The sequence below is a fragment of the Amycolatopsis acidicola genome (assembly GCF_007713735.2).
Lineage (GTDB): Bacteria > Actinomycetota > Actinomycetes > Mycobacteriales > Pseudonocardiaceae > Amycolatopsis_E > Amycolatopsis_E acidicola.
This window is the reverse complement of sequence record NZ_VMNW02000072.1, coordinates 1-48,356: the sequence shown is the minus strand read 5'-3', so window position 1 is coordinate 48,356 and position 48,356 is coordinate 1. Positions and strand designations below refer to the sequence as shown.

Below are 48,356 nucleotides of genomic sequence, written 5' to 3'. Positions count from 1 at the left end.
CGCCCGGGCGTGTTTGCCGCCCCCGCGGGCGTGTTTGCCGTTCCCGCCCGGGAGTTTGCCGTTCCGGTCGAAGTGGTGGGCCGCCATGCCGAGGCGGGTGGCCAACTCGTGGGCGTGGGCGGCCAATACACGTGCGTGGGTGGCCAAGTCGCGCGCGGGAGGGGCCAACACGTGGGGTGGGGGTCCGGTCAGGACGGTCCGGGCAGTTCCACGGTGATCCGCAGGCCGCCGTGCGCGCCGGCTTCGGCGCGGACGGAGCCGTGGTGCGCGGTGGCGATGGAGCGCACGATGGACAGGCCGAGCCCGGCGCCGTTCGTGTGGGAGGTGCGGTCGCCGGCCAGCCTGCGGAAGGGCTCGAACAGCCCGGGCAGCGACTCCGCCGGCACCGCCGGCCCCGTGTTCTCGACGACGAGCGCGCCGTCGACCCCGGCGTGCACCCAGCCGCCCGGCTCGTTGTAGATGATCGCGTTGTGCACGAGGTTGGTCACCAGCCGTTCGAGCAGGATCTCTTCCCCCGCAACGGTTTTCGCGGTGATCGACCGGCGCAGGGTGACCTCGTGCCGCGCCGCGAGTCCGCTCATCGAGTCCAGGACGTGCTCGGTCACCTCGTCCAGGCGCACGGGCCCGCTGCTGGCCAGGCCCTGGTCGCTGCGGGCCAGCACGAGCAGGCCCTCGATGATGCGCTCGCTGCGTTCGTTGGTCACCAGCAGCTGCCGGCCGAGCCGCTGCAGGTCCGGGCTCGCCTCCTCGTCCGCCATCGCGACATCGACGAGCGTGCGCTGTACGGCCAGCGGTGTACGCAGCTCGTGGGAGGCGTTGGCGACGAAGCGGCGCTGGCTGTCGAACGACGCCGCGAGCCTGTCGAGCATGCTGTCGAAGGTGTCGGCCATTTCCTTCAGCTCGCCCGGCGGCCCGTCGAGGTTGATCCGGCTCTCCAGGTTGCCCGCTTCGAGCCTGCGCGCGGTCGCGGTGATCGCGTGCACCGGCTGCAGCACGCGGCCCGCCATCAGCCAGCCGAGGAACATCGCGAGCGCGCCGGTCAGCAGCAGGCCGAACCCGGACACGATGATCAGCGTGCGCACCGCGGACTGGCGGTAGTCGTCGATCGACGTGATGACCTCGGGATTGCCCACCGCGGGCGCGCCCTCGCTCACCGTCGTCTGCCCGGCGACGGTGGGCGCGGCCTGTGAACCGCTGAACGTGGTCCCGTCCGGCAGGTACCGGGCCGCCAGCACGTAGTTGACCAGCAGCAGGATCGCCCCGGCGAGCAGGAACAGCGCGCCGAACATCAGCGAAAACCGGGCGCGCAGCGAAAGCCGGGTCATGACCCGAGCCGGTATCCGGCGCCGGGCACGGTTTCGATCACCGGCGGTTCGCCGAGCTTGCGCCGCAGCGTGCCGACCGCGACGCGGACGGCGTTGGTGAACGGATCGGCGTGCTCGTCCCACGCCTTCTCCAGCAGCTCCTCGACCGCGACCACCGTGCCCTCAGCTCGCATCAGCACCTCCAGGACCGCGAACTCCTTGGGGGACAAGGGAAGGTGCCGTCCGTCGCGGGAGGCCTGGTGCCGGGGCAGGTCCAGCACGATCCCGCCGCGGGAAAGCACCGGCGGCAGCGCGGGGCGGGCGCGGCGCGCCAGCGCGCGCAGCCGGGCCACCAGTTCCCCGAACGCGAACGGCTTCGTCAGGTAGTCGTCGGCGCCGGTGTCGAGCCCGGAGATCCGGTCGTCGATGCCCGCGGCGGCGGTCAGCATCAGCACCCGCGCCTCGCCGCCGGCCGCGACGAGCCCCCGGCAGATCGTGTCGCCGGGCGTGCCTGGGAGGTCCCTGTCCAGCACCACCACGTCGTATCCGTGCACGCCCACGTGTTCCATGGCCGTGTCTCCGTCATAACAGACATCCACCGCCATGGCCAGGCGCCGCAGCCCTTCGGCGATCGTGTCCGCCAGGAGCCGTTCGTCCTCGACGACGAGTACGCGCATCCCCACCGCCCTCCGTCGGATCCAGTCTGCGCCGCCCGGGGTAAGCGCTGGATAAACGTTTTCGCTTAACGCCGCCAGCGGTCGCGCCCGCTAGACCTGGCTCCCGAGCGAAGGGAGCAGACGATGCGGATACGAATGCTCGTGCCGGCCGCGGTCGCGCTCGCGGTACTGACCGCGTGCGGGAGCAAGGACGGGGGCGACAAGGTCGCGTCGCTGTCGTCACCGGCCACGACGACGAGCGCGCAGCAAGGCGGGACGGACGAGGACAAGGCGCTGGCGTACGCGAAATGCATGCGCGAGCACGGGGTGAACATGCCCGATCCGGAGACCGGGGGCGGCGGGATCGGGATCACCATCCCGGACGGCACGGACAAGTCGACGGCCGATGCCGCGGACGCGGCGTGCAAATCCCTGCTGCCCAACGGCGGCACGGCGGCGCCGGTCAGCGCGGAGGACCTGGACAAGCAGCGGAAGGTCGCGCAATGCCTGCGGGAGCACGGGGTCGACGTGCCGGACCCGACCGCGGAGGACCCCGGCATCAAGATCCAGAACAACAGCGCCACCGACCAGGACAAGGTGCGGGCGGCGATGGAGGCCTGCCAGCCGGCCGGCGGTGTCGGCGGCGAGACGCACAGCAACGGAGCCGGGAAATGAGCGCCGGGCCGGAACGGCGGCGCCGTCTGCGCCGCATTCGCTGGGTCGGCGCGGCGGCATTGGCGCTCGTGCTGTTCGGCACCGGCACGGCCGTCGTCCTCGCCAGGGTGAGCGCGGAACCGGCGGCGGCCGCGCCGGCCGGGCCCGCGGCTCCCGCGACGGCGGAGGTCGTGCGCACGGACCTCGCGGAGCAGGACACCGAGGACGGCACCCTGGGCTACGGCACCGAGCGGGCCCTGAACGGGCAGCGCGGGGGCACCATCACCGGCCTGCCCGCCGCGGGCGCCGTGCTCCAGCGCGGCCAGGAACTGTACACAGTGGACGCCAAGCCGGTGCAACTCTGGTACGGCACAATGCCTTTGTACCGGCAGCTCGCGCTCGGCATGACCGATGGCGAGGACGTGCGGGTGCTGGAGGACAACCTGCGCGCGCTGGGGTACACCGGGTTCGGCACGCCCGACACGAAGTTCACCCAAGCCACCGCGAACGCGCTGAAGCGCTGGCAACGCGCGGCGGGCCTGGACCAGACCGGCTCGCTGGCGCCGGACGCGGTCGTGGTGCGGACCGGCGCGGTCCGGGTCGCTTCGGTCACGGCCCAGGTCGGTGACCAGGCCGGCGGCGAGCTGCTGAAGCTGACCGGCACCGACCGCGTGGTGACGGTGAAACTCGGGGTGAGCAAACAGAACCTCGCCCGGCAGGGGGACCGGGTCGAGCTCGCCGTCACCGGGGGCGGACGCACCCGCGGGGTGGTCGCGTCGGCGGGAACCACGGCGACGCCGGGGGAGCAGGGCGAGGAGGCGACCGTCGACGTGCTCGTCACCCTCGACGACCAGAGCGTCGCCGGGCGGCTCACGTCGGCGCCGGTCGACGTCACCTTCACCACCGGCACGCGAACGGGCGTGCTGGCGGTGCCCGTCGGCGCTTTGCTCGCGCTGGCCGAAGGCGGGATGGCGGTGGAAGTGGTGACCGGTAACGGATCCCAGCTCGTCGGTGTCCGAACAGGACTGTTCTCCGGCGGTTTGGTCGAGGTGACCGGGAACCTGCGGCCGGGCCAGCGGGTGGTGACGACGTCATGACGGCCGCGCTGGAACTGACGGACGTGAGCAAGACCTATCCCGGCGAGGTGCACGCGCTGCGCGGGGTTTCGCTGCGGATCGGGGACCGCGAAATGGTCGCGATCGTCGGGCCTTCAGGCTCGGGGAAATCGACGCTCCTGCACCTGATGGGGACACTCGACCGGCCGAGCGCCGGGAACGTGGCCGTGCGCGGGCACGATGTCGCGAGGTTGCCGGACAGGCGGCTGTCCGCGCTGCGGGCGGCCTGGATCGGCTTCGTCTTCCAGCAGTTCTTCCTGACGGAGGGGATGACGGCGAGGGAGAACGTCACCACCGGGCTCGCCTACGCCGGGGTGCCCCGGCGCCGCCGCGCGCAGCTGGCACGCGACGCGCTGGCGCGGGTCGGCCTCGGACACCGGGCCGGACACCTGCCCGGCGAGCTGTCCGGCGGCGAACGGCAGCGGGTCGCCATCGCGCGCGCGGTGGTCACCCGCCCGCCGATCGTGCTCGCCGACGAACCCACCGGGAACCTGGACACCGCCACCGGCGCCGGGATCCTGGACCTGCTGGCGGAACTGAACGAGGACGGCACGACGGTCGTCGTCATCACGCACTCGCGGGAGATCGCCGAGCGGATCCCGCGCCGGCTCGAAGTGCTCGACGGGGAGCTGCGCGCCGACAACGGGAGGCCGGCGTGAAAGCGCTTACCGCGGTGCCCGTGGCGGAACCGCTGCCGAGGCCGGTCCGGCTGGGGCCGGGTGACCTGCTGGCGCACGGCGCGCACGGGCTGCGCACGCGGCCGTTGCGCGCGGTGTTGTCGGCGCTGGGGATCGCGATCGGCATCGCGGCGATCGTCGCCGTGGTCAGCATCCCGGCGTCCAGCGGGCGGGCGCTGCAGAACCGGCTCGCGGCGCTGGGCACGAACCTGCTGCACGCCGAGCCGGGGCAGCGGATGCTCGGCGGCGGGCAGGCGGAGTTGCCCGTCGAAGCCGTGGCGATGGCCGCGCGGATCGGCCCGGTCACCGCGACCGGCGCGACCGGGCACACGTCCGCGACGGTGCGGCGGACCGACCGCATCGACGCCGCGGACACGTCCGGGCTGAGCGTGCTCGCGGCGGGGCCGGAGCTCCTGGGTGTCCTCAATGGACATGTGCACGCGGGAAGCTTCCTGGACACGGCGAATTCCCGGTTCCCGGTGGTCGTCCTGGGCTCGGTCGCCGCCGCCAGGCTCGGCATCGTCGTGCCGGGGCGGCAGGTGTACCTCGACGGCCAGTGGTTCACGGTCGTGGGGATCCTGGACGCGATGCCGCTCGCGCCGGAGATCGAGCGCTCGGCGCTCGTCGGCTGGCAGGCGGCCGCGGACCGGCTGGGGTTCAACGGGCATCCGACGACGGTGTACGTGCGCGCGGAGGAGTCCCAGGTGGAATCCGTGCGCTCGGTGCTGGGCGCGACGCTGAGCCCGCAGGCGCCGAGCGAGGTCAAGGTGACCCGGCCGTCCGAGGCGCTCGCGGCGAAACGCCTTTCGGACTCCTCGTACAGCGCGCTGTTCCTGGCGCTGGGCGGGGTGGCGCTGCTCGTCGGCGGGGTCGGGGTGGCGAACACGATGGTGATTTCCGTACTGGAGCGGCGCCGCGAGATCGGGTTGCGCCGCGCGCTCGGGTCGACGAGACGTCAGGTACGCGGGCAGTTCCTGGCGGAGTCGGTGCTGTTGTCCTTGCTGGGCGGACTGGCCGGGGTGCTGGCAGGCGTCGCGGTGACGGCGGGGTACGCGCTGACCCAGCACTGGCCGGTGGTGCTGCCGCCGTTCGCGCTGTTCGGCGGCGCCGGAGTCGCGGCGGTGGTCGGCGCGCTCGCGGGCGCGTACCCGGCGGCGCGGGCCGCGCGGCTCGCCCCTGCCGAGGCGCTCGCGTGATACTCCTGATGGAGCAAGGGAAACTGCTGCCACCGGCGCATCCGCGCGCCCGTTTTCGCTCTAATCTTTACGAGGTCATGGCGACGGCTCGCGCGATCCGCAGGAGGCGGTGCCGGTGGGACAGCACGGGTCCGCCACCGGGTCCAGGCGGCGGAAGGTGGTTCTCGGGATCGCGCTGGTGCTCGTCCTCGGCGCCGCGAGCTGGGTGACGGTCGCCCTCACCACGCGTGACGACGGCTGCCCGGTCACCGATGTCGTGCACATCGCGGCCACGCCCGAGGTGGCCGGGGTGGTGGCCGAGACGGGGGAACAGGTCGCCGCGGGGCAGTGCTTCCGGTTCGAGGTGGACCGGCGGGACTCGGCCGCGGTGGCGCAGTCGCTGTCCACTTCGGACGGTACGCGCAGGCCCGACGTGTGGATTCCGGACTCGACGGTGCGGCTGCGGGAGACGAACACCGCGGGCGCGGCCGACGTGCCGGAGTCGGGGTCCTCGGTGGCGTCCTCGCCGGTGGTGTTCGCGCTGACCGAGCAGGCGGCGAAATCGCTGGGGTGGCCCGGAAAACAGCCGTCATGGCCGGCGCTGCTCGCCTCGTCGATCACGATGGGCATGGTGGACCCCAGCCAGGATCCGGTCGGGATCTCGGCGTTGCTGGGCGCGCAGAAAGCGCTTCCCCCTGGCGCCGACCCGGTGGCCGGTTCCGCCGCCGCGCTGCGCCGCCTGTCGCCGATCACCCTGCCCGGCGTGGACGACCTGTACGCGCGGCTGCCGGGCGCGGGCGGTTCGAAGCAGTCGATCGGCGCGCTCCCGGCGTCGGAGGCGTCGGTGCTGAACTACAACAGCCGGAACTCGATGGTGGCCACCGGCGACCAGCTGGTGGCGGCCTATCCGCCGAAACCGGTGCCCTCATTGGACTTCCCGTTCGCGGTGCTGAACAACGCGGGGGACGCGCAGCGTGTGGCGGCCGCGAAACTGTTGCGTGCCTTGCAGGCCCCGGAGGCGCAACAGGCTTTCGCCGCCGCCGGGCTGCGTACCCCGGACGGCCGCACGCTGATCAGCAGGCCCGGGGACACGCACGTCACCAGCCCGGATCAGCCGCTGGCCGCGATCCCGTCGGACGACGACCTGACGGCGGCGCTGAACCAGTGGGCCAAGGTCAACCTCAGCTCGCGGGCGCGGGTGCTGATCGACGTCTCCGGTTCGATGAACGCGGTGGTGCCCGGATCCGGTGGGAAGACGAGGATGCAGCTGACCGCGGACGCCGCGGCGCGGGCGCTGAACCTGTTCAAGCCCACGTCCGAACTCGGCGCGTGGATCTTCTCGACGAACCTCGACGGGGACAAGGACTACCGGGAGATCCTGCCGATGTCGACGATCAGCGCGCAGCTCGCGGCGGGCGCTCCGGATCGGCTGCGCGCGTTGAAAGCGACGCCGAACGGGCAGACCGGGCTCTACGACTCGGTGCTCGCCGCCTACCGGACAGCGCGGCGGGAATGGCAGGCCGGCAGGCTGAACCTGGTGATCGTGATGACCGACGGCCGCAACGAGGACTCCCACGGGATCACCCGCGAGCAGCTGCTGGCGGAACTGGCGAAACTGCAGGATCCCCGGCGCCCCTTGCCGATCATCGGGATCGGGCTGGGCACCGGCGTCGACCCCGGCGAGCTGCGGGCGATCACCGCCGCCACCGGCGGGCACACGTTCGTCGCCTCGGACCCGGCGAAGATCTCCGACGTGTTCTACGGGGCGCTGGCGGGGCTCGCCTGTGCCACGCCGAGCTGTTCCTGAGCTGACTGTCTACTGTGGACGTTCTGCACGACGGCGGCGCCGCCGAGCAGGATGACGGCGCCCAGCACCTGGAGCCAGCTGAGCGATTCGCCGAGCAGCGCCCACGCGGTGGCCGTGGCGACCAGTGGTTCGAGCAGCCCGACCACGGACGCGACGGACGCGGGCAGGTGCCGCAGCGCGCTGGTGCCCAGCGTGTACGCGAGCACCGTGGAGAACAGGGCGACGGCGATCAGCAGCGCCCACACCGGCGGATGCCACGGGCCCAGCTCGGCCGGCGCGTCCAGCACGGCGGCCGGGAGCGTCCACGGCGGCGCGACGGCGCACACCACGATGGCCCCGACGAGCATGCCCCAGGTGACCAGGCCCAGCGGATCTCCCGTGGTGGCCCCGTGTTCGCCGAGGAGGAAGTAACCGGCGGAGCACACCGCCGAGCCGAGCCCGGCGAGGAGCCCGACCGCGTCGAGGCTCAGCCCGTCCCAGACCCGTGCGACGAGCGCGAGGCCGATCATCGCGAGCGCGATGCCGCCCCACATCAGGCCGGGGAGTTTCGTGCCGCGCAGGCGTGTCCACAGCGCGATCAGGACGGGCGAGGTGAACTCCAGCAGGATCGCCACGCCCACCGGTAACCGCCCGGCAGCGACGAAATAGCACAACTGCACGCCCGCGACCCCGAGCAGGCCGTACCCGATCAGCAACGGCCATTCTCGCCGCCGCACTTTCAGCAGCCGGGGCCGGAACACCGCCGCCGCGGCCACCAGGACCAGCGCCGCGAGACCGATCCGCGCGGCGGCCACCTGCTCCGGCGAAAGGCCCGCCAGCATCGCGGGTTTGGCTATCGTGCCGGAACTGCCGAAACAGACCGACGCGAGCACGATCAGCGCGGTGCCGCGCCCGCGATGCGTGACGCGTTCCGGGGCGAGAGCGGGGAGGTCGGTAGCCATTTGCCTCCAGGCTAAGCGGTCGCCCTCACTCGAGGCTCGCCGATGCGTGGTAGGGCTCGGCCTCCCGGAAGCGTGTCGCCGCCCAGCTGGCGAGGAGCTTGAGCCGGTCTTCGGACTCGGTGCCGGGTTCGGCGGTGTAGGTGACCAGGTTGTGCACGGTCCGGCCGGGCAGGGGCAGGTCGAGGGACTGGAAGGTCAGTTCCAGGTGGCCGGCCTCGGGGTGCTGGAGCCGTTTGATGCCGTCGTGCCGGATCAGCACGTCGTGGGCCGCCCAGCGGGTGCGGAACTCGGGGCTGAGAGTGGACAGCTCGCCGATGAGTTCGCGCAGTGCCCGGTCGCGGGGCTCGCGCCCGGCCTCGGCACGCAGCATGGCGGCGGTCGCGTCGCAGGCGGCGTCCCAGTCGACGAAGAAGTCCTGTGCGCCCTGGTCGAGGAAGATGAAGCGGGCGAGGTTGGGGCGGCCGCGCCGGTCGGCGGTGTCGCTGTCGAACATCGGCGCGTACAGGGCCCGGGCCAGGGGGTTGCCGGCGACGATGTCCGTGCGGCCGTTGCGGACGAACGCCGAGGACATCGTCATGGAGTCCAGCAGCCATTGGACCTGCGGCGGGATCTCGGCCTCCCGGCGACGCGACGGCGTGCGGCTCGTGGATCGCGATGCCCGGGCCAGGTCGAACAGGTAGGTGCGTTCGTCGTCGTCCAGGCGCAGGGCGCGCGCGACCGCGTCGAGGACGTCCTCGGACACGCCGCTGATGTGCCCCTTCTCCAGCCGCGTGTACCACTCCGTGCTCACGCCGGCGAGGACGGCGACCTCCTCGCGCCGCAGCCCGGGGACCCGGCGGCGGGGGCTGGTCGGCAGTCCGGCCTGCGCCGGGGTGATCCTGGCGCGGCGGACGGCCAGGAAGTGCCGGATTTCGTCCCGGTTTCCGGGCTGCTGGTCCATGTCCTCCACGGTAGCCGCCGGTCACCGCGCGAAGGGGGTTGAGCTCATACCCCCGATAAACGCGACCTTCTCCGGCGGCGTCGATCGCGGTTTCCTGGGGACCGGACGAGCGATGGAGGAACGCGACATGACGAGCAAGACGCTGACCGCGCCGCCGGTGGCGCTGGGCACGTGGGCCTGGGGAGACAGCGGCCAGGTGGGCGACGGCTATTTCGGCAGTGAGCTGACCGCGTCCGGTCTGAGAGAGGTGGTCGAGAAGGCGCAAGCGAACGGGTTCACCTTGTGGGACACCGCGGCTGTGTACGGCATGGGCCACTCGGAGACGGTGCTGGCCCAGGCGCTGAAAGGCTTCGCCCGCGGCGAGTACCAGCTGTCGACGAAGTTCACCCCACAGCTCGCGGGCGACGGCGACGATCCGGTCGCGGACATGCTGGAGCGGAGCCTCGACCGCTTGGGCACGGATCATGTGGATCTGTACTGGATCCACAACCCCGCCGACGTGGCCCGGTGGACGCCGCGGCTGATTCCGTTGCTGCGCAGCGGAAGGATCAAGCATGTCGGGGTCTCGAACCACGACCTGAAGGAGATCGCTCTCGCCGATCAGATCCTCGGCGAGGCCGGCTTCCGCGTGGAGGCGGTCCAGAACCACTTCAGCCTGCTCTACCGGAGTTCCGAGCGCGCGGGCATTCTCGATCACTGCCGCGAGCACGATGTGCGGTTCTTTTCTTACATGGTCCTCGAACAAGGAGTGCTGACCGGCAGGTACGGCCCGGACCATCCGTTGCCGGAGGGCAGCAGCCGGGCGGCCGCGTACAACGGCATCTTGCCCCAGCTGCGGACTTTGACGGACAGGATGCGGGCGATCGGCGAGGACCGGGGCGCGTCCGCCGCCGACGTCGCCACCGCCTGGGCCATCGCCAAGGGGACCACCCCGATCATCGGCGTCACGAAAGCCGGTTACGTCGACGGGCTGGTCCGAGCTTGCGGCATCGAGCTTTCCGGCGAGGAGATCGCGGAACTGGAAGCACTGGCGGATGCCGCGGACGTCGACACGCGTGGCAGCTGGGAGCACGCCATGTAGCGGGCCCGCCGCGTCTGACGCCCTAAGCCACCGGATTACTCGCCGCGCAGCCCTTTCGCGATGTGGCCGCTGATAGTGGCCAGCCTGCTGCCCTGGATGCGCAGCGCCTCCAGGGCTTCCTTGTCCGGCTCGGCGGACTTGCGGGAGACGAACGAACCGCCGTACGGGTTGCCGGACTCCATCAGGTGCGGTTCGGCGTAGCCGAGCGGGAGGACGATCGCGCCCCAGTGATAGAAGATGTTGTTGATCGCGAGCAGCGTCGACTCCAGGCCGCCGTGCCTCGTGGACGCCGTGGTGAACGAGGTGGCCACCTTGTCAGCGAGCTTTCCCTGGAACCACAACCCACCCGTGGTGTCCAAAAAGGACTTGAGCTGCGCGGCGGGGCCGCCGAACCGGGTCGGGCTGCCGACCGCGAGGCCGTCGGCCCACTCCAAGTCGTCCAGCGTGGCCAGCTCCGCGTGCGGGCCCGCGTCGACGTACGCCTGCCAGCGCGGGTTGCTCGCGACGGCCTCCGGTGGCGCCGTCTCCGCGACGGTGCGCAGCCGCACCTCCGCGCCCGCTTCGCGCGCGCCGTCCGCGAGGGAGGACGCGAGCTGCGCGGTGTTGCCGGTGGCGCTGTAGTACACGACGAGAATCCGGGTGCTCACGCCCGTCAGCCTAGGCGATCATGGTGGCCCGTCTCAGGATCCGGACGGCAGCCACCGCAGCGCCGCGTCCGCGCAGTTCTCGGGGCTGGTGTTGAAGGCGATGGCCGCGCGGGGCGCGTGCCGCCGCACCAGGTTGATCACGTTCTCGAACAGCTCCAGCAACGGTTCGTACGTGCGGATGCCGCCGCCGATCACCACGCAGGCGTAGTCCCCGCCGCGCAGCGCGTCCTCGATCGCCGCTTCCGGATCGTCGTCCGGTGTCACCAGGCACCAGTCGGCGGTGAGGCCGAGCTCGGTGAAGCGGGCGTGGCCGCGCGCGATCGCGGCCTGGACCGGTGCCGGGTCCCAGCCCTCCAGCTTCGCGGGATCCAGTCCGAGCACGAGCACCTGGGCCATCCGGTGAGTGTCCCAGGATCTGGATGTTGTTGTCCAACAGAATGGAACAGCCGTACCGTCGCCGGGCGTGACGACCACGACCCCGGTTCCCCAGCGCACCGCCCCGCGGACGGCGGCGCTCGGCAGCATGATCGGCACGACCATCGAGTGGTACGACTTCTACCTCTACGCCACCGCCACGGCCCTGATCTTCAAACCGCTGTTCTTCCCGAACATCTCCTCGACGGCGGGCACGCTCGCGACCTTCGCCACCTACGCCGCCGGGTTCGGCGCGCGGCCGGTGGGCGCGGTGATCTCGGGGCACCTCGGCGACCGGATCGGCCGCCGCGCGGTGCTGGTCGGCGCGCTGCTGCTGATGGGCGTGGCCACCACGGCGATCGGGGTGCTGCCGACGTTCGGCCAGGTGGGCATCCTCGCGCCGGCGCTGCTCGTGGTGCTGCGCGTCGTGCAGGGGCTCGCGGTCGGCGCGGAATGGGGTGGCGCCGCGCTGCTGTCGGTCGAGCACGCCCCACCGGGGCGGCGCGGTCTGTTCGGCAGCTTCCCGCAGATCGGTTCGCCCGCCGGGATGCTTTTGGCCACCGGGATCTACGCGGCCGTGCGGGGTTTCGCCGGGGACGACGAGTTCGTGTCCTGGGCGTGGCGGCTGCCGTTCCTGGTCAGCATCGTGCTGGTGGCGATCGGGCTGGTCATCCGGCTGCGCCTGACCGACGCGCCGGAGTTCCAGGAAGTCAAGCAGCGCAACGAAATCGCCCGCCTGCCGGTGCTGGAGGTGCTGCGCACGCAGCCCCGCAACGTGCTGCTCACCACCGGCCTGCGGCTGTCGCAGATCGGCCTGTACGTCCTGCTGACGACGTACTCGCTGACCTACCTGCAGACCGGGTTCGGCAAGCAGAGCCAGGTCGGGCTGGTCGCGGTGATGGTGTGCTCGGCGCTCGGCCTGATCAGCACGCCGCTGTGGGCGCATCTGTCCGACCGCTACGGCAGGCGGCCGTTCTACCTTTTCGGCGCCGTGGCGGGCGTGCTCGCGCTGGTGCTGTTCTTCGTCGCCGCCGACTCCGGTTCGAAACTGGGCGTGGTGCTGGCGATCGTGTTCGGAGTGAACGTCGCGCATGACGCGATGTACGGGCCGCAGGCCGCGTGGTTCGGCGAACTGTTCGAGGCCCGCGTGCGCTACAGCGGGGTTTCGCTGGGCTATCAGGTGGGCGCGGTGCTCTCCGGCGGGTTCGCGCCGCTGATCGCCGCCGCGCTGCTCGTCGCCGGTGGCGGAAGCCCGTGGCTGATCGTGATCTACTTCGCGGTATTGGCCGTGCTGACGTTCGCGTCGGCCCTGTTCGCAAAGGAGACCGCCCGGTGAGCCGCATCTACCTCAACGCCTTCGACATGGCCTGCGTCGGGCACCAGTCGGCGGGGCTGTGGCGGCATCCGGAGGACCAGGGCCACCGCTACACCGACGTCAAACACTGGGTGGAGCTGGCGAAACTGCTGGACGAGAGCGGGTTCGACGCGTTGTTCCTCGCCGATGTGCTCGGTGTATACGACGTGTATAACGGCTCTCGGGACGCCGCGGTGGCCGATGCCGCGCAGGTGCCGGTGAACGACCCGACGCTGGCCGTTTCGGCGATGGCCGCGGCCACCGAACGGCTCGGCTTCGGGCTCACCGTCTCGCTCACCTACGAGCAGCCGTACCTGCTGGCCCGTCGTCTGTCCACTTTGGACCACCTCACCGACGGCAGGGTGGCGTGGAACATCGTCACCTCGTACCTGGAGAGCGCGGCGCGCAACCTCGGCCTCGACGGGCAGATCCCGCACGACGAGCGATACGAGATCGCCGAGGAGTACGTCGACGTCTGCTATAAGCTCTGGGAATCCTCGTGGGAGGACGACGCCGTGGTGCGCGACGCCGAGCGCGGCGTGTTCACGGATCCCGCGAAGGTGCACGACATCGGGCACAAGGGCCGGTACTTCACCGTCCCCGGCCCGCACCTCTGCGAGCCCTCGCCGCAGCGCACTCCCGTGTTGTTCCAGGCCGGTGCTTCGCCGCGCGGCATGAAGTTCGCCGCGTCGCACGCGGAGGCCGTGTTCGTGTCGGGGCCGTCGCCGAAGGTGGTGCGCAAATCGGTGGACCGGCTGCGTGCCGCGGTCGCCGAGCGCGGCCGGGACCCGCGCTCGGTCAAGATCTTCACCATGCTCACGCCCGTCGTGGCGGAGACCGGTGAGCTGGCCCAGGCGAAGCTGCGCGAGTATCAGGAGCTGGTCAGCGTGCCCGGCGCGTTCGCGTTGTTCGGCGGGTGGACCGGGGTGGACCTGGCGGAGCTGGAGGTGGACGAGCCGCTCACCTACGCCGATTCCGACGCCAACCGCTCGGCGCTCGCCTCCTTCACCACGGCCGACCGGGCGTGGACGCCGCGTGAGCTGGCGGGGTTCATCGGCCTGGGCGGGCGCGGGCCCGTCATCGCCGGTTCGCCCACGGAGGTCGCCGACGAGCTCGAGCGCTGGGTGGAGGAGGCCGACGTGGACGGGTTCAACCTCGCCTACGTCACCACGCCGGGCACCTTCGCCGACTTCGCCCGCCTCGTGGTCCCGGAACTGCGCCGTCGCGGGCGCGTGCCGGAGCAGACGGAGCCGTCGACCTTGCGCGAGCGCCTGGGCTTTTCCTCACCGCGCTTGGCCGCGCCGCACCCGGGCGCCGCGTACCGGCGTTAGGCGGCGCGGGACTGGAGGATTCCCTCTATTCCCAAGAGAAACGTCTCGCAGACGGCGGCCGCGTCGGACAGGCAGCCTGCTGCCATCGCACCGTCGCGCAGCATGATGAAATGCCGTCCCGCGGGCCCGGCCGGCTTCTCCCCGGTCTGCGCGAGCAGGTCGGTGACCGTGTGCAGGAACCACTCGCGGTGGGCGAGAACGGCTTGGTGCACGGGATGCGCCGGGTCCGGGAACTCGGCCGCCGCGTTGAGGAACGCGCAGCCGCGGAAGCCGGGGGACTGGATGTCCTCGGCGATGGACTTGGCGATGGCGCGCAGGATGTCGGCCGCGGGCTGCCCGCTGCGCAGCGCCTCGCCGGCCCTGTCGCGCATGGCCTGATCGGCTCCCTGCAGGTACGCGACCACGAGGTCGTCCTTGCCGGGGAAATGCCGGTACAGCGTCGCGCGGGTCACCTTCGCCTCGGTGACGATGCGGTCGACGCCCACGGAGTGGAGGCCCTCCGTGTAGAAGATCCGCGTGGCTGTTTCCAGCAGCCGGGTCCGGGCCTCGGACACCGGGCTTCGAGTGTTCTGCACCATTACCGAAAGCTTAACAGAGAGAACGTTCGGTCTTGCGCGGGTCGATTTCGTGGTATCTCTAGGGAGACCGAACGTTCTATCTTGTCTGCCTCGGAAAGGGCTTCCCGTGACCACAGCCACCACGTCCCCCGTGAGCATCGCCCCCTCCCTGCGACGGCTGTACTTCCTCCGCTTCGGATTCGCGCTCGTCTGGGCGGGCCTGCTGATCGCGACCGGTCCGGGGTTCGGGCCGGTCGGCATGATCCTGCTGGTGCTCTACCCCTTGTTCGACGCGGTCGCCACGGGCATCGACGCCCGCGCGTCGAAGGCGACGACGTCGGCGCTGAGTCTGTACGCGAACATCGCGATCAGCTGGCTCGCCATCATCGGGGTCGCGATCGCGATCCCGGCCGGCATCCCGGCGGTGCTGCGCGTGTGGGGCGCTTGGGCGATCTTGTCCGGCCTCGTCCAGCTGACCGTCGGCGTGCTGCGCCGCCACTTCGCGGGCCACTGGCCGATGATCTTGAGCGGTGGCATCTCCGCGGTCGCCGGGGTCTCGTTCATCGTCCAGGCCGGTCAGGCGGGCGCGGGGCTGACCACCCTCGCCGGTTACGCCGCACTCGGCGGCGTGTTCTTCCTCCTGTCGGCGCTGCGCCTCGGCCGCGACACGCGTTGACCGCGCCCGGGGTTCGACACGCGCCGAGCGCGCTCGACGAAGATCAACAACGGTGGGGGCTCACATCCGCAATATCGTTAGGAGGGCTAAGCTGGCGCCGCAGCTACACGCGATGATCAAGGGGAACCTGCCGTGGTAGACCGTCCGGTTACGCCCTTCGATGTGGCACAGGCCACCGGCCGCACCGACGTCGGGGAAAAAGCCAGCCCCGCTCGCGTCTACGACTACTTTCTCGGCGGCACCAACAACTACGCCGTGGACCGCGTCTGGGCGGACCAGGCCGAGGCGCGCTACCGCGACTCGGGTCAGGACGTCCGCCACATCTACCGGTCCAACCGCGGCGCGGTGCGGCGCGTCGTCGAGTATGCGATCCGCGAGCACGGGATCCGGCAGTTCGTGGACATCGGCTCCGGCCTGCCGACCGTGGGCAACGTGCACGACGTGGCCGAGAAGCTCGCGCCCGGCGAGACGCGGGTGCTCTACGTCGACAACGAGGCCATCGCGCACGCGCACTCCGACATCCTGCTGGCCCGCACGGCGGACCCGGACAGGCACCGCGCGGTGTTCGCCGACCTCCTCGACTTCGACACCTTGTGGGACAAGGTTCTCGCCGAGGAGGTCATCGACCCCGGGCAGCCGATGTTGTTGCTGGTGATGGCCGTCCTGCACTTCGTCGGCGACTCCGAGCGCGCCTCGGCGGCGCTGAGCTACTACCGCGACAGGCTGCCGAAGGGCTCGCTGCTGGCGCTGTCCCACGGCACGTTCGCGGGCGCGAGCCCGGAGTTCCACGAGCTGGTCTCGCAGTACGTGTCGACGACGACCAACGCGTTCATGCGCACGCCCGAGGAGATCACGAGCTTCTTCGGCGACTTCGAGCTCGTCGCCCCGCTCGACTACACCTCGCACTGGCTCAACCCGGACCCGCCGAAGATCGAGCCGTGGCGCTCGCACTGCATGGTCACGGTGGGCCGCAAGGTCTGAGCCGCCGGCCGCCGGCCGGCGGCCGCCGTGGGCATGTTGGCCGTTCCCGCGCGTGTGTTGGCCACCCGCGTCGGTGTGTTGGTCGGCCGCGTCGGTGTGTTGGTCGGCATTGTTGGTGTGTTGGCCGTTCTCGGTCGTGTGTTGGCCCGCGCCGCCCGGCGCGCCTGCCGCCGACGGCCAACACACGGACGCCACCGGCCAACATACGGACGCCACGGGCCAACATGCCCACGGGAGAGACCAACACGCCCACGGGAGCGGCTAACACGCGGACGCTACGGGCCAACGCGCGGACGCCACGGGCCAACGCGCGGACGCCACGGGCCAACGCGCGGACGCCACTGGCCAACATACGGACGCCACGGGCCAACACGCCCGCGGGAGGGGCCAACACGCTCGCGCCGGCGGCGGTGTCCTAGGGCCGCCAGGGGCTCACGGTGTCCGTGGGCCGGGTCGGGTCGTGGAATTTCGGCTTGTCCGGTTCCGCCGCGCGGAGCGGCACCAGGCCGTCGGTGATCGCGCGCATGATCTTGCGGTGCGCGCGCATGCCCGCGCCGGGCCGCTCCGGCTCCACGTCGGAAAGGTCGACGGGGCGCCCGAAATGCACCTGGAACTTCGGCCGCCGCAGGGGAGCGGTGAACCCCGAGCGGGCGAGCGGCAGCAGGTCGGCCGGGCCCGAAACCTTCTCCGTGCCCCAGTAGACGGCTTCGTGCGCGCCCCACTGGCTGATCGGCAGCACCGGCACGCCCGCGGCCAACGCCAGCCGCGCCGCGCCGGTCTTGCCGCGCTCGGGCCACAACCCGGGGTCGTGGCTGATCCGGCCCTCGGGGTAGACGATGATCGGGCTCGTCGCGGTCTTCAGCGCCTCGACGGCGTGGCCGAACTGCTCGACGGCGCCGGCCTTGCCCCGGTCCACCCGCAGATGCCCGCTCGCGCGCAGCGCCGGGCCGAGCACGGGCGCGTCGAGCAGCCCGCCGGCGAGCAGGAACCGGGGGCTCACGCCGATCTGCTGGCAGGCGGCGATCAGCACGAAGGCGTCGAACACGCCGATGTGGTTGGCGGTCATCAGCAGTGGCCTGCCGCGCAGGTGCGCGGGGATCCCGCCGGTCACCCGCAGCCTGCCGACCAGGTGCACGAGCCCGGTGTCCACCGCCGACATGGCCCGCCAGATCGGAGGTGCCCCGGTTCGTCCGCCGTTCAGCCTGAACATGAGCAGAGCATCTCAGACGCCTGATCTTTCACTGGATTGGAGTATCAAGGGGCGCTGCTGTTGCGAAAGTTCGAAGTGCGCCGCGAGTGGCGGGTGGGACTCGTGGGTTCCGCCGGTTACCGTAGATGCATGGCGAGCGGGTCCACGGCGACGAGGAGAAACACCACGAAGCGGAGCGGCAGCAGCAAAAGCCCGGCGCGAAAGTCACGCGGGGCGGCCAAGCCGCGGTCCGGTTCGACTCGTTCCGCTGCCCGGAAACCGGCCGCGCGGAAACGCAGTTCGGGCGGCACGTTCGCCAAGGCTGTCCGCGGCGGCTGGACGCTGCTCGCCCGCGGCACCGGCAGCCTCGCCCGCACACTCGGCCGCAGCCGGGAGCTCGAACCCGAGCACCGCCGCGACGGCGTGGGCCTCGGCCTGATCGCGCTGGCCCTGATCATCGCGGTCGGGGTCTGGTGGCAGGCGGCGGGTCCGATCGGCCAGGCACTCGAAGTCGGCACGCGCACGGTGTTCGGCGCCGGCGCGGTGGCGCTGCCGCTGGCGCTGGTGGTCGCGGCGATAGCGCTGATGCGCTCGGAACCCAAGCCGGAGACCAGGCCCCGCATGGTCATCGGCACCCTGCTGGTGATGTTCGCCCTGCTGGGCCTGCTGCACCTGTTCAACCGCCAGCCCGCGAGCAACGACTACCGGATGTACGCGGGCGGCCAGCTCGGCGCGGTGTCCGGCGGGTTGCTCGCGCGCGGCGTCACCACGTGGGTCGCCGCGCCGCTGCTCATTCTCGCGCTCGGCTACGGCGTGCTGATCTTCACCGGCACCCGGGTCCGCGACATCCCGCAGGCGCTGCGCGAATGGGGTCTCGACCCCGAAGAGCGCGAGCGGATGCACGAGGAGCAGCGCGCCTTCGAGGAGGAGCAGCAGGCTGTCACCGAGGCCGACCCGAAGGCCGTGCGGCTGCGCAAACCCTCGCGCCGCAGGCAGGCCAGCGCGGACAAGGAAGGCGAGCAGCTCGACATCGAGGCCGCGCTCGCCGAACCGCCGACGCCCGCCCGGCCGCCGAAGGCCAAGCCCGTCGAGGTCCCGGAGAAGAAGCCGAAGAAGGAGAAGGCGGAGCCCGCGATCACGGTCGCGCGCACCGTGGAGGGCGACTACCGGCTGCCCTCGCCGGAGCTGCTCACCCTCGGGGACGCGCCGAAGACCCGCAGCAAGGCCAACGACGCCATGATCGAGGCGATCACCGGCGTGCTGGAGCAGTTCAACGTGGACGCCCAGGTCACCGGGTTCACCCGCGGCCCGACGGTCACCCGCTACGAGGTCGAGCTCGGTCCCGGCGTGAAGGTCGAGAAGATCACCGCGCTGACCAAGAACATCGCGTACGCGGTGGCCACCGACAACGTCCGCCTGCTGGCGCCGATCCCCGGCAAGTCCGCGGTCGGCATCGAGGTGCCCAACTCCGACCGCGAGATGGTGCGCCTCGGCGATGTGCTGCGCTCGCCCAAGGCCGCCAAGGACAACCACCCGATGGTCATCGGGCTGGGCAAGGACATCGAGGGCGACTTCGTCACCGCGAACCTGACCAAGATGCCGCACCTGCTGGTGGCGGGCTCCACCGGTTCCGGTAAGTCCAGCTTCGTCAACTCGATGCTGGTTTCGCTGCTGGCCCGCTCGACGCCGGACGAGTGCCGGATGATCCTGATCGACCCGAAGATGGTCGAGCTGACGCCGTACGAGGGCATCCCGCACCTGATCACGCCCATCATCACCCAGCCGAAGAAGGCCGCCGCCGCGCTGGCCTGGCTGGTGGAGGAGATGGAGCAGCGGTACATGGACATGCAGGCCAACCGGGTGCGGCACATCGACGACTTCAACAAGAAGGTGAAGTCGGGGGAGATCACCGCCCCGCCGGGGTCCGAGCGCGAGTACCGGCCGTACCCGTACATCATGGCGATCGTCGACGAGCTGGCCGACCTGATGATGACCGCGCCCCGCGACGTCGAGGACGCGATCGTGCGGATCACGCAGAAGGCGCGCGCGGCGGGCATCCACCTGGTGCTGGCCACGCAGCGCCCGTCGGTGGACGTGGTCACCGGCCTGATCAAGACCAACGTGCCTTCGCGGCTGGCGTTCGCGACTTCCTCGCTGACCGACTCGCGGGTCATCCTCGACCAGCCGGGCGCGGAGAAGCTGATCGGCATGGGCGACGCGCTCTACCTGCCGATGGGCGCCGGGAAGCCGGTCCGCATCCAGGGCGCGTTCGTCGGCGATGACGAGATCGCCGAGATCGTCAACTTCACCAAGGAGCAGGCGCAGCCGGAATACGCGGACGGTGTCACGGCCGCGAAACCGGGCGAGGCCAAGGAAATCGACCCCGAGATCGGGGACGACCTCGACGTGCTGCTGCAGGCGGCGGAGCTGGTGGTCACGTCGCAGTTCGGGTCGACGTCGATGCTGCAGCGCAAGCTGCGGGTCGGGTTCGCGAAGGCCGGGCGCCTGATGGACCTGCTGGAAAGCCGTGGCGTGGTGGGCCCGTCGGAGGGTTCGAAGGCCCGCGACGTGCTCGTCAAACCGGACGAGCTGGAAGGCGTGCTGTTCATGATCCGCGGCGGCGACGCGGGCCCGTCGGACGACGACGAGGACTGACTTCAGACGCCCGGCCAGCCCCGGCGCAGATGCTCGAACGCCAGCTTCAACGCGGCCCGGGGGTCCGGTTGCACGCCGGCGAGGTCCGGGATTTCGAGGACGTAGCGGGCCAGCAGCCGTAGTGAGAGATCGCCCGCGGCGCGGCCGGTCTGCTCGGCGATGACCTCGGTGAGGTCGGTTTCGGCGGCTGTCCACAGTGTCCTGGCGTAGGCGCGCAGAGCCGCGGTCCGCACGACCAGATCCGCCACGCGCTGGGCTTCCGTACTCGCCTTGGCGGCGAACGGGCCCCGGGTGGCAAGGAAATCCTGGAGCGCGTCGAGGATCGAGACGCCGTCCGCGCGGTGCCGCACCGCGTCCGCGAGCGCCTGTGCGCGTTCCTCGCCGTCGCCGAGGATCAGCGCTTCCTTGCCGCCGGGGAAATGCACGAACAGGGTCGACACGGCGGTGTCGGCGGCTTCGGCGATCTCGGCGACGGTGACCCCGTCGAACCCTCGTTCCAGGAACAGCCGCCGCGCCGCCGCGGACAGTGCTTCGCGGGTGGCGGCCTTTTTTCGCTCTCGTCGCCCGGGTGCGGTCATGGGGTACAGTCTAGCTCGAACCCGGAGTCACTCCGACTTCGGAATCATTCCGATGTGAGGGCCGCGATGGGAAAGACCGTGCTGGTCACCGGTGGAAACGCCGGGATCGGCTACTTCGCCGCCGAGCAGCTCGCCGCCGCCGGAGCCACCGTCGTTCTCGGCAGCCGGAGCGACGCCAAGGCTGCGGCCGCGCTGACCTCGATCCGCTCCCGCGTTCCCGGCGCGAGGCTCAGCCATGTCCGATTGGACCTGGCCGACCTCGCTTCGCTGAAAACCTCCGTCGACGCGCTGGGCGTGGACAGCCTCGACGCGGTCTTGTGCAACGCCGGCGTGCTGGTGGACGGCCCCGAGCGCGCGCTGACCCCGGACGGGCACGAGTTGATGTTCGCCACCAACCATCTGGGCCACTTCGTCCTCGTGTGCCTGCTGCTGCCGTTGCTCGACGCTTCGCCCGCGGGCCGCGTGGTGACGACGGGCAGTTTCGTGGCCAGATCGGTGAAACTGGACCCTGCCGATCCGCAGAGCGCGAACGACTATCAGTCCAAACGCGCGTACGCCCGGTCGAAGCTGGCGCAGATGCTGTTCGGCTTCGAGCTCGACCGGCGGTTGCGCGCGGCGGGCAGCACCACGATCAGCGTGGTGAACCATCCCGGCGGCGCGCTGGATTCCCTGACCCCGTCCCGCCCGCCGGTGCACGTCCGCGGCGCGGGGCAGCGGCTACGCGGTCTGCCTGCCGGACTTCTCTTGCACGGCAAGGATTCCGGCGCCCGGCCTGCCGTCCGCGCGGTGCTCGATCCCGCCGTGACGGGTGGGCAGCTGATCGGCCCCCGGGTCTTCGGGCTGCGCGGCAAGCCCCGGGTGGAACCGGTACGCGGCGGCGCCGCCGACCCGGACCTGGCTGCCGAAATCTGGGCGGCCAGCGTCGAACTCACCGGGATGGAGCCGGTCTGACCGGCGCCGGGAGGGCTGGTGCCCGGAAGCCTCAAGCCATGTCGGGGCAGCCGTTGACCGAGGCCTTCGCCGGCTCGTCCGCTCCGGGGGGCGTGCAGCCGGTCAGCACCAGGTGGCCGTCGTGGCCCAGGTACGTCTCCCAGTACTGCGGCCCGGTCGCGAAGTCCGGCTCGTACGTGCTCTGCCGCACCACCGCGTCAGGTTCGTTGTCCCCGTTGAGATCCCGCACATCCGCGGCGACGCCCTCGGCCTTGCCGGTCACCGTGATCTTCGAGCCCAGCCGCACCGCGGCCACCGCCCCGGCGTGCGCGCCGTAGCCGAACGAGACCGTGCAGCGGTCCGCGAGGCACAGCGCGCCCTTCACCTGTGAGTACGGGAATCCGTCCGTGCCCTGGACCTGGGTGCTGTCCCGCAGCGCCGCCCCGTCCCAGTACGCCAGGTACGCCGACGTCCCGGCCTGCAGTCCCTCCAGCCGCGTGCCCCCCGGCAGCGCGACGGAGAAAACGCTTTCACACCCCTGTTCGCAGCCCGGCACGACGGCCGGCTGCTGCTGTGCCGTGGCGGACGGGGAGACGGCCCCCGCCGTCGTCCCCGCCGCCGCGGCGGGCGGCACGGCCAGCAACGCCACCCCCGCGACGCCGGCCAACCACTTGCCATACCCCCGGCCCATGCCGCCCTCTCCCCGTGTCGTTCGATCCTCTCCACCCTGAAGACGCGTGTGCGGGGGAGAGGTTGCCTATGTCCTCAATGGACTTTCAGAGTTCGAGCAGCATACGTGAGTTGCCGAGGGTGTTCGGCTTCGCGTACGGCAGCTCGAGGAACTCGGCGACGCCGGGGTCGATCGAGCGGCGCATCTCGTCGTAGACCGGTTGCGGCACCGGGGTTCCGTCGATCTCGCGGAAACCGTGCCCGGCGAAGAAGTGCGTCTCGAAGGTCAGCACGAACACGCGCCGCAGGCCCAGTTCCCGCGCCAGCTCCACGAGCCGGTCCACGAGCTTGTGCCCGATGCCCTGCCCGCGCGCGGCCTTGTCCACCGCGACCGTGCGGATCTCGGCCAGGTCCTCCCACAGCACGTGCAGCGCGCCGCAGCCGATCACCTCGCCGCGGGCTTCGGCCACCCAGAACTCCTGCATGCTCTCGTAGAGGGTGACGAGCTCCTTCTCCAGCAGCACCCGCCCGGCGTCCGCGTCGACCAGCGCCTTGATCTTGCGCACGTCGGCGATCCTGGCCCGGCGGATCCGGACCTCGCTGACTGGGGCATCCTGCACCGATCGACCGTATCCGGACCGTGCGTGCCGTGTCGCGGTGGGTTCCACCACGTCGGGGCGTGCTCGTATGCTGCGGGACGGGTTGCCGCGACGAACAGGGGGGCGAGTTGACGCGCGCGGGGTTTGATCCGTTCTTCGAGGCCGAGCGGCAGGCGGCGATGGGCCGTACCACGATGCTGGCCACCCCGGACGGGGTCACCTGGCTGCTCGTGCCGGGCAGGCCATGGCAGTGGCGCCGGCAGGGGCCCTGGCAGTACGGCCAGCCGCCGCTGAACGTGCAATGGCGCGCCACCGCACGCTATCTCCCGTTGCCCCCGCAGCAGCAGGCCCCGCCCCAGCAGCCGCCGTCGCAACCCATGCCGCGGCAGCAACCCCCAGCGCAGCCACCGTCGCAGCCGCTCCCGCAGCAACCGCCCCAGCCGCAGCAGGCCCCGTCCCAGCCGCTCCCGCAGCAACCGCCGTCGCAGCCCGTGCAGGAGCGTCCACCCGCGCCGCCGCAGCAGCAACCAGCGCCGCCCCAACGGCAGGCCCCACCACAAACCGCCCCGCGATCGCAGCGGCCCGCGATCGAGAAGCTTCCGAACGGCCCGTCGTTCGTGAACGGGCCGGAGTCCGCGCTGGCCTATTTGGACAAATCGGTCCGGATCGTGCAATGGGCCGACGGCACGCGCCACGCCGACGAGGTGAAGCCGCAGCAGCCAGGGCAGCCCGCCCCCAGCGGCCCCGGCCTGCTCGACGAAGTCGCTTCGGTGATGAACTCCGACGCCCTCCGCTTCATCGCCCGCGCGAACCGCGTCCGCCGTTCGCGTCAGGAGCGCGAAGAGGCCGAAGCGGCGCAGCAGCAGCAACAGGAACAACAGCCGCCCGCCCCGGTCACGGTCGAAGAGCCCAACCCGATCCTGATGTTCACCGGCGCGCCGCACAGCGGGCAGCACAGGCTGTTCCGCGCGCTGCACGACGAGCTGAAGGCCCGCGACGTCTCCTTCGGCGGCAAGCTCACCTGGAACGGCGCGGAACTGCTGCAGATCGCGCGGACCAACGAAAGCGCGATCGACCGCGCCCTCAAGCTCGCGATCACTGACGCCGGCAAGGACCACAACCCGCTGATGCTGCTGATCGAGGACGTCGACGCGCTGCTGGACGCCGACACCCCCGGGGTGACGCGCGTGCTCGACAAGTTCGCGCACGACCAGACCGACTGCCGGCTCATCGTGCTCAGCGGCACCGAGCGCGCGCTCTCCGCGCTGACCACGGAGTCGCCGCGGCTGGCGTCGCGCCTGCTGACCTACCGCCTGCCCGATCTCACCCAGCCCGCCGCCGGCGCGGCGCTCCTCGAAGTCCTGCTGACCGAGCGCAACGCCGTGGTGTCGCCGCCCGCTCGCGACGTGCTCAACCGCGTGGTGCGCCAGGTGCGCAAGCCCGACGCGCGCGAGATCGAAGCGCTCGTCGGCGCCGCGGCGCAGAACGCGATCGGCCGCGGCGCGGTGTTCGGCGACAGCCCGCAGATCGACCTGCCCGACGTCGAGGGGCTCGGCCCGCGCCAGAGCGAAGACGAGCCGGGCGTCGAGGAGCTGCTCGCCGAGCTGGACGCGATGATCGGCCTGGACGCGGTGAAGCAGCGCGTGCGGGCGCTGGTCGCGGAGATGAACGTCGACGCGCAGCGCCGGGCGGCGGGCCTCAACGTCGCCACCCGCAGCCGCCATCTCGTCTTCACCGGCAACCCGGGCACGGCGAAGACCACGGTGGCCCGGCTGGTCGCGAAGATCTACCAGGCCCTCGGCGTGCTGCCGAAGGGGCAGGTGATCGAGGTCGGCCGGTCGGACCTGGTCGGCGAGTTCGTCGGGCACACCGCGCCGAAGACCCGCGAGGTGTGCGAGCGCGCGATGGGCGGCGTGCTGTTCATCGACGAGGCCTACAACCTCGTGCAGGACGCCGAAAACGACTTCGGTGGCGAGGCGGTCGCGGAGTTGCTGGTGCAGATGGAGAACCATCGCGACGACCTGGTGGTGTTCGCGGCGGGCTATCCCAAGGAGATGGACGGGTTCCTGGAGGCCAACCCCGGGCTGCGCTCACGGTTCTCCGGCCGGGTCGATTTCCCGGACTACACCAACGAAGAACTGGCCGGCATCTTCGAGCTGATGGCGCACGGCCAGGGGTATGAGCTGGCGCCGGAGTTCAAGCAGGCGCTGCCCGAAGCGATCCGCCGGATCCCGCGCGGCCGCGGGTTCGCGAACGGCCGCTCCGCGCGCGGGTTGCTGGAGGCCACGATCAGCCGCCAGAGCACGCGCATCGCCGGGCAGGAGAACAACGACCCGCGCTCGCTCGCGCTGCTCCTGGCCGAGGATCTGCCCACCGATTCCGGGGTGGGCCAGGCCGACGACGGTGGCCCGCGCCGCGGCCTCGAAGACCTGCTGTCCGAATTGGACGGAATGATCGGACTGGCGCCGGTCAAGCAGCGCGTCCACGGCCTGGTCGACGAGACCAAGGTGGACGCGCAGCGCCGTCAGGCCGGGCTGCAGGTCGCCGCGCGCAGCCGTCATCTCGTCTTCACCGGCAACCCGGGCACGGCGAAGACCACCGTGGCGCGGCTGATGGGGCAGCTCTTCCGCGAGCTGGGCGTGCTGCCGTCCGGCCACCTCGTCGAGGCGCAGCGCTCGGACCTGATCGGCGAGTTCAGCGGGCAGACCGCGCCGAAGACCCGCGATATCTGCGAGCGGGCCGTCGGCGGGCTGCTGTTCATCGACGAGGCGTACAACCTCGTCCAGGACTCCGACGACGACTATGGCCGCGAAGCCGTCGCAGAGTTGTTGGTACAGATGGAAAACCACCGCGACGACCTCGTGGTGATCGCGGCGGGCTACCCCAGGGAGATGGACGAGTTCCTCGAGTCCAACACCGGCCTGCGCTCCCGGTTCGCGGGGCGCGTGGAGTTCCCGGACTACTCGAACGAGGAGCTCGCCGAGATCTTCCGCTCCATGGCCGAAAAGCAGGGCTACAAGTTCGCCGAGGACTTCTCGGCGGCCTTGCCGGAGGCGATCCGCCGGATCCCGCGCGGCCGTGGTTTCGCGAACGGCCGCTCCGCGCGCGGGTTGCTGGAAACGACGATCGGCAAGCAGTCGAGCCGCCTCGCGCGCCAGTCCCAGGCCGACCCGGCCGCGCTCGTCGAGCTGACGGCGGCGGATCTGCCCACGGACTCCGGCGTCGGGCAGACCGACGACAGCGGGCCGCGGCGCGGTCTCGAAGACCTGATGGCCGAAATGGACGGGATGATCGGGCTCGCCCCGGTCAAACAGCGGCTGCGCACCCTGGTCGCCGAGACCCGGCTGGACGCCCGGCGCCGCTCCGCGGGCCTGCCCGTCGCGGCCCGCAGCCGGCACCTGATCTTCGCGGGCAACCCGGGCACGGCGAAGACCACGGTGGCGCGGCTGATGGGGCAGCTCTACCGCGAGCTCGGCGTGCTGCCTTCGGGCCATCTCGTCGAAGTGGCGCGGCCGGACCTCGTCGGCGAGTTCATCGGCCAGACGGCGCCGAAGACGCGCGACGTGTGCGAACGGGCCGTGGGCGGGGTGCTGTTCATCGACGAGGCGTACAACCTCGTGCAGGACTCCGAGAACGACTTCGGCCGCGAGGCCGTCGCGGAATTGCTGGTGCAGATGGAAAACCACCGCGAGGACCTGATCGTCATCGCGGCGGGCTACTCGGCCGATCTGGAGCGCTTCCTGGACAGCAACCCCGGGCTGCGCTCGCGTTTCGGTGGCACGGTCGACTTCCCGGACTACGGCGACGAAGAGCTGGCGGCGATCTTCACCGCGATGGCCACGAAACAGGGCTACCGGCTCGCGCCCGAGCTGGAAGCGGGCCTGCCCGGGGTGATGGCGCGGCTGGACCGCGGACCCGGCTTCGCCAACGGCCGCTCCGCGCGCGGGTTGCTGGAGCAGGCGATCGGGGCGCAGGCCCTTCGCCTCGCGGGCCCGGACGTCGATCTGGAGAGCCTCGCCGACGAGGAGCTGACCGTGCTGACGCTGGCGGACCTGCCAGGCCAAGTACCCTGATTGGCGTGTCTGCTGCCACCGATCCGTCCGAGGCCCGCCGCGTTTCCCTGCTCACCCTCGGCTGTGCCCGCAACGAGGTCGACTCCGAGGAGCTGGCCGGCAGGCTGGCCGCCGGCGGCTGGGAGCTGACCGAGGACCCCGGCGAGTCCGACGTGGTGGTCGTGAACACCTGCGGGTTCGTCGAGTCGGCGAAGAAGGACTCGGTGGACACCCTGCTCGCCGCCGCGGACACGGGCGCCAAGGTCGTCGCCGTGGGCTGCATGGCGGAGCGCTACGGCACCGAGCTGGCCGAGAGCCTTCCCGAGGCCGACGCGGTGCTCGGCTTCGACCACTACCCGGATCTGGCCGAGCGGCTCGGTTCGATCGTCTCCGGGCACAAGATCGAGTCGCACGTCCCGGCCGACCGGCGCACGCTGCTGCCGATCAGCCCGGTCGAGCGGCCCGCCGCGGCCGCCGACGTCACGGTGCCCGGCCACGGCTGGATCCCGCGCGCCCGGCTGGCCTCCGGCCCGGTGTCGGCGCTGAAGATCGCCTCGGGCTGTGACAGGCGCTGTTCCTTCTGCGCCATCCCGTCCTTCCGCGGTTCGTTCGTCTCGCGGCGCCCCGAGGAGATCCTCGCCGAGGCCGCGTGGCTGGCCGGCGAGGGCGTCAAGGAACTGTTCCTCGTCAGCGAGAACTCCACTTCGTACGGCAAGGACCTGAGCCGGGCCGACGGCGGCACCCGCGCGCTGGAGCGGCTGCTGCCGAAGCTGGCGGAGATCGAGGGCATCGAGCGCGTGCGGGTTTCGTACCTGCAGCCCGCCGAAACCAGGCCGGACCTGGTCCGCGCGATCGCCACCACGCCGGGTGTGGCCGACTACTTCGACCTGTCGTTCCAGCACTCCAGCGAGGCCGTGCTGCGCCGGATGCGGCGCTTCGGTTCCACGGACTCCTTCCTCGCGCTGATCGACCAGATCCGCGAGCTGTCCCCGGCCGCGGGCATCCGCACCAACGTGATCGTCGGCTTCCCCGGCGAGACCGAGGAGGACGTGGCCGAGCTGGAGCGTTTCCTGACGGGCGCGCGGCTGGACGCCGTCGGTGTCTTCGGCTACTCCGACGAGGACGGCACCGAGGCGGAGACCTTCGAGGGCAAGGTCGACCCGGAGCTGGTGGCCGAGCGGGTCACCAAGATCTCCGCGCTGGTCGAGGAACTGACCGCGCAGCGCGCCGAGGACCGCGTCGGCGAACTGGTCGACGTGCTGATCGAGGAGACCGGCGAGGAGGTCGTCGGCCGGGCCGCGCACCAGGCGCCCGAGGTCGACGGCGCCTGCGTGGTGCTCGACGCCGGGAGCGCCGAGATCGGGCAGTTCCTCCGCTGCCGGGTCGTGGACAGCGAGGGCGTCGACCTCATCGTCCGGCCGGAAGCGGCCGGATGAGCGCGGCCGACGAGCCGGTGGATGCGGACGCCGCCGCACCCGCGCCGCCCGTCGCCCGCGTCTCCAACATCAACCTGGCGAACATCCTGACCCTGTCCCGGCTGGTGCTGGTGCCGGTGTTCGTGCTGGCGCTGTTCGCCGACGGCGGCACCGACACCACGTGGCGGTACCTGGCCACCGTGCTGTTCGCGATCGCCTCGCTGACCGACCAGGTGGACGGCTGGGTCGCCCGCCGCTACGGGCTGATCACCGACTTCGGCAAGATCGCCGACCCGATCGCGGACAAGGCGCTCACCGGTGCCGCGCTGATCGGGCTGAGCGTGCTCGGCGAGCTGTCGTGGTGGGTGACGATCGTCATCGCGGTCCGTGAGATCGGGGTGACGCTGCTGCGGTTCTGGGTGATCCGGCACGGGGTGATCGCGGCCAGCCGCGGCGGGAAGGCGAAGACGCTGACCCAGATCGCGGCGATCGTGGCGTACCTGCTGCCGCTGCCGAGCGGGGCGGATCCGGTGTGCTGGGTGCTGATGGGCATCGCGGTCGCGCTGACGGTCGTGACCGGGTTCGACTACGTGCTGCGCGCGGTGCGGCTGCGCGCGGAGGGCCGCCGGGCCGTGGCGAAGCCGTGACGCTGGCGCGCAAGATCGTCACAAGGCTGACCGAGCGAGGGGAAACGGTGGCGACGGCGGAATCCCTCACCGCCGGGCTCGTGTGCGTGACGCTGACCGAGGTGCCCGGGTCGAGCGCCGTGGTGCGCGGCGGTCTTGTCGTGTACGCCACTGATCTGAAGAACTCACTCGCGGGGGTGGACCAGGCGCTGCTGGACGAGCACGGCGCGGTCCACCCGGAGGTCGCGGCGCAGCTCGCGGAGGGTGCGCGGCGGCGCTGCGGGGCGGACTGGGGCCTGGGCCTCACCGGGGTGGCGGGGCCGGACCCCCAAGACGGCGTCGTGCCCGGAACGGTGCACGTCGGGCTCGCCGGCGCGGGCCTGCGCACGGTGCGGACCTGCTGGTTCGAAGGAGACCGCGCGCACGTGCGAACCGAATCGGCGCTGGCCGCGTTGTCCTTGCTGGGGGAACATCTGGCGTGAGCCAGGCGTTCGCCCTTGGCGTACGGCCCGAGTCAATCGCTGCGGCGAGGGGCCCGGTCTGGGTAACGTGGTCGGTATCAGGAAGGGAGGCGCGTGATGACCGTGCTGTTGCGTGAGGCGATCGGTGATCGGCTCCGTCATGCCCGCACCAACCAGCGTCGCACGCTGCGCGACATCTCCCGCGCCGCCAGGGTCAGCCTCGGCTACCTGTCCGAGGTGGAGCGGGGACAGAAGGAAGCATCGAGCGAGCTGCTGTCCTCCATCTGCGATGCGCTGGAGCTCCCTCTGGCCGAGCTGCTGCACAACGTGGCCGCCGACATCTCCGCGCTGGACACGGTCGACGTGGCCACCATGCGGGCCGAAGGCGAGGATGCCGGGCAGCGGGAGAGCCGGGCCGAAGCGGGCCACCTCGAGGGTGGCCGCATCGTGGACGGCGTGATCGGCAACGACCTGGCCGACCTGCGGGTATCCGGCCAGCGGGTGGGGCCTGCCCTGCGGACCACGATCAGGGCACCGAAGATGGTCGCGGCCTGAGCCGCAGGCCAGGCGAACGTTCGAGGCCGGAAGGCCACCCGCGCGGCGCGGGTGGCCTTCCGGTGTTCCGGGGGCCGGTTCAGGGTCGTCCCTGAAATCCCCCGGGGTCGCCTGGTACCGGACGCGCTGACCTGACACGATGGAACCCACGCCGAGGTCGGTGCGTTGCAGGGTTAGGGGAGTGCAGCGCCCCATGACCGTCGGGTCAACTTGGACTAGTGGGACGTTAAGAAGGCAGGCGGAACAGATGGCCAACCCGTTCGTTAAGGCCTGGAAGTACCTCATGGCGGCGTTCTCGTCGAAGATCGACGAGCACGCGGACCCCAAGGTGCAGATCCAGCAGGCCATCGAGGAGGCGCAGCGCAACCACCAGGCGCTCTCCCAGCAGGCCGCGGCGGTGATCGGGAACCAGCGGCAGCTGGAGATGAAGCTCAACCGGCAGCTCGGCGAGGTCGAGAAGCTGCAGGCTTCCGCCCGCCAGGCCCTGGTGCTGGCCGACGAGGCCCGCGCCAAGGGGGACAACGAGAAGGCCACCCAGTACGAGAACGCGGCGGAGGCCTTCGCCACCCAGCTGGTCACGGCCGAGCAGAGCATCGAGGACCTCAAGACGCTGCACGACCAGTCGCTGCAGGCGGCGGCGCAGGCCAAGCAGGCCGTGGAGCGCAACGCCTCGATGCTGCAGCAGAAGCTGGCCGAGCGCACCAAGCTGCTCTCGCAGCTGGAGCAGGCCAAGATGCAGGAGAAGGTCTCGGCCTCGCTGAACCAGATGTCGGAGCTGGCGGCGCCGGGCAACACCCCGTCGCTGGACGAGGTCCGCGAGAAGATCGAGAAGCGCTACACCACCGCGCTCGGCTCGGCGGAGCTGGCGCAGAACTCGGTGCAGGGCCGGATGCTCGAGGTCCAGTCCGCCACCACGGAGCTGGCCGGGCACTCGCGGCTCGAGCAGATCCGCGCCTCGATGAAGGGCGACCCGGTCGCTCAGGTCACCGATGGTTCGGCGAGCAAGCCCGCCGCGTCTTCGCAGGGTGACATCCAGCGTGAGATCCAGGCCCGCGTGCAGGCCGAGAAGAACCAGGCCTGACGAGGGGCACGGCGCGAAGGGGGCCGCGGATGGGGCCGGGCAGACGCGATTTCGACGAGCTGGCTGCCAAGCTCGAGAAACACATCGACCGTCTGCCCGACTACGCCCAGCGGGCGCAGGAGAAGCTCCAGCGCTATCTGCCGTCCGAGCAGGCCGGGCAGCGGGCGCCGAACCCGCTGCGGCGCCCGGCCCCACCGCGGCCCTCGTTCACGTCGGTGCCGGTGTTCGCCGAGGCGAGGTCGAAGTGGGAGCGGTGGAACGCCCCGGCGGCGAAACTCGAGCGGCGCAAGCGCCGGGCTTCGCGCGCGGTCACGTTGTGGCTCCTGCTCACGTTGTTGTGCGGGCTGTTCGCGGTCGCGGGCGGCTTGCATTTCATCGTGGTCGGCAGTAGTTCCGAGTACCTGGCGGTGGCGGGCGCGGTCGTGTTCGCCACCCTCGGCGTGCGGTCCGGTCTGCGGCTGCGGCAGCTCAACCGCACCGAACTGCCCGCGGCGGACGCGGCGCGGCCGCCCAAGCTGCCGTCGCCGAAGTCGGCGGCGCGCGCGCCGATGGAGCGGCTGACCGAAGGCGAGGAGTCGCTGGCCGAGTTGCTGCGGCAGCTGTCGGCTCCGTCCTCTTTGGTGGGTGGGGAATCCGTCGAGGACGCCCGCAAGACGGCCGCCGAAGCCGCCACCGCGCTGCGTGCGCTGGCGGAGCGCATCCAGGCCATCGAGCGAGCGCGCGATTCCGCGCCGGCGGCCGATCGCAAGGCGCTGGAGTCGGCGGTGCGGAACCTGCTGGAGCAACTGAACGAAGGTCTGGACGACTACGCGACCCTGATCGCGGCGGCGGGCCGAGCGGTCGCCGCGGGGAGCACGGGAATGGCGCAGTCGAAGGAAGCACTCACCGACGCCACCGACAGACTCGCCGGACTGGCCATCGCCCTCCGCGAGGTTTCCTGACCCCGGCTGGGGTGTGGGGTGGTGGCCGCGCGCCGCCGATCACGCGCCGCTTGCGCCGAGCACTCACGAGGCCCCGACCACTTGCCCCCAGACCACGCGCCGCCGATCGCTTGCCCTCGGATCACGCGCCGCCGATCGCTTGTTCCCGGAGCGAGTGCCCATCGCGCGCCCTGATCACGCGCGCTCGGATCACGCGCCCCGGCCGATCTGCTCCCGGCTTCGCTCGGCCGCCTACGCCCTCCACCGCTGAGCCCGCTCGACCACCCCGCCGCCACCGCCCTCCGCCCGCGGCCAACACGCCCGCATGCCCGGCAAACACGCCCGCGCCGTCGGCCAACACGCCCGCAGGAGCGGCCAACACGCCCGGGCGGCGCGGCCTCCTGGCGTGTTGGCCGTTCCCGTTCGCGTGTTGGCCGTTCCCGTTCGTGTGTTGGCTGTTCGCGGTGGTGTGTTGGCTGTTCGCGGTGGTGTGTTGGCTGGGAGCGGCCGAGCCGGAACCCACGCGGAACCCACGCGGAACCCGCGAACGGGCCAGCGGCACCCGTCGCTCTACGCGAGGCCTCCATGGGCCCTCCCATCCTCCTGGAGTAAGCGCTTACCGGTTCGGCGGCGGGCGGCTCGCGGGGAGTCACGGATCGTGAAAAGGCCCCCGGGATACCGGGTTTCGGGAGATTTGTCGATACCTGCGTGTAACGTGAGACGGCTGGTTTCCGGAATATCCGCTGCTTACCGTCAGAGGATGGAGACACTGCCCCCGGAACCCGTGCCCTTGCCACCGGCCCCGGTCAGCGCGCACCGGCAGGTCCTCGCCGCGCTGGACAGGCTCGTGGAACTGCAACGCCCGGAACTCTGGCGAAAGCTCCGGTCCGGTGAGGACGTCCTCGTCGACGCGAAGGCGGTCGACGAACGCGTCCGTGCCGGGGAAGAGCTGCCGTTGGCGGGAATGCTCGTCGCGGCGCCGCCCACGGTCGAACTCCCCGCCCCGGACGCCGTCGCCATCGGACGCCTGGCCGCGGCCGGTGCCGTCGTGCTCGGCGCGGCCTCCGCGGACGCCCTCGCGGCCGTCGTCGCGCTGGAGATCGTCGACGTGGCGCTCGGCGCCGGGCAAGTGGCCGCGGCGAGCGAGGGCGTGGTGGGGCTGAAGCCGACCCGCGCCCTGGTGCCACGCACCGGCATCGCGCCCGCCGGGGTCGAGGTCTTCGCGCGCACTGTCGCGGAAGGACAGCGGGCGCTGGAATTCCTTACCGGGCCGGACGAATCCGATCCTGGCAGCGCGCCTTGGCCGGACGGGGTGCGGCTGGCGGCCGGGGACGCGCCACGGATCGCCGTGCCCGCGCGCGTCGGCTTCGCGAACGTGGTCGAGGACCTGCTCGCGGCCGGTGCCGTCGTGGAACCCGCCGACTTCGGGCCTTTCCTCGACGCGGCAAGGGAATCCTACGACGCCAGGGCCGAGGCCGCGCGGCTGCTGCGAGGCTTCGACGCGCTACTGGTGCCCGCGCTCGCCGAGTACGTCGGTTCCTTCTCGACACTCGACCTCGCCGCCGTCACCGTCCCGCCGGGCGTGAGCGTGGTGGCGCGCGCGTTCGAGGATCAGGTGGCCATCGACATCGCCGCGTTCCTCGCCGACGAGCAGATCAGAAGACCTTGCCCCGCAACGGGAATCGACCTCGTCGTGTTCGGGGCCCATTTGCGCGGCCAGCCGCTCAACACGCAGCTGACCGACCTCGGCGCCCGCTTCCTCGGCGACGCCGTGACGGCCGGGCGCTACCGCATGGTGGCGTTGCCCGACAAACAACCCGGCGTCCTGCCCGTGGCCGAAGGCGCCCCGCTGGTGGGGGAGCGGTGGAAGCTCTCGCCCGCCGGGCTCGGCCGGTTCCTCACCGGGCTGTCCGGGCCGATGTCGGTCGGCGAGATCGAACTCGCGGACGGCAGCAAGGTGCTCGGCCTCCGCTGCGATCAGCACGCCGCCGCGAGCGCCAGGGACATCACCGAGTTCGGCGACTGGCGCGCGTACCTTCGCTACGTCACCGCCACCCGGCCAATGACCGGTTGACCTCACGAACCAGCCCGGGCCCCTTGAGCGCGAACCCGGTGTAGAGCTGCACGAGACTGGCTCCCGCGTCGATCATCTCGCGTGCGTCGGTGCCGCCGAGGATCCCGCCGACGCCGATGACCGGCAGCCTTCCCTCGGTGTGCTTGTGCACGAACCGCACCACTTCACGGGCCCGCGCGGTGAGCGGACGGCCGGACAGTCCGCCGGTTTCCTTGCCCACCAAGGCATCGCGGCCGGTGAGGCCCTCGCGGGACAGGGTGGTGTTCGTCGCGATCAGCCCGGCCACGCCGTGTTCGCCGCAGACCTCGAGCAGCTCCGCCAGCGCGGAATCGGTCAGGTCCGGGGCGACCTTCACCAGCAACGGCGTCGGCGTGCCCTGCGCCAGCGACGCGGACGTGGCGCGCAGCTCGGACAGCAGCTCCGCCAGCGCGGATTTGTCTTGCAGGGCACGGAGATTCGGGGTGTTCGGCGAACTCACGTTGACCGCGAAGTAGTCCGCGTACGGGTACAGCGTGCGCAGCGAGGAACGGTAGTCCTCGACCGCCTCCTCCAGCGGGACCACTTTGGACTTGCCGATGCTGACACCCAGCGGCACCGGCGGCTTGCCTCGCTCGGCGAGCTTCGCCGCGAGCGCTTCCGCGCCGGCGTTGTTGAAGCCCATCCGGTTGATCACCGCGTCACTGTCCGTCAGCGCGAACAGGCGCGGCCGCGGGTTGCCGGGCTGCGCCAGCCTCGTCACCGTGCCGACTTCGACGAACCCGAACCCCAGCGCCGGCCACGCCCGCAGCGCGCGGCCGTCCTTGTCCATGCCCGCCGCGAGCCCGACGCGGTTGGGGAAGCGCACCCCGAACACCGTCTCCGGATCGTCGGCCGCGTACCGGCGCCGGAGCACCTCCGGCGTGCCGCGCAGCAGGCTCAGCGCGCGGACGGTGCGCTCGTGCACCACCTCGGGGTCGTCGGCGGACAGGCGGTACAGGACCGGGCGGATCAGCTTCTCGAACAGCACGCCCGCCATTTTCGCTCAGCGGCCGCGGCCCGGCCTCACCGCCGGGTCCACTCCGTGGCGAGCATCGCGTAGACCAGCTCGTCGGTCCACTCGCCCTTGACCCGCTCGTTCTCGCGCAGATGGGCTTCGCGGCGCATGCCGAGGCCCTCCATCAGCGAGGCCGAAGCGATGTTCCGCGCGTCGCACCGGCCGATGACGCGGTGCAGGCCCAGCCCGTCGAAGCTCAGCTTCAGCAGCTCCCGGGTGGCCTCCGCGGCGTAACCGTGCCCGTGGTGGCGCGGGTCGAACACGACGCCGATCTCGCCGCTGTCGTGCTCCGCGCTGATCCACTGCAGGGTCAGGTCGCCGATCAGCTCCCGGGACTCGGTCAGCTCGACCGCCAGCGCCAGCGTCTCGCCCGGCTCGGTCAGCTCCGCCGAGGCGGATTTGCGCTGCAGGCTCAGCACGCTCTCGTCACGGGTGTGCGGTTCCCAGTACAGGTATCGGGTCACCTCGGGGTGCGAGTGGATGGCGTGGAACGCCGCCAGATCGCCCGGGGTGAACGGCCGCAGCTGCAACCGCGCGGTTCTGATGGGGTAACTGGGCCGAAGCACAGAGAGGAGAGTAGACCCCATTGACCTCTCGTCAGCCCGTTTCGGCGAAGAAAGAAGCGAAAAATCGCACGCGGCGGGGCGTCGGGGCAGTGCATCACCCGGCCGGGCGCGGGTATTTCCGGCAGGAGCACCGTCCACACGACACGGACGGCGACGACCGGAGACACGAGCGGTGACAAGGAAAACCCCCGGCGGACCTCCTGAACGTCGTCAGCCGTTCAGGTCCGAGCCGGACTGGTGCTCGGAACGCCGGGGGCCCGGTGACTGCCTGGTATTCGCCAACAGGCCACCACTGTCCTGTCGCGGCGCGCGCTGAGCGCCGCCGCGGCCAACCCGCCGGTAACGCACCGGCGTGGTCTCAGTGTGGTCCGCTAGCGGACGGCCACCTCACGAGTCCTGTTGCTATCCAACTTCGGACCACCTCCTTTCTCGTGTACCACCAACGCTATGCACATCCGGCGTGGTCGGCAACAAGATTTTCCGGTGGCCAGGATCACGGTGCGGGAGCGGGCCCGCGCTGGCAGCGCGGGCAGAACCAGGTGGGCCTTTTCCGCACGCCGATGCCCTGTTCGGCGACCCGCAGGCGGCCGCCGCAACGGAAGCAGCCCGTCCTGGTTCGCTCGTAGACCCAGTTCTTGCGGCCGCGGCCGAGATCGCCGGTCGTGCACTGGTCCCACCGCCAGGCGTTGGCCAGCAACAGTTTCCGCGCCAGCCGCACCGTCTTCGTGGCGTCCACTTCGGACACCGGCGTCCACGGCGTGACGCCGAGCAGGAAGCAGATCTCGACCTTGTACAGGTTTCCGATGCCCGCCATGATCCGCTGGTCGAGCAACGCCAGCCCGAGTTCGCGGGAGCCGTCCGCGGCCAGCGCGGCCACCGCCCGCGCCTCGTGCTCGTCCGTCCACTGTGGATCCAGCAGGTCCGGGCCGAGGTGCCCGACGAGCCGGCTTTCTTCGCCGGTGGGCAGGATTTCCAGGTCGTGCAGGCGGAAACCGACCGCGCGCACGTCCTCGGTGTCGAGGATGACGCGGACGTGATGGGCGGGATGGCGCCAGCGCGCGCCCGGCGCGTAGAGCTGCCACGAGCCGTCCATTTTCAGATGGCTGTGCAGGCTCAGCTCGCCGGAGAACCTGGTGAAAAGGTGCTTGCCGACGGTGTGCACGCCGAGTACCGTGTGCCCGCTCAGATCGGCCGTGGCCAGCGCCGGATGCCGGAAATCCGTGCGGGACAAGGTTTTCCCGGCCAGCGCCCGGTCGACCTTCTTCCCGGTGAGGAAGACCGTGTCACCCTCGGGCATCGCTCGGAATCGGTTCGATCGGCCCGGTGGTCTCGACGTCGGGCTCGGCGTCCATCTCCACGTCCATCCGGTGCCTGCCGGCGCGGTTCGAGCGCAGGATCTTGGCCAGCACCATGTTGAACGTCAGCGCGATCTCCTGCGCGCCGGGGGAATGCCATTCGTGGATCGGGCTGCACGCGCCCTGCGCCTGCTGGATCGCCATCCGGTCCGGGATCGCCGTGGGCATCACCAGCCCGCCGAACGACTCGCGCAGCTCCGCGATCCGGAACTGGTGCTCGTGCGAACGCGGGCGCAGCCGGTTCACCAGCACGCCGACCGCGCGCAGACCCTGGTTGTGCTCGTCGCGGATCCGCTCGATGGCCTCCAGCGCGCGCTGCGCCCCGGCCACCGCGTACATCGTCGGCTCGGTCACCAGGATCGCGCTGTCCGCGGCCACCAGCGCCGATTTCGTGAGCCTGCCCAGCGACGGCGGGCAGTCCAGGATCACCAGCTCGTACGGTTTCTCCCCGGGCGGCGCGTCGTGCAGCTCGTCCAGCGCGCGGGAAAGGTTCGCCAGCCGGCGCTCGTCCGTGCCGGGGTCGTTCAACAGCTCCAGCTCTTCGGCGCCGACGAGCACGTCGACGTCGGAACTCCAGGCGCTCGCGGCGATGGCCTGGCGCAGCACGGCGCGGTGCGGGGTCTCCAGTACGTCGGCGAGGGTGGCGTCGGTGTACGGCGGGTCGAGCGAGGCGGTGGCGTTGCCCTGGGGGTCGAGGTCGGCCACGAGCGTCCGGATGCCCCTGCGCATGGCGGCGGAGGCGATGCCGAGGGCGACCGTCGTTTTGCCGACGCCTCCCTTGAGGCTGAGTACGGCGACCGTGTGCACGCGTTCGAGGGTAGCCGGATGCCGCCACACCTGATCCTCCTGCTTGTTATTACCGTGCTTGTTATTACGCTGACGCACCATGCGAACGGAGATCGGGGCGGCACGCGGGTCCACCGCGGTCCGGCGGGTGCTCGAGGACGAACTGGCCAGGGTCCGCGCCGGGCGGGCGACTGAACCGCACGTCGTCGACGTCGGCGGCGGGACCGGGGTGTGGGCGGTGCCGCTGGCGGCCGCGGGCTGCCGGGTCACCGTCGTGGAGCCGAACCAGGACGCGCTGGCCACGCTGCGCCGCCGCGCGGAGGAGTGTGAGGTCGGCGGCCGGATCACGGTGGTCGCGGACGACACGGACGCATTGAGCAGCCGCGTCGAGCCGGGCTCGGCCGACCTCGTACTCGCGCACGGCGTGCTCGAAGTGGTCGACGATCCGCGCGCGGTCGCCGCGGCCCTGGCGTCGACGGCGGCGCCCGGCGGCGCGGTGTCGGTACTGGCCGCGAACCGCTACGCGGCGGTGTTGCACCGGGCGCTGGCCGGGCGGCTGACCGAGGCGAAGCAGCTGCTCACCGGCGCCGACGGGGTGCTGCCGGACGACGGTGAGAGCATTCTTCGCCGCTACGGCACGGAAAGCCTGCGGGTGCTGCTGGAGTCGGCGGGCCTGAAGCTGGAGCTGCTCCAGGGTGACGCCGTGGTCGCGGACTCCGTGGGCGAGGCCGAGTCCGAGCAGTTCACCGCGGACGAGCTGGCCGAGTTCGAGGACGTGGCCGGGACCGTCTCGCCGCTGCTGGACATCGCGAGCCGTTTGCACGCGTTGGCGCGGCGCCCCGCGTAGCGCGCCGGAATTGTCGGTGGGTCCGGTTAGGGTCGGTTGCGATGGGAAGAAACGCCGGCCTGCCCGCCGGGCACGAACGATTCCGGGTCTCGGCGGAGCACCAGCCGGACGACACCGGCTGCGGCCTGCTGCACGTCGACATGGACGCCTTCTTCGCCGCGGTGGAGTTGCGCACGCGGCCTGAGCTGGTGCGCAAGCCGGTGATCGTCGCGGGGTCCGGCCCGCGTTCGGTGGTCACCTCGGCGAACTACCCCGCGCGCGAGTTCGGCGTGCGCGCGGCGATGCCGGTCGCGGTGGCGCGCCGGCTGTGCCCGCACGGGATCTTCCTCCCGCCGACGCCGGGGTTGTACGGCGAGGTTTCGCGCGGCGTGATGGCGATCTTCCGCGAGCTCACCCCGCTCGTCGAGCCGCTCAGCCTGGATGAGGCGTTCCTCGACGTGAGCGGAGCGCTGCGGCGCCTTGGCGCCACTCCGGCGGAGGTGGCCGAGTCCATCCGCCGCCGGGTGCAGGCGGAGCACGGGATCACGTGCTCGGTCGGGGTGGCCGGGGTCAAGTTCGTCGCGAAACTGGCTTCAGGCATGGCAAAACCGGACGGTGTGGTCGTGGTGCCGGTCGCGGCCACGCTGGAGTTCCTGCACCCGCTGCCCATCTCGGCGTTGTGGGGCGTCGGCCAACGCACCGAGGAGAGCCTGCGGCGGCTGGGCCTGAACACGATCGCGGAGGTCGCCGTCACACCGCTGTCCCGGCTGCGGCGCGCGGTGGGCAACGCGGCGGCCGAGCATCTGCTCGCGCTCGCGAACGCCCACGACGAGCGCGGCGTGGTGGTCGATTCGCCGGACAAGTCGATCGGCGCCGAGCACACGTTCGACACCGATCAACGTGATCCACTGGTGCTCGAACGGGAGCTGCTGCGGCTGTCCGAGCGGGTGGCGGCGAGCCTGCGCGCGAAGGACGTGCGCGGCCGGACTGTGTCGATCAAGGTGCGGTTCGCCGACTTCAAGACGATCACCAGGGCCCGCACGCTCGGCTCGGCCACGGACGTCGCCAGGGTCATCCACGCGACGGCGGTGGCGTTGCTGGCCGAGGCGGCGGCCGGGGCCGAGATCAGGCTGCTCGGCGTGCGCGTCGAAGGCTTGTCCGGTACGGATGAACCGGAACAGCTGAGTTTCGAGCGGGCCGAGCCACGCTGGCGGGACGCGGAGGTCGCCGCCGACGTGGCCCGGTCCAAGTTCGGTGCCGCGGCGATCCGCCCAGCGTCGCTGCTCTCACCCGGACAGGCGAAGCGGAAATAGGTCCCGGGTGAACCCGCGCGGGGCGGGGGACGTGACCACGGACGTGACCATCGAGGCGCCGGAGAACTTCCGGTGAATCACTGCGTCGTCGATTGCCGATCCGGCCGGCAGTCACGGCTATCCACCTTTCGTGATCGGGCTTCGGCCGGTCACGCAGGGCCTACTTTCGGCCGGATAGGCAAAAGGGGACAGCTTCTGCGGGATCGGGTAGTCCTCCGCGCGCAGGACTCGTATCCTGAGAGGGACACACCCCGTTCCCGGGGTGTCGATGTTGGGTCCAGGACGTTGCGCGGCCCGGCGCCCGCGACAGCTGTGCCGGAGGAGGAAAGATGCCACTCTCCGAGCATGAGCAGCGGCTGCTCGATCAGATCGAGCGCGAGCTCTATGCCGAGGACCCCAAGTTCGCGTCTACGGTGCGCGGTGCCCGGTTCCGCCGGCCCGCCCGCCGCCGCCGAATCCAGGGGATCGCGCTGTTCGTAGTCGGGGTAGCCCTGCTCGTGGTGGGCGTGATGGTCAAGGCGCTGTGGGTCGCCGAGATCCCGCTCGCGAGCGTGTTCGGTTTTCTCGTCATGTTCTTCGGCGCGCTGATCGCGCTGATGTCCGGACGGCACCCGGCCGCCGAGGCCAAGGGCGGCAAGGGTGCGGCGAAGGCGAAGAGCTCCTTCACCCAGCGTATGGAAGAACGCTTCCGGCAGCGGTTCGAAGAGCAGTAGACGCGGCGGACAGCCGGCTTCGGGCCCGGGACCACTCCCGGGACAGGAGCCGGCTTTTTGGCGCGTTCTTCCGCTGCCCGTCGGGCAGCGGAGGTTCGCTGAGCGCGGCTCGGGGGTTTTGTCGGTCGGGTCAGCCTGCTTCGGCTGGAGCGGCGAGCGCTCGCGGAGGGTGCTGCCCGGCCGGGCCCGGTGATCACGCGGGTGCGGCGGCGGAACCTTGCCGTTGAAGCGGCGAGCCTTAGTGAGCGCTGCCCCGGGCCCTAGCGATCACGCGAGTTCAGGGCAACCCAACACCCAGCCCACCCACCGGGCCCGGCGATTACTCCGGCTTGCGGCGGTGGAACACCGAGCGCGGGAAGAGCCGTCCGCGCCAGGAGACCGGCGCGTTCCGGCGGAGGCTCTCCCGCACGCCTTCGAACGCCTCGGCCAGGCGTGGGTCCTCCGTGCCTGCCGCGGGCGCGTACCAGGACCGCTCGACGAGACCGACCACGGTGCGCAGGTCCTCCTGCCCCGGCTGGTCCAGATGATGTTGCCGCGCCACCTGTTGCGCCGCCGTCCGCACCGTTTCCGAGGACCCGATCGGCACCCCCCGGTCCGCGCACTCGTCCAGCAGTTCCGCCCACGCCGCGCTGGCCGAGCCGGGCTCGTGCGCCGCTACGGCACGGCGCCGTTTCTGCCGCTGCAGTTCCCGCACGATGGCCGGGGCGAGCCCGATCGCGGCGAGTACCAGCAGGATCAGCGCCAGCGACCAGTGCACCAGCCATGCCGACAACAGCACCGCCACGATCCACGCCCCGGCCGCCGCGAGGGGCAGCCAGCGCGTGAATCCCTTGTCTCTCGCGAACCGCGGAGCCAGGAAGGCGCCGGCCGTCAGCACGATCGCCATCAGCACGATCACCAGCGCGATCCAGCCCGCCCAGCCGGGCGCCGAACCCGGCGCCGACGCCTGCTGGCCACCGTTCACGCCGGTCTCGCCGTTCTGCGCGGTCGGCGCGCCGGTGGGGGCGACGTGCGAGGTGGACACGCTCGGCACTTCCTGGCTGTCGCTCGCCGACGGGTCGCTGGAAGCGCTTCCCGACTGCAGATACGGCGGCACGTAACCACGGCCGTCCGACCGCGGCGTGGGGTCGAAGCTGACCCAGCCGAGGTCGTCACCGAAGTAGACCTCGACCCACGCGTGCGCGTCCTGCGAGGTGATCATCCTGGTGTCGCCGTCGGAGTACCCGGTGGTGAACCCGACCGCCACCCGCGACGGGATGCCCAGCACGCGGAGCATGACGCCCATCGCCGAGGCGAACTGCTCGCAGAACCCGCGCTTCCCCTTGAGCAGGAAGTCCGCGAGCGCGTCGGAGTCGGTCGCCGAGGCGGTCTGCGTGTCGTAGGTGAAACCGTTCTCCGCGGTGAAGTACCGCCAGATCGCGGTGGCCTTGTCGAATGTGGTGGTCGCCCCGGCCGTGAGCTGCTCGGTCAGCGCCACCACCCGCGGGTCGACGCCGCTGATCTGCGTGTACGCCGAGGAGATGTCGCGGTTGCCGGTGCTCGCGCCTTCGAGCTGGTCCTTCGTCGGCTCGGCCAGCGAGGTCGTCTCCGTGTAGGGCTGGGCGTGCTGCTTGCGTTCGCTGAACACCGCGCCGCTGGCCGGGTCGTAGAACCAGCCGGACGGCACGCCCTGCAGCCCGCGCAGCGCGCCGTAGAACGGCAGCCACACGTCCACCCAGTTCACCGGCTCGATCTGGATCTGCCGCGACTCGCCGGTGCCGTCGTCGCCCGGCGCGGCCGGGAGCGTCTGGTTGGCCGGGTAGCCCGCGGGCATCGGCCCGTCCGGCAGGCTCCAGCCCTGGTTGGGCCGGTACGTGTCGAGGGTGAACGCGCGCAGCAGGCGTTTGTCGTTGCCCAGCCCGCGCACCTTGAACAGGTCCACGGTGCTGCCCTGGTCGAGCATCCCGCGCAGCGACGTGAACGGGTTGACACCCAGGCCGCCCGAACCCGAGCCCTGCCCGTTGTGCCCGCTGCCGGGCAACCGCCCGACCGTGCCGACCGCGGTGATCGCCGCGCCCGCGACGAGCCCGCACACCAAAGCCAGCGACACCACGACGACCGGCACGGACGCCGCGGCGGGGGAGCCGCCGAGGCCGGGCGCGTCGCGGTTGCGCCAGCGGCGGTGCCGGTGGTTGCCGTCCACCGCGAGCAGGCCCGCGAAAGCCGCGGCGCCCAGCAGGAAGGTCCACCACGGCAGCATCGAATCCGACAGCGACGCCGGGACGGCGTACACGCACAGCAGCACGAGGCCCGTCGCCGCGGGCGCGGACGCCGCGACGGCGAGCGTGTCCACCAGTACCGCGACCATGCCGATCGCGATCGTGACCAGGCACAGGATCGGCGGGGTCGGCTCGACCGGCGGCAGCCCGGTGCGGATCTGGTCGAACGCCGCCGTGAGGACGTCGTTCAGCTCGGCGAACGCGGAGGGTCCCGGGATGATCGCGAGGATCCCGCTGCCGGTGAACACCCCGGTGATCAGCAGCAGCACGACGACGAGCTGGGCCATCCCGACCACCAGCACCGGCGTGCGGATCGACCGCAGCGCCAGCCCGGTGCAGGCGACCAGCACCACGGTGACCGCGACGTAGCCCAGCCAGCCCGCGCCGCCGACCACCCCGGTCAGCGAGGTGGAGGCGCACAACGTCGCGATGCCCGCGGCCACCGGGGCGAGCACGGAGCTGCGCCACGCGGGCGGCGGCTGGACATAGCGCTTCTGCGGGACGTGGGGCCGCGGCGGGGACGGCGGCCGGGAATGCGTTGTGGTCACAGGGGACCGCCGATCAGCGCGCCGCGCCCGGCGGACGTGCCGCACAGTTCGCCCCACACCTGCTGCATCGACGCGGCCGGGTCCGCGATCACGACGGTCCAGCCCGCCGCGCGCAGCAGGCTCGCCGACTCCCCGGTGGCGGCGGCGCGCTGCTCGGGCGCGCTGACGCCGCCGGTGAAGGCCGGGGTGTCGAGCAGCACCGCGAGGCTGCGCGTGCCGCGCGGGCGGACGCTGGCGAGTTCGTTGACGGCGTCGTTGCTCACCGTGCCGAGGATGGCGATCAGCTCCTGTCCCACGGCCGGGTCGTGCCCGACCGTGAGGTCCCGCTGGTGCGCCGGCTGCAGCGCGGCCAGCGAATCCAGGATGACGTTGTCCGCGCTGTTGTCCTCGCCGCCGAACCCGCCGGGCACGTCGGCCAGCAGCTTCCCGTGCTCGCTGACCAGCCGGATCCGGTGCCCGGCCTTGCGCACGTGCAGGCAGACGCTCGCCGCCAGCGAGATCGCCCACTCCAGGCTGGCCGCGGGTCCGGTGCCGTGGTGCGCGGCCGCGCGGTGATCCAGCAGCACCGTGGTGCCGCCGCGCCACGGCCGCTCCTCGATGCGGACCATGATCTCGTCCCGGCGGGCGGTGGAGCGCCAGTGCACCTTGCGCAGGTCGTCGCCCTGGCGGTAGTGCCGGACGACCACGTCGTTCTCGCCCTGGCCCGCGTGCAGCCGGATGCTGCCGTCCTCGCCCGCGCCGATCCCGGAGCCCGAAGGCAGGCCCCGCAAGGCGACCACGCGCGGCGTGACGATCAGCCTCGAATGGCCGATCAGCTCACGGTCGAACTCGCACAGCCCGAACGGATCGGTCAGCGTGGCCCGCAGCGGGCCGACCTGCTGGATGCCGCGCAGCGTCGGCTGGATCGGGTAGCGCAGCGCGACCGCGCGCCCGGCGGGCAGGCGCTCCACGACGAAACGTGGCCGCGAGCCCAGCGCGTACGGCACGCCGTCCTCCAGCAGCACCTCGCCCGCGGGCAGCTTTCCGTTGCGCCACAAGGTGAGTTCGACCTCGGACCCGGAACCGGCGGCGACCCGGTCCGGCAGCATCCGGCGGGCGGCGCCGATGCGCACCCGGGACGCCGCGATGAACAACGCCACCAGCAGCGGCAGCCCGATCACGAACACCGCGACCCGCAACAGGTCGCGCTCGTTGAGCACCACCGCGCACACGGCGGCCGCCACCCCGGCGGCCAGCAGGCAGCGGCCCCGCGTGGTCAGCCCCGACAGCGACCGCAGCATGGCCGGGTCACCGGCGGTTCTGGCCGTTGGCAGGCGCGCCCTGGGGCACCGGGACCCGGCCGAGCACCGAGCGGACCACGTCGGTGGCGCTGCGGCGCGCGGCGTGCGCCTCGGTGGTGAGCACCAGGCGGTGCGCCAGCACCGGGACCGCGACCGCGTGCAGGTCGTCCGGGACCACGAAGTCCCGGCCCGACAGCGCGGCCTGGGCACGGGCGGAGCGCACGAGCTGCAGGGTGGACCGCGGCGACGCGCCGAGCCGGATCTCCGGCACCTGGCGCGTGGCGGCGACCAGGTCGACCGCGTAGCGGCGGACCTCCGGGGCGATGTGCACCGCGCGCACCATCTTGATCAGCCGGTTGACGGTGTCGCCGTCGGAGACCGGCTGCAGGTCGGTCAGCGGGTTGTGCCCGGCGTGCTCGTCGACCATCGCCAGTTCGGCCTGCTGGTCGGGGTAGCCGATCGACACGCGCGCGGTGAACCGGTCGCGCTGCGCCTCGGGGAGCGCGTAGGTGCCCTCCATCTCGATCGGGTTCTGGGTGGCGATGACCATGAACGGGTCGTCGAGGTGGTAGGTCGTGGTGTCGACCGTGACCTGCTGCTCCTCCATGCACTCCAGCAGCGCGGACTGCGTCTTCGGCGAAGCGCGGTTGATCTCGTCGCCGACCACGATGTTCGCGAACACCGGGCCGGGGCGGAACTCGAACTCCCCGGTCTGCCGGTTGTAGATGGACACCCCGGTGACGTCGCTGGGCAGCAGGTCGGGGGTGAACTGGATGCGGCTCACCGTGCAGTCGATCGACCGGGCGAGCGCCTTGGCCAGCGAGGTCTTCCCGACCCCCGGCACGTCCTCGACCAGCAGATGCCCCTCGGCGAGCAGCGTGACGAGCGCGATGCGCACCACGTCGGGTTTGCCGACGAGCACGCGTTCCACGTTGGCGGCGATCCGCCGCATCGTGTCGTGCAGCTCGTCGAGGGAAACGGTGCCGTGACCGTTGTACCCGGTCGCGCCGGACTGGTGGTACGGCGCCTGCCCGGTTGCCTGTTCGCCGGTATATCCGCCGGGCGTCGCAGGCTGTGTCCTCGACGTCACTCGACCTCCTGGTGCCGAAGCCCTTCGCGTGCTTTTTAGGGGCGATAACCCGCACGCCCCCCGATGGTGGCGGCGCGGAAGCGTCTCACAGGCCTGGTCCGGCAGCTCGACGGGGCCCGGGGACCGCTGTCCGGCTGGGACCCAGCCTGCCACCAAGTGTGTCAAACTCCTGCCAACCGCGTGAGAGAACCCTCATTTCGGAATCGGCACGCCCGCGCGGGCGTGCGGGATGTGCCGGGGGCCCGGCAGACCGTATGCTGCGGTGAGGATCCGGCCGGCTACGGAGAGGTGCGATGACCGAGACGCAGGCGGGGCCGAGCGCGGGGGCGTTCGCGGTCTCCCCGGAGCTCGCCGCCACCGCGTTCGCCCAGCTCGCCCAGCTGCAGGACACGGTCGGCGAGATGGTGCGCGAGGCCAGGGTCCTGGCTAGGACGGTGCCGCTCGGGGGCGGGTACGCCGACGAGATCGGCCAGTTCATGGCGCGCTACGGGATCGACGGGCCCGGGTCCGCCGGGGATCAGCTGGCCCGGTTCGGCCAGCAGCTGGAAAAGCTGAAGGGCAACATCACCAAGGCACTGGGCCAGTATCGCGAGACCGACGACTCCGCCAGTGACGGCGTCGACTGCAGTGGTGGCTAGGCGGATGGCGGCCGGCGCGCTGGCCGCAGGTGCCCTGCTCACCGGCTGCGGGGCTCAAGCGGCGCCCACCGGGTCCGACGCGCCGACGGTGGCCGCGGCCGGTCCGAGCCCCTCGGCCACCGGCCTCGCCGCGCTCGCGCCGTGTGAGCTGCTCACGCCGGTCGAGCGGTCCACGGTGGGACTCACGTCGGCGGGCACGGACAAGGCGATCGGCTCCGGCCGCGCCTGCGACTGGACCGAGACCGGCACCTTCGGGCTCACGATCACTCTCGAAGACGCCGCCGGGCTGGACGATCTCCAGGTGGGGAAGGGCGGCGGCAAGACCACCGTCGGCGAACACCAGGCGATCAAGGTCTCCGACCGGTCCGCGGGCGACGGCACCTGCGCGATGCTGCTCGCCGCGGGCGACAAGTCGAGCGTGCAGATCGACGTGACCAACTCGAACTTCCACGACACCACGCTCGCCTGTCAGCGCGCGCAGACAGTCGCCAAGCTCGTCGAACCGAAGCTTCCGTAGGGGAGATGATGACCGAACAGCAGGTGCCGGAGCCGGTGCGGCGGTACGAGTCGTACACCCACGAAGCGATGGCGGCGGAGGTCGCGGCGGGCAACGACCCGGCGGCCGCGGGCGAGATCGGCGAGCAGTGGGCGGGACTGGGTACGCGGCTGCGCGAGACGATGCAGGCGCTCGGCGCGATCTCCGGCCAGAGCCTGGAGTCCTGGCAGGGGCCGGCGGGTGACGCGGTGCGCGCCACGCTGGGCAAGGCGGCGAGTTGGTCCGAGCAGGCCACCGAGGTGTCGCTGGCGTTGTCGGACGCGGTGAACCAGCAGGCCGGGATCGCCGCGCGGGCGCGGGCCGAGATGCCGCCGCCGGTGCCGTACGACCCGGTGTCGATGATCCGCCAGGCGGCGCAGGGCTCGCTGCTCGACCGGATCGGCCTGTCCGACGCGATGGCCGCGCGGCGCGAGGAGTCCGAGGCGGCCCGTGCCAAGGCGATCGACGTGATGAACGCGAGGGACGGCGCGCTGCGCGCCGCGGTCCCGTCCCGTTCCTTCGAGGCGCCGCCGGAGCTGGCGTGATCCGGGTGTCGGCCTCGGCCTTCGACATCCTCTGGCAGGACCTGGGGTTCGCCGGGCCGCCCGCCCCGCTGGACGTCCGCAGCGTCGGGCAGACCCAGCACGAGCGCGGGGACATCCGCGAAGCCGTGTACGGGAATCTCGCCGAGCGCGGCCTGTGTCCCGGCGGGCGCCTCGACACGGCGCTGGCCGAGCGGCTGGCGACGCTCGCCGAGGCCGAGGTGTACGTCGAGTGCGAGGCGCTGGCGGATCTGGCGGACGAAGCGCCGTTGCGCGCGGTCGCCGCCGCGGGCGGGCGGCGGGCGGTGCTGGCCGCGCAGCCGAGCCGGACCATCGGGCTGTCGGCGATCCGGGACACCGAGATCTTCTCCGCGGTCGTGGATCTGGTGCCGCCGCTGGAACCCGGCCCGGGCTTCGGCGTCACGCTGCCCGCGTCGGCGTTGCGCGGCGAGCTCGCCGACCCGGTGGTCGAGGGCGAGAAGGGCACGCACGCCACGCAGATCCGCGAGGTGCTGGCGATCCAGGCTCGGCCGGTGCTCGCCGCGGGGCAGTTCTCGGTGCGCGCGCGGAAGGACGGCAGGCTGCGGCGCGCCGGTGGGCTGAGCTGGTTCCGCACCGACGTCGGTTCGTACTTCGGCGCCGTGGCGCCCGGCCGCGGCGGGCAGGACTGGGTGACCCTCGCCCCGGCCGACCCGGCGCGCGTCGCGGCCCGCCTCGCCGACCTCCTCGACTGAGGCCCTTCGCCCCACTCCCCACCAC

45 protein-coding genes are annotated in these 48,356 nt (G+C 71.6%); 27 read left to right on the top strand and 18 right to left on the bottom strand.

From position 1 onward, the window contains the following. Window positions 1–188: 188 nt before the first annotated feature. Entirely contained in the window at window positions 189–1,325 is a 1,137-nt protein-coding gene (locus FPZ12_RS33745; protein WP_144762313.1) for a sensor histidine kinase, read from the bottom strand. Next, on the bottom strand, window positions 1,322–1,981 hold the full coding sequence (locus FPZ12_RS33740) for a response regulator transcription factor (protein WP_144762310.1): 660 nt from the start codon (window positions 1,979–1,981) through the stop codon (window positions 1,322–1,324). Before FPZ12_RS33740 ends, FPZ12_RS33745 begins: the two co-directional genes overlap by 4 nt. Window positions 1,982–2,104: 123 nt before the next feature. Here FPZ12_RS33740 and FPZ12_RS33735 point away from each other — a divergent pair, with 123 nt between their 5' ends. The 5 genes from FPZ12_RS33735 (at window position 2,105) to FPZ12_RS33715 (ending at window position 7,388) form a co-directional block, all read left to right on the top strand. Next, window positions 2,105–2,635, top strand: a complete 531-nt coding sequence (locus tag FPZ12_RS33735) for a hypothetical protein (protein ID WP_144762307.1) — start codon at window positions 2,105–2,107, stop codon at window positions 2,633–2,635. Continuing rightward, the gene (locus FPZ12_RS33730) at window positions 2,632–3,711 is read left to right on the top strand and encodes a peptidoglycan-binding protein (protein ID WP_144762304.1); all 1,080 of its coding nucleotides are present in this window, start codon (window positions 2,632–2,634) and stop codon (window positions 3,709–3,711) included. The genes FPZ12_RS33735 and FPZ12_RS33730 overlap by 4 nt, the downstream gene beginning before the upstream one ends. Further along, a complete protein-coding gene (locus FPZ12_RS33725; RefSeq protein ID WP_144762301.1) occupies window positions 3,708–4,388 on the top strand; it encodes an ABC transporter ATP-binding protein in 681 nt (226 codons plus the stop codon). The genes FPZ12_RS33730 and FPZ12_RS33725 overlap by 4 nt, the downstream gene beginning before the upstream one ends. After that, complete coding sequence (locus FPZ12_RS33720) at window positions 4,385–5,602, top strand: ABC transporter permease (protein ID WP_150980606.1); 1,218 nt, start codon at window positions 4,385–4,387, stop codon at window positions 5,600–5,602. Before FPZ12_RS33725 ends, FPZ12_RS33720 begins: the two co-directional genes overlap by 4 nt. Window positions 5,603–5,759: 157 nt before the next feature. Then, window positions 5,760–7,388, top strand: a complete 1,629-nt coding sequence (locus FPZ12_RS33715) for a substrate-binding and VWA domain-containing protein (RefSeq protein ID WP_243770170.1) — start codon at window positions 5,760–5,762, stop codon at window positions 7,386–7,388. On the opposite strand, the gene FPZ12_RS33710 is transcribed toward FPZ12_RS33715, so the two are convergent. Both FPZ12_RS33710 and FPZ12_RS33705 read right to left on the bottom strand, forming a co-directional pair. Continuing rightward, window positions 7,340–8,329, bottom strand: a complete 990-nt coding sequence (locus tag FPZ12_RS33710) for an EamA family transporter (RefSeq protein WP_144750682.1) — start codon at window positions 8,327–8,329, stop codon at window positions 7,340–7,342. The genes FPZ12_RS33715 and FPZ12_RS33710 overlap by 49 nt on opposite strands. Window positions 8,330–8,354: 25 nt before the next feature. Continuing rightward, a complete protein-coding gene (locus tag FPZ12_RS33705) occupies window positions 8,355–9,269 on the bottom strand; it encodes a helix-turn-helix transcriptional regulator (protein ID WP_144750684.1) in 915 nt (304 codons plus the stop codon). 127 nt (window positions 9,270–9,396) lie between these two features. Here FPZ12_RS33705 and FPZ12_RS33700 point away from each other — a divergent pair, with 127 nt between their 5' ends. Continuing rightward, complete coding sequence (locus FPZ12_RS33700; protein WP_144750686.1) at window positions 9,397–10,350, top strand: aldo/keto reductase; 954 nt, start codon at window positions 9,397–9,399, stop codon at window positions 10,348–10,350. 35 nt (window positions 10,351–10,385) lie between these two features. Here the strand turns inward: FPZ12_RS33700 and wrbA are convergent, their stop codons facing one another. Both wrbA and FPZ12_RS33690 read right to left on the bottom strand, forming a co-directional pair. Beyond that, window positions 10,386–10,997, bottom strand: a complete 612-nt coding sequence (wrbA, locus tag FPZ12_RS33695; RefSeq protein WP_144750688.1) for an NAD(P)H:quinone oxidoreductase — start codon at window positions 10,995–10,997, stop codon at window positions 10,386–10,388. A 33-nt stretch (window positions 10,998–11,030) separates the two neighbouring features. After that, window positions 11,031–11,393: a hypothetical protein gene (locus tag FPZ12_RS33690; RefSeq protein ID WP_144750691.1), complete on the bottom strand. Its 363-nt coding sequence runs from the start codon at window positions 11,391–11,393 to the stop codon at window positions 11,031–11,033. Window positions 11,394–11,460: 67 nt separating this feature from the next. Here FPZ12_RS33690 and FPZ12_RS33685 point away from each other — a divergent pair, with 67 nt between their 5' ends. Both FPZ12_RS33685 and FPZ12_RS33680 read left to right on the top strand, forming a co-directional pair. Next, window positions 11,461–12,747 (top strand): MFS transporter, encoded by a 1,287-nt coding sequence (locus FPZ12_RS33685; RefSeq protein ID WP_208026109.1) that lies wholly within the window; start codon window positions 11,461–11,463, stop codon window positions 12,745–12,747. Then, on the top strand, window positions 12,744–14,096 hold the full coding sequence (locus tag FPZ12_RS33680) for an LLM class flavin-dependent oxidoreductase (protein ID WP_144750693.1): 1,353 nt from the start codon (window positions 12,744–12,746) through the stop codon (window positions 14,094–14,096). The genes FPZ12_RS33685 and FPZ12_RS33680 overlap by 4 nt, the downstream gene beginning before the upstream one ends. On the opposite strand, the gene FPZ12_RS33675 is transcribed toward FPZ12_RS33680, so the two are convergent. After that, a complete protein-coding gene (locus FPZ12_RS33675) occupies window positions 14,093–14,674 on the bottom strand; it encodes a TetR/AcrR family transcriptional regulator (protein ID WP_144750695.1) in 582 nt (193 codons plus the stop codon). The genes FPZ12_RS33680 and FPZ12_RS33675 overlap by 4 nt on opposite strands. Window positions 14,675–14,804: 130 nt before the next feature. Here FPZ12_RS33675 and FPZ12_RS33670 point away from each other — a divergent pair, with 130 nt between their 5' ends. Next, a complete protein-coding gene (locus FPZ12_RS33670; protein WP_243770169.1) occupies window positions 14,805–15,329 on the top strand; it encodes a hypothetical protein in 525 nt (174 codons plus the stop codon). A 162-nt stretch (window positions 15,330–15,491) separates the two neighbouring features. After that, the gene (locus tag FPZ12_RS33665; protein ID WP_144750698.1) at window positions 15,492–16,310 is read left to right on the top strand and encodes an SAM-dependent methyltransferase; all 819 of its coding nucleotides are present in this window, start codon (window positions 15,492–15,494) and stop codon (window positions 16,308–16,310) included. A gap of 415 nt (window positions 16,311–16,725) precedes the next feature. On the opposite strand, the gene FPZ12_RS33660 is transcribed toward FPZ12_RS33665, so the two are convergent. Beyond that, complete coding sequence (locus FPZ12_RS33660; RefSeq protein WP_144750700.1) at window positions 16,726–17,520, bottom strand: lysophospholipid acyltransferase family protein; 795 nt, start codon at window positions 17,518–17,520, stop codon at window positions 16,726–16,728. Between the two features lie 129 nt (window positions 17,521–17,649). On the opposite strand from FPZ12_RS33660, the gene FPZ12_RS33655 reads away from it, so the two are divergent. Beyond that, window positions 17,650–20,154 carry an FtsK/SpoIIIE family DNA translocase gene (locus FPZ12_RS33655; protein ID WP_144750702.1) on the top strand — a complete coding sequence of 835 codons (2,505 nt, stop codon included), beginning with the start codon at window positions 17,650–17,652 and terminating at the stop codon, window positions 20,152–20,154. A gap of 2 nt (window positions 20,155–20,156) precedes the next feature. Here FPZ12_RS33655 and FPZ12_RS33650 read toward each other — a convergent pair whose 3' ends face one another. Beyond that, on the bottom strand, window positions 20,157–20,732 hold the full coding sequence (locus FPZ12_RS33650; RefSeq protein WP_144750704.1) for a TetR/AcrR family transcriptional regulator: 576 nt from the start codon (window positions 20,730–20,732) through the stop codon (window positions 20,157–20,159). A 66-nt stretch (window positions 20,733–20,798) separates the two neighbouring features. Between FPZ12_RS33650 and FPZ12_RS33645 the strand changes: the two genes are divergently transcribed. After that, entirely contained in the window at window positions 20,799–21,683 is an 885-nt protein-coding gene (locus FPZ12_RS33645) for an SDR family NAD(P)-dependent oxidoreductase (RefSeq protein ID WP_144750706.1), read from the top strand. 31 nt (window positions 21,684–21,714) lie between these two features. Here FPZ12_RS33645 and FPZ12_RS33640 read toward each other — a convergent pair whose 3' ends face one another. Together FPZ12_RS33640 and FPZ12_RS33635 are read right to left on the bottom strand one after the other, a co-directional pair. Next, a complete protein-coding gene (locus FPZ12_RS33640) occupies window positions 21,715–22,353 on the bottom strand; it encodes a hypothetical protein (RefSeq protein ID WP_243770168.1) in 639 nt (212 codons plus the stop codon). An 85-nt stretch (window positions 22,354–22,438) separates the two neighbouring features. Further along, window positions 22,439–22,951 (bottom strand): amino-acid N-acetyltransferase, encoded by a 513-nt coding sequence (locus FPZ12_RS33635; RefSeq protein ID WP_144750708.1) that lies wholly within the window; start codon window positions 22,949–22,951, stop codon window positions 22,439–22,441. 107 nt (window positions 22,952–23,058) lie between these two features. Between FPZ12_RS33635 and FPZ12_RS33630 the strand changes: the two genes are divergently transcribed. The 8 genes from FPZ12_RS33630 to FPZ12_RS33595 all read left to right on the top strand — a co-directional run bounded on the left by FPZ12_RS33630 (window position 23,059) and on the right by FPZ12_RS33595 (window position 34,114). Beyond that, the gene (locus FPZ12_RS33630) at window positions 23,059–27,003 is read left to right on the top strand and encodes an AAA family ATPase (RefSeq protein WP_144750710.1); all 3,945 of its coding nucleotides are present in this window, start codon (window positions 23,059–23,061) and stop codon (window positions 27,001–27,003) included. Window positions 27,004–27,008: 5 nt separating this feature from the next. Then, window positions 27,009–28,418, top strand: coding sequence for a 30S ribosomal protein S12 methylthiotransferase RimO (rimO, locus tag FPZ12_RS33625; protein ID WP_144750712.1), 1,410 nt, complete (start codon window positions 27,009–27,011; stop codon window positions 28,416–28,418). Continuing rightward, complete coding sequence (gene pgsA, locus FPZ12_RS33620; RefSeq protein ID WP_144750714.1) at window positions 28,415–29,044, top strand: CDP-diacylglycerol--glycerol-3-phosphate 3-phosphatidyltransferase; 630 nt, start codon at window positions 28,415–28,417, stop codon at window positions 29,042–29,044. Before rimO ends, pgsA begins: the two co-directional genes overlap by 4 nt. Continuing rightward, window positions 29,041–29,505, top strand: coding sequence for a CinA family protein (locus FPZ12_RS33615; protein ID WP_208026107.1), 465 nt, complete (start codon window positions 29,041–29,043; stop codon window positions 29,503–29,505). Before pgsA ends, FPZ12_RS33615 begins: the two co-directional genes overlap by 4 nt. A gap of 96 nt (window positions 29,506–29,601) precedes the next feature. Next, window positions 29,602–30,039 carry a helix-turn-helix domain-containing protein gene (locus FPZ12_RS33610; RefSeq protein ID WP_144750716.1) on the top strand — a complete coding sequence of 146 codons (438 nt, stop codon included), beginning with the start codon at window positions 29,602–29,604 and terminating at the stop codon, window positions 30,037–30,039. A gap of 247 nt (window positions 30,040–30,286) precedes the next feature. Next, a complete protein-coding gene (locus FPZ12_RS33605) occupies window positions 30,287–31,120 on the top strand; it encodes a PspA/IM30 family protein (RefSeq protein WP_144750718.1) in 834 nt (277 codons plus the stop codon). A 29-nt stretch (window positions 31,121–31,149) separates the two neighbouring features. Further along, window positions 31,150–32,061 (top strand): phage shock envelope stress response protein PspM, encoded by a 912-nt coding sequence (gene pspM / locus FPZ12_RS33600; protein WP_144750720.1) that lies wholly within the window; start codon window positions 31,150–31,152, stop codon window positions 32,059–32,061. Between the two features lie 739 nt (window positions 32,062–32,800). Then, window positions 32,801–34,114: an allophanate hydrolase-related protein gene (locus FPZ12_RS33595; RefSeq protein WP_144750722.1), complete on the top strand. Its 1,314-nt coding sequence runs from the start codon at window positions 32,801–32,803 to the stop codon at window positions 34,112–34,114. Here the strand turns inward: FPZ12_RS33595 and FPZ12_RS33590 are convergent. From FPZ12_RS33590 to FPZ12_RS33575, 4 genes are all read right to left on the bottom strand, one after another. Further along, the gene (locus FPZ12_RS33590) at window positions 34,086–35,129 is read right to left on the bottom strand and encodes a quinone-dependent dihydroorotate dehydrogenase (RefSeq protein WP_144750724.1); all 1,044 of its coding nucleotides are present in this window, start codon (window positions 35,127–35,129) and stop codon (window positions 34,086–34,088) included. The two genes, FPZ12_RS33595 and FPZ12_RS33590, sit on opposite strands and share 29 nt — an antisense overlap. Before the next feature lie 26 nt (window positions 35,130–35,155). Further along, on the bottom strand, window positions 35,156–35,713 hold the full coding sequence (locus FPZ12_RS33585; protein WP_144750726.1) for a GNAT family N-acetyltransferase: 558 nt from the start codon (window positions 35,711–35,713) through the stop codon (window positions 35,156–35,158). 493 nt (window positions 35,714–36,206) lie between these two features. After that, complete coding sequence (locus FPZ12_RS33580) at window positions 36,207–37,010, bottom strand: DNA-formamidopyrimidine glycosylase family protein (protein WP_144750728.1); 804 nt, start codon at window positions 37,008–37,010, stop codon at window positions 36,207–36,209. Then, a complete protein-coding gene (locus tag FPZ12_RS33575; RefSeq protein ID WP_144750730.1) occupies window positions 36,997–37,875 on the bottom strand; it encodes a ParA family protein in 879 nt (292 codons plus the stop codon). The genes FPZ12_RS33580 and FPZ12_RS33575 overlap by 14 nt, the downstream gene beginning before the upstream one ends. 79 nt (window positions 37,876–37,954) lie before the next feature. Between FPZ12_RS33575 and FPZ12_RS33570 the strand changes: the two genes are divergently transcribed. The 3 genes from FPZ12_RS33570 to FPZ12_RS33560 all read left to right on the top strand — a co-directional run bounded on the left by FPZ12_RS33570 (window position 37,955) and on the right by FPZ12_RS33560 (window position 40,706). Beyond that, window positions 37,955–38,701, top strand: a complete 747-nt coding sequence (locus FPZ12_RS33570) for a methyltransferase domain-containing protein (protein ID WP_144750732.1) — start codon at window positions 37,955–37,957, stop codon at window positions 38,699–38,701. A gap of 41 nt (window positions 38,702–38,742) precedes the next feature. Continuing rightward, on the top strand, window positions 38,743–39,993 hold the full coding sequence (dinB, locus tag FPZ12_RS33565) for a DNA polymerase IV (protein WP_144750734.1): 1,251 nt from the start codon (window positions 38,743–38,745) through the stop codon (window positions 39,991–39,993). Between the two features lie 329 nt (window positions 39,994–40,322). Then, a complete protein-coding gene (locus tag FPZ12_RS33560; protein ID WP_144750736.1) occupies window positions 40,323–40,706 on the top strand; it encodes a DUF3040 domain-containing protein in 384 nt (127 codons plus the stop codon). A 319-nt stretch (window positions 40,707–41,025) separates the two neighbouring features. On the opposite strand, the gene FPZ12_RS33555 is transcribed toward FPZ12_RS33560, so the two are convergent. Genes FPZ12_RS33555 through FPZ12_RS33545 form a run of 3 tightly spaced genes read right to left on the bottom strand, consistent with a single transcriptional unit; the run spans window position 41,026 to window position 45,882 of the window. After that, entirely contained in the window at window positions 41,026–43,512 is a 2,487-nt protein-coding gene (locus FPZ12_RS33555) for a transglutaminase TgpA family protein (protein WP_144750737.1), read from the bottom strand. Then, window positions 43,509–44,792 (bottom strand): DUF58 domain-containing protein, encoded by a 1,284-nt coding sequence (locus FPZ12_RS33550; RefSeq protein WP_144750738.1) that lies wholly within the window; start codon window positions 44,790–44,792, stop codon window positions 43,509–43,511. Before FPZ12_RS33550 ends, FPZ12_RS33555 begins: the two co-directional genes overlap by 4 nt. A 7-nt stretch (window positions 44,793–44,799) precedes the next feature. Further along, window positions 44,800–45,882 carry an AAA family ATPase gene (locus FPZ12_RS33545; RefSeq protein WP_166462991.1) on the bottom strand — a complete coding sequence of 361 codons (1,083 nt, stop codon included), beginning with the start codon at window positions 45,880–45,882 and terminating at the stop codon, window positions 44,800–44,802. Window positions 45,883–46,175: 293 nt separating this feature from the next. Here FPZ12_RS33545 and FPZ12_RS33540 point away from each other — a divergent pair, with 293 nt between their 5' ends. The 4 genes from FPZ12_RS33540 to FPZ12_RS33525 are packed head-to-tail and all read left to right on the top strand — an operon-like array spanning window position 46,176 to window position 48,331. Then, the gene (locus FPZ12_RS33540; protein ID WP_144750739.1) at window positions 46,176–46,520 is read left to right on the top strand and encodes a hypothetical protein; all 345 of its coding nucleotides are present in this window, start codon (window positions 46,176–46,178) and stop codon (window positions 46,518–46,520) included. Next, window positions 46,513–47,037, top strand: coding sequence for a DUF3558 family protein (locus FPZ12_RS33535; protein ID WP_243770167.1), 525 nt, complete (start codon window positions 46,513–46,515; stop codon window positions 47,035–47,037). The genes FPZ12_RS33540 and FPZ12_RS33535 overlap by 8 nt, the downstream gene beginning before the upstream one ends. An 8-nt stretch (window positions 47,038–47,045) precedes the next feature. Continuing rightward, a complete protein-coding gene (locus FPZ12_RS33530) occupies window positions 47,046–47,600 on the top strand; it encodes a PE-PGRS family protein (RefSeq protein WP_144750740.1) in 555 nt (184 codons plus the stop codon). Further along, the gene (locus tag FPZ12_RS33525; RefSeq protein ID WP_144750741.1) at window positions 47,597–48,331 is read left to right on the top strand and encodes an ESX secretion-associated protein EspG; all 735 of its coding nucleotides are present in this window, start codon (window positions 47,597–47,599) and stop codon (window positions 48,329–48,331) included. Before FPZ12_RS33530 ends, FPZ12_RS33525 begins: the two co-directional genes overlap by 4 nt. The last annotated feature ends 25 nt before the right edge of the window (window positions 48,332–48,356 follow it).

Bases quoted from the DNA above. Each gene is read 5' to 3' on its own strand.
- FPZ12_RS33745 (WP_144762313.1), bottom strand. From the start codon at position 1,325: ATGACCCGGCTTTCGCTGCGCGCCCGGTTTTCGCTGATGTTCGGCGCG.
- FPZ12_RS33740 (WP_144762310.1), bottom strand. From the start codon at position 1,981: ATGCGCGTACTCGTCGTCGAGGACGAACGGCTCCTGGCGGACACGATC.
- FPZ12_RS33735 (WP_144762307.1), top strand. From the start codon at position 2,105: ATGCGGATACGAATGCTCGTGCCGGCCGCGGTCGCGCTCGCGGTACTG.
- FPZ12_RS33730 (WP_144762304.1), top strand. From the start codon at position 2,632: ATGAGCGCCGGGCCGGAACGGCGGCGCCGTCTGCGCCGCATTCGCTGG.
- FPZ12_RS33725 (WP_144762301.1), top strand. From the start codon at position 3,708: ATGACGGCCGCGCTGGAACTGACGGACGTGAGCAAGACCTATCCCGGC.
- FPZ12_RS33710 (WP_144750682.1), bottom strand. From the start codon at position 8,329: ATGGCTACCGACCTCCCCGCTCTCGCCCCGGAACGCGTCACGCATCGC.
- FPZ12_RS33705 (WP_144750684.1), bottom strand. From the start codon at position 9,269: ATGGACCAGCAGCCCGGAAACCGGGACGAAATCCGGCACTTCCTGGCC.
- FPZ12_RS33700 (WP_144750686.1), top strand. From the start codon at position 9,397: ATGACGAGCAAGACGCTGACCGCGCCGCCGGTGGCGCTGGGCACGTGG.
- FPZ12_RS33690 (WP_144750691.1), bottom strand. From the start codon at position 11,393: ATGGCCCAGGTGCTCGTGCTCGGACTGGATCCCGCGAAGCTGGAGGGC.
- FPZ12_RS33675 (WP_144750695.1), bottom strand. From the start codon at position 14,674: ATGGTGCAGAACACTCGAAGCCCGGTGTCCGAGGCCCGGACCCGGCTG.
- FPZ12_RS33660 (WP_144750700.1), bottom strand. From the start codon at position 17,520: ATGTTCAGGCTGAACGGCGGACGAACCGGGGCACCTCCGATCTGGCGG.
- FPZ12_RS33655 (WP_144750702.1), top strand. From the start codon at position 17,650: ATGGCGAGCGGGTCCACGGCGACGAGGAGAAACACCACGAAGCGGAGC.
- FPZ12_RS33650 (WP_144750704.1), bottom strand. From the start codon at position 20,732: ATGACCGCACCCGGGCGACGAGAGCGAAAAAAGGCCGCCACCCGCGAA.
- FPZ12_RS33645 (WP_144750706.1), top strand. From the start codon at position 20,799: ATGGGAAAGACCGTGCTGGTCACCGGTGGAAACGCCGGGATCGGCTAC.
- FPZ12_RS33640 (WP_243770168.1), bottom strand. From the start codon at position 22,353: ATGGGCCGGGGGTATGGCAAGTGGTTGGCCGGCGTCGCGGGGGTGGCG.
- pgsA (WP_144750714.1), top strand. From the start codon at position 28,415: ATGAGCGCGGCCGACGAGCCGGTGGATGCGGACGCCGCCGCACCCGCG.
- FPZ12_RS33610 (WP_144750716.1), top strand. From the start codon at position 29,602: ATGACCGTGCTGTTGCGTGAGGCGATCGGTGATCGGCTCCGTCATGCC.
- FPZ12_RS33605 (WP_144750718.1), top strand. From the start codon at position 30,287: ATGGCCAACCCGTTCGTTAAGGCCTGGAAGTACCTCATGGCGGCGTTC.
- pspM (WP_144750720.1), top strand. From the start codon at position 31,150: ATGGGGCCGGGCAGACGCGATTTCGACGAGCTGGCTGCCAAGCTCGAG.
- FPZ12_RS33595 (WP_144750722.1), top strand. From the start codon at position 32,801: ATGGAGACACTGCCCCCGGAACCCGTGCCCTTGCCACCGGCCCCGGTC.
- FPZ12_RS33590 (WP_144750724.1), bottom strand. From the start codon at position 35,129: ATGGCGGGCGTGCTGTTCGAGAAGCTGATCCGCCCGGTCCTGTACCGC.
- FPZ12_RS33580 (WP_144750728.1), bottom strand. From the start codon at position 37,010: ATGCCCGAGGGTGACACGGTCTTCCTCACCGGGAAGAAGGTCGACCGG.
- FPZ12_RS33570 (WP_144750732.1), top strand. From the start codon at position 37,955: ATGCGAACGGAGATCGGGGCGGCACGCGGGTCCACCGCGGTCCGGCGG.
- dinB (WP_144750734.1), top strand. From the start codon at position 38,743: ATGGGAAGAAACGCCGGCCTGCCCGCCGGGCACGAACGATTCCGGGTC.
- FPZ12_RS33560 (WP_144750736.1), top strand. From the start codon at position 40,323: ATGCCACTCTCCGAGCATGAGCAGCGGCTGCTCGATCAGATCGAGCGC.
- FPZ12_RS33550 (WP_144750738.1), bottom strand. From the start codon at position 44,792: ATGCTGCGGTCGCTGTCGGGGCTGACCACGCGGGGCCGCTGCCTGCTG.
- FPZ12_RS33540 (WP_144750739.1), top strand. From the start codon at position 46,176: ATGACCGAGACGCAGGCGGGGCCGAGCGCGGGGGCGTTCGCGGTCTCC.
- FPZ12_RS33530 (WP_144750740.1), top strand. From the start codon at position 47,046: ATGACCGAACAGCAGGTGCCGGAGCCGGTGCGGCGGTACGAGTCGTAC.